We start from the raw sequence: 57,671 nt of genomic DNA on the forward strand, positions 1-57,671 counted from the left end.
ACCATAACCGCCATCGTTACCAGTACTGTCGGCAAACAAACCGCCACCGCCACCATTTCCATCGCCAATAAAGCCAGCACCACCGCCACCAGAGCCAGTAGCACCTAGACCACCAACTGCACTGTTATTAACAAAATCTACATTCTCAACAGTAACATCACCGTCGTAGATAAACAGTGCGCCGCCCATTCCTGCGCCGCCACCGCCACCATTAAGTCCATCTCCTCCTTTAGCTACTCCATTTTCTAGAGTTAAGTTCTTGAGATTGACAGTACCAGATTTAATCAAAAGTAAAGGACTATCATCGCCTTTTGTACTTGAATCGCCGTCTCCATCACCAATAATGCTATAGCCATTACCCTCAATCGTAATGTCATCTTCAATGGGAGTTTGCATTCGCTTAATCCCAGAAGCCAAATCTAAGGTAACGTTGTTATTTATGGTAATAGTATCACCAGAATTAGCTTGTTTTATTGCCCAGCTAAGACTGTTTTCTGTATCCCCTAATCCATTATCAAGTAGTTGGTTAACTGTATACTCAGCCATAACAATTTCTAATTTAAAAGATATTAAGCTTTAAAAAATGTTTTTAGAACTAGTCTTTTGTAGTTCTTTTTAAAAGTTAACTAGAATAATTTCGTATAACTGTTTTTTTGATAAAGCTATGCGATCGAGCTTTATTTCGGCTCGAATAAATTTATATACTCTATGCACGCACACGATTATAAAAATATGAAGCTTTTAAATATAACCGTATAACCACTTAATTAAGTTCTTGTTAATAAATATAATATTTTGACTTACTAAATTTGCCATTTTAATACAGCGGTTTGCATATTAATCTATGACGAACATTCAAAATTCAAAGTTAGCAGCCAGTAGAAATTAAGAAACCAAATTTTACCAGTTATATATTTTTTCAAACCGTTCGCTGAAAGCTCTGTTTTGTATAAACTTTAAAAATTACGCGCAATTACTTGGCTTCTACAGTTGAATTAAGAAATAAGTAGTGTTTATAAAAAAACTTCAGCAATTTTGAAATTTTTAACTAATATTTCATTAATTTGATTCTATAAAGGCTTTTGAAGCCACTAAGTACAAATTTGAATTGAACAAAAATGGCTTAAACTCCTTTTGCCTAGGTTTATAATCGAACAGAGTCGATCTCGTATACAACAACTAAGGAATGTTGTATCAATAATATAAACAAAAAAAGGCGACACCCAGATTCGAACTGGGGGATAATGGATTTGCAATCCACGGCCTTACCACTTGGCTATGTCGCCACACATTAAATTTTGTGCTTAATTAGTATATCAAATTATTTAAAAGATCTACCAACTTAATAAATCGCAGGCTGTTTATTAGGATTGGTTACTAATTTGGATAGGGTTAGCTCGGTTCCCTGCCGATTCCAGTAGACGCGATCGAATATTTTGTGTAAAATACATAAACCTCTACCGCTTTCTGCTTCTTCTTCGGGCAAAAAGTATTCTTCAAAACCACAAGAATCTGCAAAATTTATCCTATTGGCACTATTGGGAGAAAAACCTCTACCTTCGTCGGCAATAACCCAGCAGTATTCTGAAGTAGTTACGGTGAATTTTACTATAACCATTTTGTTTGGATCGAGTTTATTACCATGTTTGGCTGCATTAACTAATGCTTCTTGCAAACCCAGCCTTAACTCTGCATGCCATTCAGAAGGCACGTTGACCAATAATAAATCTAAAATGGGACATAAATAAAGCGTCGAAGCAAAGCTCATCGTACTCCATTTGTTTCTACTCCAAGGAATAGGTATTGCAATCACCAATCGCACCTCTATTTAAAATTCTGCAATGCCAATATTTAAGTTGTTAATTTTTCTGTTTTATAAGTTGGAAATTACTGCAAAAATAAAAATAAATTTCACAGTTTGCTCTAAACAATAGTCAACTTAAATGTTCGCTACTTGCGGCAACCTCAGCACAGATATAAATAGCAATCTACGCTTTTAAAGCCTGTAAGAGCGATATTAGACTAATTTTGAAAGTTTTATAACTCGATTTTTAGTTTGTTTTTGGGATGCTCTGCTTGTTAATTCAACCCTCAAAACCATAATATTCCCCTTTGAGTTGTGTAAAAAATTGATATGCTTGATTGGCTATTTATTTCAATTATACAAAATTTTTGCTGTGTAAAGTGATTTCGATCGCGATTACTCAATTCTATTCAAAACTATTCCGCACTCAACGTGAGTAGTTTGGGGGAAAAAATCCGCAGGTTGAACTGTATGTGGTCGATAAATTTTAGATTGACAGAGAAGTTTGATATCTCTAGCTAAAGTTGCTGGTTGACAACTTATATAAACTATATTAGATGGTTGCAAACTCAATAAAGTTTTAATAACAGCGCGATCGCATCCTTTACGAGGAGGGTCGAGCATCACTATATCTGGTTTTATCTTAAGCTGGTTTAAATAGTATTCAACTTTAGCTACATAAAAAGTAGCATTATCAATTTGATTGATAGCAGCGTTTTGACGTGCCTGTTCTACAGAGGCTTGATAGCTTTCAATACCAATAATTTGTCTGACCATTCGGGCTAAAGGCAAGCTAAAAGTTCCTATACCACAATAAGCATCGACTATAGTTTCAGTACCCTGCAAGTTTAATTTGTGGACGATCTTTTCTAGTAATAATTCTGCTGCTGCGGTATTAACTTGAAAAAAGGTATCGGAACTTATGTGCAGTTCGACTCCTGCAAAAATTTCTCGTAGATATGGTTTACCTGCAACTGTCTTAGTTTCTCTACCAAAAATAACGTTGGTGCGATCGCAATTGAGATTGAGACAGACTCCCACTAGTTGAGCATATCTCTGTAGCCAAATCTCTGCCTGTTTTTCAATTTCTTGCAGCGAGAAATCTGTAGTTACTAAGGTTAGCAGCATTTCACCAGTACGACTGCCGATACGCAAGCCTAAATGACGTAGTTTTCCTTGATGAGTGGTTTCGTTATAAATAGACCAACCACGCTGCTGTATGTCTTGTTTTACTTCTTTGAGTAAAGGATGCAAACGAGAATCTTGTACGGGACACTGGTTGAGATTAATTAGTTTATGAGTTCCCTTACGATAATAACCAGCCTGTACCTGTCCCGTAGCAGATCTAGCTAGAGGATAGGTAGCTTTGTTACGGTAATTTAGCGCGTAGGGTGCATAAATAATAGGTTCGATCTGTAAATTATCAAAACCGCCAATACGTTTTAAAGCTTGCGCTACCTGCTGTCTTTTAACTTCTCGTTGATATTCCCAATCTATATGCTGCCACTGACAGCCGCCGCATTTATCAGCCACAATACAGCGCGGACGAATACGATCTTCGGAGGCGATTAATAGTTCTTGCAGTTTGCCTTTGGCATATTTAGACTTTAGCTGAGTTAATTTGACTCTGGCGCGATCGCCCGTTACCGTATCGGGGACAAAAACAACTTTGCCTTGATGTCTGCCTACCCCTTCACCACTAGTATTAAGATCGGTTATATCTAAAGTAATTAAACTGCCCTGCTGCCATTGTTGTTTCATTTAGAAATACTGTTTATGCTGGTTACAATACAAAAAATCCAATAAGAACTTAAATTAGAGATGGGCGCTCGTCCTAAGAAACTTGTTTTAACTATTTGTCTGTTCTAGTTAACGAGCCAGTCATGTTATGCACTTGAGGTTATTGACGTTCCTCAACTCAGCTACGTTATGGAATGTAGATTACTAACGTTATTGAGATCGTAGAGCGTAATTAACCTTTTTTCCAGGTAAACCGAAATGTAGTTCCTACGCCAACTTGAGATTCTACTTCGATCTTGCCACCCCGATCCTCGACAGCTTTTTTAACAATTGCCAGTCCGATTCCCGTACTTTCTTTAATGTCTCTCGCTTTTAGCGTTTGAAAAATCGTAAATATGCGATCGTGATATTTAGGATCGATACCTCGTCCGTTATCAGCTATAGCAAACTCGTAACAGTCGACTAACTCTCTAACTGATACAGCAATTTTAACCTTATCGCGATCGCTATGTTCGATAGCATTACTAATTAAATTTTGAAACACTTGCTGTAGGGGAATTGATTCGGTAACAAAGGTGGGCATATTATCCTGAATCTGAATTTGAAAGTTATCGGGCGCATCTAGCGAATCGATTATTTCTATTAACATTTTTGCCACATCTACAGATTCTGGTTTCGATTTTATTCTACCGATCCGAGAATACTGTAATAGTCCCTCGATCAGATTGTTTAGACGACAAACTCTACTCCGTAATAGGGTCATATTATGTCTGATATCATCATCCAGCTTGTCTCCTAAATCTTCTTCTATCCATTCCGAGAGTTGAGCAATTGCTCTTAGTGGTGCTTTAAGATCGTGGGAGGTTACATAGGCAAAGCGATCTAGTTCTTGGTTGCGTTTTTCTAGAGTAGCCGTAGTAGCTAACAACAAAGAATTAGTATGTTCTAGCTGGGCGGTACGCTGCCGTACTCTTGCTTCTAATTCCTCATTTAATTTAGCTAATGCCTGTTCGGCTTCTTTGCGCTCGGTAATATTCAAACTCGTACCGATAATGCGAGATATATTTTTAGTTTCGTCTTCTACAGGATTTAGGGTAGTCAGCCACCAAGTATTGCAGTTTTGAAAAGGCAAACACTCTTCATAAGAAATGCTGGTTTTAGATGTTACGCATTTTTTATAGCGCTTTTCTACCGTGGCTGCGGCTTCAGCAGGTAAGATTTGTAAAGGAGTTTTATTTTCTACATTGTCTACTCCCGTTAATCGTTTAGCAGCAGAATTAAATCCTCGATAGCGAAAGATACCATCTGCTGCTACATCGACCACAAAGATTGCTTCTCGCACATTATTGTAAATACTGCGAAGAAACTGTTCTTGCTGGTGAATAATTGCTTGTTGCTGATTTAGTTTGTTAATTTTTTCTTGTAGCTGCTGGTTTATATTGTTGACTTGAGTAGGGGATGGCAAATCTAATATTTGAGATATTTTGGCGGTTAGAGCGATCGCAGTTGCTAGAGAAACGAAAGCAGTTAGTAATCTAATCCAACCCGATATCCAATAATTGGGATGCCATAAAGTCCAAATGTCAAAAGCATGTCCAGTCCCACAAAAGAGAATAAAAGCTGCAAATAATAGAAATATACCGTTGAAGGGAATATCAGTTCTTTGGCGGAGAATGTATACCAAAACAATTGGAATTGAAAAATAAGATACGGCAATTATCCCATTACTAATCAAATGCAAACCTACTAGCCCAGGTTTCCAGAGATAACACATCCCATGAGGCATAAAAGACATAGCTTCGCCAAAGATGAGATGTGTTGCGATCGCAGCTAACTCGTTCATCGAAGTACAAATTTTAAAATATAAAAGATTCAATATCTACAGCATCATCTAATTATCTCTTAACACTATGAACTATTGACCGAACTCACGTTTTTCAGATTCTATTTGAAATCTAAATCTTCGCAATACCCTTGGCAATACTTTGAATTAGAAATTTTTATACACAACGAAACTTGACCTTTAAACCGTCGCGGGGATGGGGTGTCGGTACTGCGATTAAATCTAGACTTTGATTTGGTAATAGTTCCCACTGATAGTTTTGTAGTAATTTTGCTGCAAATATCCGCATTTCTAAGCGAGCAAATTCTTTACCCAGACATTCTCTTAAGCCACCACCAAAAGGAATATAGCTAAAGCTCTTTTTATCTTCTTCTCTATCGGGTGCAAAGCGATCTGGTAGAAAGCGATCGTACTCGGAATATATTTCTCTATCTTTATGGGTTTGGGCAATTTGATACTGAATCGACCAGTCTTTGGGGATACGATAGCCATTAAAGGCAAAAGGTTCGATTACTTTGCGAAAACCACCCCCTACTGGCGGAATTAACCGCATTACTTCTTTTAGCACCTGTTCGAGATAGGTCATCTGTTTGAGGTTTTCTAAAGTAAAAGGAGATGATAGATTTAGTTCTTGTTGTTCTTGTCTCAAACGCTGCATTACTTCTGGATGTTGGGCGGTAAGCAGACAAAATGATGCGATCGCCGAAGTTAAAGTTTCGTGACCTGCAAATAATAGTAGCAATACTTGGTCTTTTAATTCTGCTAGAGTCAGACTATTGCCTTCTTCGTCTTTGGCATCAATGAGTAAACCCAGGGCATCTTCTCTGAGACTATCTTCTTGTTGGCGTTTAATAATTATTGCTTCGATATATTTAAGTAGTTGTTTGCGACAGCGTAAGGCTTTGCCAAACTTCGTCCAGGGCAAATTTATCGGAATTGTAAATAAACCCCCACACCAAGTTTCAAATAATTCTCCTAAAGGTGTTTGCGAACCGCCATCCGTACCGACTAAAAGATTGCTGGCAATATCAAAAGTATAGTTGCGTAGTTCTGGATACCAGGTTAGAGTTTCCATTTGCTGCCATCTTTGCAGATACTCATCGGTAATATTTTCCATAGTAGGAATATAGCTAGCCAAAGCTCTCGGTTGAAAAGCCTGATAGAGTAATTTACGCCGAGAAGTATGAAAACTTCCATTGCGTACCGCTAAAGATAAATCTCCCAGTAAAATACTGGTGCTTTTAGGCCACTGCGAGACTACATACTTATTCTCGTTGCGGAATAAAAAAGTATTTGCCTCTGCCCCTACCATAGTTACGGTAGGATTACCAAAAATATTGGTTTGATAAACTTTACCGTATTTAGCCAGACGTTTGGAGTTAAAATCAGGATCGGTAAAAAAGCCAATGGTTTCGCCAATAAATGGTAACCCTTTATTACCAGGAGGTTCGGGTAAGGAATTTAATTTTCTAGTCACAGTCTTTATTACCAAATCTTAATAGCGGTTTAGTTTTGCATTGTAACTAAATCTCAAGTTAGAACCTGGTTCATAGCTGGAAGGAAAGATATCTGCTTACAACATTTATATTTTGCTGAAGTGATGCTTTTTGTTCGATCGCTGCCAGTCAAAATGTTTTCTAAAAAGCGTTTATTTTTTTGTAGAGTTGGAAATTGTAGTTATGGGAGGATTTGAGGGTTTGGCAATAAAATATCCCTGAACGAAGTTAGCACCATGCTGACGTACCCAATTTAACTCTGCTTCCGACTCAATACCTTCGGCAATAGTTTGAATATTTAAGTTTTGAGCGATTTCTAAAATTTTCTCGGTAATAACAGCTTTATAACGATCTTGATGAACGTTACGGATTAATTCCATATCGAGCTTGATAAAATCGGGGCGTAACTGGTGAAGTAAATTTAAATTAGAATACCCCGCACCAATATCGTCCAAGGCTACAGAAAAGCCAGCATTGCGATAAAAATCTAAAATATCTTTTAGCCTTTCTATATCTTTAACAGCCTCGGTTTCAACTACTTCAAATACAATGCGATCGCGAGTAAGTATGGTTTGTCGTTCGATCGCCTCTACCGTCGATCGCAAACAAAAAACTGGATCGTAAATCGAGGTAGGAGCAAAATTAATAAAAATATGGCTGGTAATTTTTTGTCTTGCTGCTTCGCTAATTGCAGTCAATCGCGCTATTTTATCTAACTGAAACATTAAGTTGGCTTTACTAGCAGCATCAAACAGTTTCCCAGGACTAATTAGCTGACCTTGCCGATCTACTCCCCGTAACAAACACTCTTGGGCAAAAATTTTAGAAGTGTCTTCTGCATAAACAATAGGTTGAAAATAACCGATAAAATTTTCTGATGCTAATAAGTCTAAGAGCCAATCGGAGTGACTGAGATTGAGAAATTCATTTAAGTTAGTAACACGCGCAAAATCTTTTAATTGTGGTAACTTTGTTCCTTCTATAATTAATACGCGAGAATCTTGTAACTCTTTTTTAGTTAAGATAGTTTCAATTTTGGCTACTAAAGTTACTACTTTCGTATGTTTAAGCTCGACGATCAAACATTGTTCGGATTTTAAAAATTGATGTTCGATCTCATGTAAGTTAAGACAAGCAATTAATTTATTAATACTATGTGCTAATGGCAACCATAAATATAATTTTCCTGTTTCCTTAACCTTACAGGGTAAAGTGTCACAGATCGCACATTGTCTTTTGGTACTCATTGGCTTTAAACTTTTTATGTAAAGTCGAAAATTCGACTTTTTTTAAAGTAAATTTTCTAAACAGAACTTTCTATATTTGTTCAGTATTAACGATTATTGCTTGTTTCACCTCAGCAAAACTACTAAATAAAAATAATTTCTTTTTCTCGAATTAAGGTTTTTTTGGTTACAGGTACAATAGAAATAGCTCTACTAATTTAGTTTTTATTGCCGAAAAATACTATGAAGCTTTTCGTTCCAGGTCGTCTTTGTCTATTTGGCGAACATAGCGACTGGGCGGGGGCATATCGTCGGGTTAATCCTCAGTTAGAACCAGGATATGCGATCGCCGTCGGAACGAATCGAGGGATCTATGCGGAAGTAACAACTCATCCCCATCTACTAAAGGTTAAAGCTACAAACAATACAGATTGTCTGGAATTAGCAATGCAGCCCGAAAAACTCCTAGAAGTCGCACTACAGGGAGGATTTTTTAGTTATGTGGCAGGCGTAGCTTATCAGGCTGTGACTCGTTATGGTGTTAAAGGTGTGGCGATCGATAATTACCACACCGATCTGCCTGTAAAAAAAGGCTTATCTTCTAGTGCGGCAATTTGCGTTTTAGTAGCCAGGGCTTTTAATCGACTTTACCAGCTAAATTTATCTCTGTCAGAAGAAATGGAGTTAGCTTATTTAGGAGAGAGAACTACCCCAAGTCAGTGTGGCAAATTAGATTTAGCCTGTGCTTATGGCAACCAGCCTATCTTAATGTTTTTTGATGGCGATAATCTAGAAGTTACTCGTCTAAAAGTACCTCAAGAACTTTATTTAGTTATTGTCGATTTGGGTGCTGCTAAAAATACTCAGTTGATTTTGTCTCAACTCAATCAATGTTATCCCTCCGCTAAAAATTCTCTGCAAGAAAATGTCCAGAAATACTTAGGCAGAATAAATGCTGCTTTGGTGCGGCAAGCTGTTTTAGCCATACAACAAGGAGATGCGGCAGCAATTGGAAAATTGATGTGCCAGGCACAAGCAGAATTCGATCGCCATTTAATCCCTGCTTGTCCTACTCAACTTACCGCACCAGTCTTACACCAGTTACTGGCTCATCCACCCTTACTGCCTTATATCTATGGCGGTAAAGGGGTTGGTTCTCAAGGTGACGGTACGGCGCAATTTATTGTTAAAGACCGCCAGTGTCAAGAAAGAGCCATCGCTATTATCAAACGAGATTTTCCGCAAATGCAGTGTTTGAAGTTAACTATTGGTAATAGTCTAAAAAATTTGAATAAAGGGTAAAGATTACCTGAGCAATCGTTAATCTCGATTCAATTTTTGGTAAAATCGACTATAATATTTATAGTGAAAATTACCATAATACGAAATTTTAAGGATATAGAACTTAGTGTTTGCAACTGCTTTTCCCAAAACTAATACTGCCAGCCGTATTCCTAGCGATTTATTTGGCGCGATCGACGAACTAAAAAAAGATTTAAAAGCAATTGTTTTAGCCCACTACTATCAAGAACCAGACATTCAAGATGTTGCCGATTATATTGGCGATTCTTTAGGATTATCGCAACAGGCAGCTAGTACCGATGCAGAGGTGATTGTCTTTGCAGGGGTTCACTTCATGGCAGAAACGGCTAAGATTCTCAACCCCGACAAGTTAGTGATATTGCCAGACTTAGATGCAGGATGTTCTCTGGCTGATAGCTGCCCTCCTAATGAGTTTAAAGCTTTTAAAGCAGCACACCCCGAACATTTGGTTATTTCTTATATCAACTGTACGGCAGAAATTAAAGCCTTAAGTGATATTATCTGTACTAGTTCTAATGCAGTTAAAATAGTCAACCAAATTCCCCGCGATCGCTCGATTATTTTTGCCCCAGATCGCAACTTGGGTCGTTATGTAGCCGAACAAACGGGTAGAGATTTAGTTTTGTGGCAGGGTAGCTGTATCGTTCACGAAACTTTCTCCGAAAAAAGAATTGTCGAATTAAAAACCCAATATCCCGCAGCCAAAATTATCGCCCATCCAGAGTGCGAACCTGCGGTTTTACGTCATGCTGATTTCATTGGTTCGACTACCGCACTACTAAAATACTGTCAGTCAAGTAGCGATCGCGAATTTATTGTCGCTACAGAACCAGGCATCATTCATCAAATGGAAAAAACCGCTCCTAACAAACGATTTATTCCCGCACCTGCTATCAACAACTGTGCCTGTAATGAATGTCCCCACATGCGGCTCAATACCTTAGAAAAACTCTATCTAGCGATGAAGAATAAAAGCCCAGAAGTTACTTTACCAGAAGATATTCGCGTTGCGGCATTGCAGCCTATTCAAAGAATGTTAGAGATGTCTTAATATCGAGCCAAAACTCTTAAATAGTTAAAAAAGGTGGCAATTCATATTGTCACCTTTTGTTGTTTTTTACTTATAAATAGCTTACTTGTTAGATAACAAGATTATTAGCTTTCGCCTTCAGGTGCTTCGGGCTGTTCGCCTCCTTCAGGTTGTTCGGTAGGAGCAGTTTCGTCATCTCCACCAGTTCCAGAAGTTTCACAACCAATAAGAGAAGTTGTAAATCCTAACAATAATGCCAGACTAAGAATCTTGGCAGTTAATTTTTTGTATTGCATTTTGTTTACTCCATTTTAGAGATGATACTTTTGCGACTCTTAGCAAAGATTCTGGAATCTGCGTCCCTATGAAAAATTAGAACATGATTTTCTTTTTTAACAAAAGAGTCGCAGTACACAGATGAATATGAAATTATTTTAGTTATTTCACATTTTCGCTGTTTGGCAAATTAAGATTTTACTGCTTAATTGCCGATCGAGACAAAAAATACTCGATATTGAGAAGCATTAAATCTGTCACAAGCAAGATTAAAGCATAAACGATCTTTTTGGGTGAATGTAAAGCAAAGTTAACCAATTAGCGATTTTACTCTCGACTACTCACTATTAACCGTTACCAACTGAGACTCTAAAATTCTTTTCAACCAGCCTTTAAGAAATTTACGGTTAGCTTCTTGCTCCTGTGAATTTTTAGTATCAAAAGGATGAGGAGCCAACCCCTGTAATGCGGCAGTAGTTACGCAAAACATTGACTTTTGAAAACTCTGGCAGATTTTAACTAGTAAATCTCCTTCGCCTCTAGTTTCTTGACGATAAAAATCTCGCAGATAATCGGGTAAAAAATGACGCATATCCTGCATCAGTAATGTCGGCGGAATACCCGCACCGCCAATAGGTAGGGGATCGGCAAACAAGGCTCCATATTCAAAAGCACTGATGTCGGAAGGAATTTGATAAGCCTGAGCGTTATAAGAAATAGTTCCATGAAAAGGTGTGCCGCGAAAGAAAATTGCTTCTACGTAAGGAACGGCAGTATCGGGGAGAAAAGTCAAACCAGCCGCTTCGGGTATTAACTGGTAAGTTTTATCTCTAACAGATACTTCGTAGGTAATTGGTTTGCTAGCATCGGCAACCAAGCCATTGAGAATGAATTCTACAGTGTTGGGAATGGATTTAATTGCACCTGCTTCGTAGCGATCGCTCAAATCCAGAAAAATATCGCTCATTACGCGCCAAAACTGCCCTAGTCCGCTATAGTATGCCATCTGGCGCATTTGTTCTGGCAAAAAATCTGTGAATAAGGCATTCATCCCCAGCATTAGAGGATTGTGTTTAAACTTGGCTTTGATTACTTGTTGGGCAGCCTCTAAAAATTCTGGAGTATCTAAATATTCATCCAGTCCACCGCCACCATGCCAAAACATTGATTTCATACAGTATTCGGCATATTCGTAATTGAGGCGATCGTGTCCCCAATGTTTGAATAATTTTTGGGTAGAAACCTTGCCATTAAAGTATTTAAAAAACGGAAATAACTTTAAAAATTGTGTATTAGCTATGTAACATAAATTGGTAGAGTAGGCATCTAAAACCACACCATAGCTTTTGAGTACACCTACAACTTCAATCAAGTTCTGAGGAGAATCTTGCAGTAAAGCCGCTCCCGACTGTAGCTTTTGAACGTATTCGTCAATTAAAAGAGATTTTGATGCCCTAATTTTAGTGCTGCTAACCATAATATTTTTATCGATAACTATTAACTGAGCTTAATTGCCTGTAAGTAAAACTACGGCTTGCAACTCACTCCAGCGAACCACCCAACTTGGCTGAATGCCAAAGGTAAAGATTAAAGCCAGTAAGGCAAAAGCAGGAGCGTGTTCTACCCATTTTACCGAGGGGAGTTTTGCCAAACTTTCTTCCAAACGTCCAAAGAAAACGCGATTGATTACCAACAAAAAGTAAACCGCAGTCAAACCAGTACCGACCAAACATAGTAAAGTCGGTATGGGAAAGATGGGGAAACTACCTCTAAATACCAAAAATTCCGAAATAAAACCAACCATGCCTGGTAAACCAGAACTTGCCATCACTCCCAAAATCATCAGTCCTCCAGTAACTGGCAGTCCTTTTTCGGGATTGAGCAATCCTCGAAGTTCATCGACATTGCGCGTACCAGTTTTTTTGTATACCGTTCCTACTAATAAAAACAGTAATGCCGAAATTAAGCCGTGACTGACCATCTGAAAAACTGCTGCCGTCATGCTGACGCGAGTTGTAGCGGAAGCTGCCAGCAAAATATACGCCATGTGGGCAATAGAAGAATATGCCACCACTTTTTTCATGTCTTTTTGTGCGATCGCGCAAGAAGCCCCATATAAAGCACTAATTGCAGCTAAAATCGCCAGCCCAGGAGCCAGATAAGTCCAGCCTTCGAGGAATAAACCCACACAAAATCTTAATAAGGCATATGTCCCTAGCTTGAGTAACACTCCTGCCAGCATCACCGAAATGGGTGTAGACGCTTCGACGTGTGCATCTGGCAGCCAGGTATGAAAGGGAAAGATAGGAATTTTGATAAATACACCAATTAATAACGGTGCTAAAAGCAGCAATTGAGTATTAAGAGCCAGATTTTGCTGCCGTAAAACTTCATAGTCAAAACTGTTGGTTCCACTCAACCACACCAATCCTAAAAAGGAGGCAAGAACTAAAATTCCTGAAAGAGCAGTATATAGCAAAAACTTCATGGCTGCGTAACCCCTTCTACTACCGCCCCAAATGGCAATCAAAATATAGAGAGGAACTATTTCTAGTTCGTAAAATAAAAAGAACAATAGTAAATCCTGCGCCAAAAAAGCTCCTGCCGCGCCACCAGTCAAAAGTAACAGCATCGAATAGTAGAGTCTGGGTCTTTCTATAGTCGGGCTGGTAGTGGCGATCGCAATTAAAGTCAGTAAGCTATTGAGGAATATTAAAGGAAAAGAAAGCCCGTCAATTCCCAAGTGATAATTTAAGCCAATCCATTCAATCCAGGGAATATTCTCTACAAATTGAAAACCTTGGTGCTGAGGCTCGAACTGGAAGGCGATCGCTAAATTGATAGCCAGATTACTAATAGCAACTATCAGGGCAATTTTGCGAGCTGTGCTAGCTATTTTGGTTGACAATAAGCTAATTATTGCTGCCCCAACAAAGGGCAAAAGAATTAAAACACTAAGCATATTCAGGTAATTTCGTTGTTACTTGATCGATCTAAAAAACCGCCGTTTTACTAAGCTTCTCTATCTAATTACCGAAGACCAATAGTTAGTAACTATCGACCACTGACCATTGAGGAGCGACCAGAGCAAGAGGCTAACTCCAATTAAAATAGTTAACATGTAAAATTGCGACTGTCCCGAGGTGTTGTACTTCAGGGCGTTGCTGCTAAAAACGGTTGCTAAACTTACCAGGTTGACCGCCCCATCTACTATATAGCGATCTACCCAATCAGCTAACTTAGACAGTGTAGAAACTGCCGCAACTACCGTTAGCTGATAGATCTTCTCAAAATAAAAGTCGTAAGCCAGCAAATCCTGGAAAAACCGCAAAATCACTTTGGTAGAGCGTCCCCAGGGTCTACGCAAACCGATGCTCGCACCGATAAGACAGCCTACAACTCCAGAAATTACTAATGCAGGTATGGCAAAAGTTACAATTTCTGACGACCTCAATTCCAAGGGAGTGGCTGGACTCAACCATAACGACCATCTAATTGGTGCCAGTGGTGCTACTAAAGTAACTATTGAGAGACTCACCATCGGCACCGACATTTGCCAGGCTACCTCTGGGGCGCGGCGAGTTTTGATTTGAGGTTCTCCTAAAAAGATGACGCGAAACAGACGAGTCAAACTGATAGCAGAAAGCATATTAACTGCAATTACAATTGCGAGTAACCACCAGCTTACTTGCCACGAACCATTAAACCAACGTTGGAAAGTCCAGAACATACCCATAGGCAACAGAGCCAATAGTCCCGCACTGCCAACGATAAAAGAGACTGCCGTAGCGGGCATACGCGACCATAATCCACCCATTTCGGTAACGTTTTGGTTGCTAGTGGTAACGATGACCGACCCCGCACTCATAAATAATAAAGCTTTGGCGATCGCATGGGTAAACAGCAGTAAAAAAGCAATATCTACTTGTTCTAAGCCGACAGCAATAAAAATCAATCCCAAATAGGCACAGGTAGAGTGGCATAAAGCGCGTTTGATGTCTATTTGGGCGATCGCCATCAGCGAAGTGCCAATTGCCGTCACCGAACCAATAGCAATTAGAGCCACCGAAGCAACTGGCGAGAGGGTAAATACTGGCTGAAGCTTGATTAGTACGTAAGCGCCTGCTGAAACGACAATTGAGTTACGCATAATTCCTGCTGGATTGGGACCTTCCATAGCTTCGTCCAGCCAAAGATTGAGGGGAAATTGAGCGCATTTACCTGTAGGTCCGGCAATTAAAGATAATCCTAAAAGTGCTGCTGTTAATGAAGGTAGAGGATAGGTGTTTGCCCAGCTTTCGAGTTGTGAAAAGTTCAGTCCCGCACCGTATGCTGATAGTGCCACAATACCCATCAGCAAAATAATATCTCCAATCCGCTTAGTAAGGAAAGCGTCTCTGGCTGCGGTAACTACCAAGGGTTGAGCATACCAGAAACCTACTAGTAAGTAAGTAGATAAAGTTAGCATTTCTAGTAGACCATAGCTTAAGAGCAATGAATCGCTAAGAGCAATACCCGCTAAAGCTGCTTCAAAAAATCCCATCAAGCCAAAAAATCTTGCCAGCGACCAGTCTTTTTCCATGTATCCTAGAGCGTATACCTGAGATAACAGACTAATTCCAGTTACTAATTCTAAAGCTCCCAGGCTTACTGGCGATAACTCGATTGCCAGGGTCAAATCTAAATCTGCTACCTGTAACCAGTGAAAGACCAGTTGTTCGGTTTGTCTCGTCCAAATTAGATTAAAAACTAACGAGCTGTGAATAAAGGCAACCAAAGTTACCAAAATATTAAAGTAGGCTGCGGGTCGCGGTCCGGTTTTGCGAATAATACCTAGTGACCAGGGCAAAGTTAAAACTGCTCCTAAAAAGCCATATAGAGGTATCGTCCATGTAGTTTGTAATAAAAATTCGCTCATCAAAATTGGTCAACTATTTAGAAACTTAAAATGTTAATTTTTATATTTATTTGTTAAGAATAGTCGGTTGCTAGCAGCTATTCCTCGACGTTCCTAACTATAAAATTTATTGCTTTCTCTTAAGGATTTATCTTATCAGGTATCTTGTAAATCGATACTGTTTCTGTATACTTAGTTGGAGCGATTAAAATATTTTGCTACTGTTAACAAATTAAATTGAGCCAAGTAAAGCATTTATTACCAGGTGAGTAAATATAATTTACTATCGGTTCGCTAGAATTCCCCCTCGCTCTTGTTTATTTGTCAAGAACAGGCAATTATTTATATTGTTCTCAAATAGTAGTTAAATAGTAGTTATTAAAACTTGAATTTGGCTTAAATCTATTTTTAGAAACACAGGATCGCGACCGATGCGCTAAATCAACCCCGAGCGATTGCTAAAAATATATCTGTAGCCTTGACAAGATTACCTTATTATTCAGTCATGATAAAAAAATTATAAACAAAAATTTGTTTGTGACCGATTGCGAACGAGCTTCATAGCAAAATTTTAGCAGAAAACGACTAGGTATTAATTCTTATTAACTAATAAATTAAAAATTATAATCAAGGTTTATATTGTCAAAGAGGACAAGGTTATTTATGCTTAGATCGTGGGAAGTAAATTAGCTATCGCCGTGATTTTATCCGCTAATTGTTAAGAACATCCAGTGAAGAGAAAACAAGTTATTTATTGCAGTAGTGACATAAATATTCCAAACGAGCGATAAAACCTAGCAATTAGTTTATTAATTAAAGGCGATCGCGTTTTTACCACCACTTATCGATATATTTTTGGTTTGAAGAGGAAAAATAAACAATGCCTATTGCAGTAGGAATGATTGAAACTTTAGGGTTTCCGGCGGTAGTAGAAGCGGCAGATGCTATGGTCAAAGCTGCTCGCGTTACCCTGGTAGGTTATGAAAAAATTGGTACGGGACGCGTAACGGTAATCGTACGCGGCGATGTTTCGGAGGTACAGGCTTCAGTATCGGCTGGRGTAGAATCTGCTAACCGAGTTAATGGCGGTGAAGTTCTTTCTACTCATATCATTGCTCGTCCTCATGAAAATCTAGAGTACGTTTTGCCCATTCGCTATACCGAAGAAGTAGAGCAGTTTAGAACCTATTAAATATAGGCGATTGCAACTCGAGAATGTGGCATAGCACAAAGCTGTGATAAAAATGACTCGGAGTTCGGTTAGGTTACAGAACGATATCGATTTAATTAAAGGCTTTGTCAGTACGTACTCTACGATTGCAACTGCCTATTTAATTTGACAGGGATAAAGCCAAACCTTCCCTTTATTAGAAATAAGCTCGAAACCACAAACTCGTAGTCGGTCGAACTAAACTTCGGTCGCCACACAATAACTAGCAATCGCCAATCGGTTTGGCGAACTAACTCATAAACAACTTATTTATCAGGAGCAATTTAAAGTATGTCCATTGCAGTAGGAATGATTGAAACTTTAGGTTTTCCGGCGGTAGTAGAAGCGGCAGATGCTATGGTCAAAGCCGCTCGCGTTACCCTGGTAGGCTATGAAAAAATTGGTACGGGACGCGTTACCGTAATCGTACGCGGCGATGTTTCGGAAGTACAGGCTTCAGTATCGGCTGGTATTGACAATGTTAAAAGAGTAAATGGCGGACAAGTTTTATCAGATCATATTATCGCTCGTCCTCATGAAAACTTAGAGTATGTCTTACCAATCCGCTATACCGAAGCCGTAGAACAGTTTCGCGAAAGCGTAAATCCTCGTCCTCTCAGAAGACCGTAAAGCGGTAGAGCGAAATCGGATGCAAATTGCTAAAGTTCGCGGTACGGTAGTCAGTACGCAAAAAGATCCTAGTATGACGGGAGTTAAACTACTTCTAGTACAGTACATAGACGAAGAAGGGCAACTGCTACCCCAATACGAAGTTGCTGCCGATATTGTCGGTGCTGGCGTTAGCGAATGGGTGTTGATTAGCCGTGGCAGTGCGGCACGTACTGAAGGTCGTCGCGAATCTCAACCGCTAGATGCTTTAGTAGTAGGGATTATTGATACGATTAATGTAGATAATAATCGTTCGCTATACAGCAAAAGAGAAATCGAGCGTTTTTCATAGCGCGATTGCCTCTGGCGGTAGGCTCTGCACCATCGCTTTTGGCGATATGCCGAGCATAATCGCGTCAGCAACAACTGACTCAGTAAATTATTAGGAGGATTGATATGGTAGTCCGCACTAAAGCGGCTCCCCCGACTCCTTGGTCGAGCGACCTGGCAGAGCCAAAAGTAGATCGAAGTGCCTACGTACATTCATTTTCCAGATTAATTGGAGATGTTCGCGTGGGTGCTAATGTGTTTATCGCTCCTGGAAGTTCGATTAGAGCCGATGAGGGAACGCCATTTTTTATTGGCGAAAGCACAAACATTCAAGATGGAGTCGTCATTCACGGTCTAGAAAAAGGACGGGTCGAAGGCGACGACGGCAACGACTATTCTGTATGGATCGGTAGGGATACCTGTATCACTCATATGGCACTAATTCACGGACCTGCATATGTCGGTGATGAGTGCTTTATTGGTTTTCGCTCCACAGTGTTTAACGCTAAGATTGGTGCTGGCTGTATCGTCATGATGCACGCGCTAATTCAGGATGTGGAAATTCCTCCAGGAAAATACGTACCGTCAGGAGCGATAATTGTCAATCAGCAACAGGCAGATCGCTTGCCAGATGTTATCAAAAGCGATCGCGACTTTGCCAGTCATGTTGTAGAAATCAATGAAGCTCTGTTAGCTGGCTATCGCTGTGCTGACGATATTGCCTGTATCGATGCCAAACGAGTAAAAACAGGTAAGGGTTTGGCAGCAAAAGTAACTAATGAAAATGCCTATATTAATTCAGTAGGAAAAATGAGTTTAAGTTCGGAGATTAAAAACCAAGTGCGATCGTTACTGGCGCAGGGATGTGTCATCAGTACCGAACACGCTAACCAGCGTCGCTATAAAACCAAGTCCTGGCTCACAGGAGGGCAAATTGAAGGACGAGAAAATCGCGTAGTCGAACAGTTAGAAGATATACTTAACGAATATCAGGGTGAGTACGTCAAGCTAATTGGAGTCGATCCTCAAGCCAAACGTCGAGTCGCAGAAGTTATCGTCCAGCGACCAGATGACACACCAGGGAAAGGAAGCACAAAAATAACGATCGATCGCACTAATGGTAAAATCCGTAGCGGCGGCGGCAGAAATCGCAGTCGCAGCTACAGCAGCAGCAACGGGAACGGTAAAGGTAACTTAGATCGCGACACTACCAGACAAATCAGTTCACTAGTATCACAAGGTTGCAGTATTGGCATCGAACGCGCCAGCCAACGCCGCTTTAAAACTAAATCCTGGCTGACAGTCGGACAGGTAGAAGGTGGCGAAAGCAAAGTAATGGGCGCGATCGACAGAGCCAAAAAAGAATATCCTAATGAATACATTCGGATTATTGGTGTCGATCCTAACGTTAAGAGAAGAATGGTCGAGCTAATCGTCCAGCATCCAGGAAGAACGCCAGCTAAGACTTCTAAAGGGTTTGGGGTTTCTAGTTACAGTAATGGTAACGGCTATAGTGGTAACGGCAGCAGCAGTTTAGATTCGGAAACCGTACAGCAAATACGCTCTTTACTGACGGCTGGATATCAAATTGGTAGCGAACATGCCGACAAACGCCGCTTTAAAACTAAATCTTGGAAAACTTGCTCTCCTATAGAAAGCCGCAATCCTTCAGAAGTAATTGAAGCTCTCGAAGCTTGTTTGGCAGAACACGAAGGAGAGTACGTCCGTATGTTGGGAATCGACCCCGATGCCAAACGTAGAGTCTCTCAAACCATTATTCAAAGACCAGAAGACAATCCCGCAGCCAAAAACAATGGCAGCAATGGCAGGGCTAAAGACAAAAAAGATCGGGGTTACTTTGTCGCCGATTTTACTAACGACGATAGTAGTAATGGCAGACCTCCAAAATATAATGCCTTTAGCAATCGTAATTTGAGCAAAGAAGCTTTACAAGAAGTACGTTCTTTACTAGCTGCTGGGTTTAAAATAGGTACCGAACACGCTAACAAGCGACGGTTTAAAACTAAATCTTGGCAAACTTGTTCGCCAATTGATAGTAAGCACGAGATGGATGTAGTTTCTGCTTTAGAAGCCTGTTTGGCAGAACACGACGGAGAATACGTCCGCCTGTTTGGCATCGATCCTCAAGCCAAACGTCGAGTATCTGAAACTATTATTCAGCGTCCTTAGTTTGTTTATTTTCGAGGTTGCAGTTCTATTTCAATGAATTGAGAAACGGTAGAGACGTTCTATAAATTTATCGAGCGTCTCTTGACTCGAACACCGTTTTTGCACCCAGTTGACTATTGCCAAAAATGTATTTATTACCCCCGCAACCTACCAACTCCGAAATTTGTATTAGTGGCGATGTCGAAATTCATCCCAGTGCCTCTGTCGCACCAGGCGTAATCTTACAGGCTGCTCCCCAAAGCAAAATTATTATTGGAGCCGATGTTTGTTTGGGAATGGGGGTGATTTTGAGCGTCGATCGCGGCAAGATTGAAATCGAGCGAGGAGCTGCTTTGGGTTCGGGAGTTTTAGTTATCGGTGCTAGTAAGATTGGTAATAATGCTTGTGTGGGAACGGCAACGACGATTTTTAAGACATCTGTAGCGGCAATGGCAGTTATTCCTCCAGGTTCCTTAATTGGCGATACTTCGCGCCAATCGGAATCGAGTGAAGCAAACAATACAACTCAGCAATCTTCAGGCGGACGAGATGATGATGCTAAAAAAGCTCGTCAACCAAAAACAAAGCCGAAGGGGTTCGAGGCTTCTCAAACAGAATCAGAATCGAACACCAGCCAACCTGAAGCTTCAAAAGGAACTGATACTGTAGTTGGTAAGGTTTACATAGATAGATTGATGATGACTCTATTTCCTCACAAAAAAAGCTTGAATTCAAACTCACAAAACGAAGGCTCTAATGGTCGTCATCCTTGATTTTTTAGTTATCTAAAATATTGGTATACAAATTGCCAGTTGATAACAAATAGCAGTACAAACGAATAACTACTAGTTAGTCTGCTTTTACTTGCTTCAACTGACAAATTTTTTGTTCTCAATACTTGTAAATAATCGCTGCATGTTAGCTGGTATTAGCCAAAATAAACTTCAAAAGCTAATATTTTTGAAGCATAAAATCGATTGAATGCCTGACAGAGTAACTTTTATCTCAATTAAGCTCGATCCTTAAAGAGTATATATACTTATAACTGCCGCGATCGCGATCGTAATTTTGAAAGTAAATTGCACTTAATAAGCTTGAAAGTAATATTTCTTAACTTACTAAATTGCAGCATTTTATTATGATTAGTTTAATTAATGTATTTAAGAATAAATGGCAATCAAACTGGGGGCAAGATTTCTGTTGAAAGTAATAGCGATCGTGCTATCGTGTTAACATGTAAAATTGAAAAAAAGAAATAGTCAAAAAGACTATATACAAGCCAAATTATTGGCAAATCGAGATATTATTTCTACCAATCTTTTTACAGCAATAAGAGTCAGTCAGAATGACTCTTAAACCAGTTTGGGAACGGCTAGATTACTAATAAAGTTCGATCGAGCTTCTCAACTAAAGGTGAAAATTAAGCATTTGTTTTATTTATGGAGGAATGACCGACATGGCAACCAAAACATCTTCAGGTTTTGATGCGGGTGTAAAGGATTATCGCCTGACTTACTACACCCCAGACTATACCCCCAAAGACACCGACTTATTAGCTTGTTTCCGCATGACTCCCCAACCGGGTGTTCCTCCAGAAGAAGCTGGTGCGGCAGTAGCGGCTGAATCTTCTACAGGTACCTGGACGACAGTATGGACTGATGGTTTAACCGACCTCGATCGCTATAAAGGACGCTGTTATGAAGTAGAACCAGTATCGGGCGAAGACAACCAGTATTATTGCTTTGTTGCTTATCCTCTCGACCTGTTTGAAGAGGGATCGGTAACCAATATTTTGACTTCTATTGTAGGTAACGTATTTGGATTTAAAGCATTACGAGCCTTGCGCCTAGAAGATCTTCGTATTCCCGTAGCTTTGATGAAAACCTTCCAGGGACCTCCTCACGGGATTACTGTAGAGCGCGACAAACTTAACAAATACGGTCGTCCTTTACTAGGCTGTACCATTAAACCCAAACTAGGTTTATCGGCTAAAAACTACGGTCGTGCAGTTTATGAATGTTTGCGCGGTGGCTTGGACTTCACTAAAGACGATGAAAACATCAACTCTCAGCCTTTCATGCGCTGGCGCGATCGCTTTTTATTCGTTCAAGAAGCAATTGAAAAATCTCAGGCAGAAACCAACGAGATTAAAGGTCACTATCTCAATGTAACCGCAGGCACCTGCGAAGAAATGATGAAACGTGCTGAATTCGCTAAAGAAATTGGCACTCCTATTATCATGCACGACTTTTTAACTGGTGGCTTCACTGCTAACACTACCTTAGCTAAATACTGTCGCGATAACGGTCTGTTGCTCCACATTCACCGCGCCATGCACGCTGTAATCGACCGTCAAAAAATTCACGGTATTCACTTCCGCGTTTTAGCTAAATGTTTGCGGATGTCTGGTGGCGACCACCTCCACTCAGGTACTGTTGTAGGTAAACTTGAAGGCGAACGCAACATTACTCTAGGTTTCGTCGATCAAATGCGTGAAGACTATGTAGAAGAAGACCGTTCTCGCGGTAACTTCTTTACTCAGGACTGGGCTTCAATGCCTGGTACCATGCCCGTTGCTTCTGGTGGTATTCACGTTTGGCACATGCCAGCTTTAGTCGATATTTTTGGTGACGACTCCTGCTTGCAGTTTGGTGGTGGTACTCTGGGACACCCCTGGGGTAACGCACCTGGTGCAACTGCCAACCGTGTAGCTTTAGAAGCTTGTATCCAAGCTCGTAACGAAGGACGTTCTCTCGCTCGTGAAGGTGGTGACGTAATCCGTGAAGCTTGTCGTTGGTCTCCAGAATTGGCTGCTGCCTGCGAAATCTGGAAAGAAATCAAGTTTGAGTATGAAGCTGTAGATACTCTCTAGATTGTTATTAGCAAACAGTAAATTGCTAAGTCTGGGATAGAAGATAAAAGTAAATTAGCTTGAGTCTGAAAGTTCCAGACTACCAACAACAAAACCAAATGCAACCAAAAGACATTGCCAAAGAGACGGCGAAAGTTTTGCAGAGTTACCTGACTTACCAGGCGGTAAAAGTAATCATCGAGCAGCTAAACGAAACTAACCCTGGTGCTGCTATTTGGCTGCGGCAATTTTCTTCGGGAAACAAGCTTCAAAATGGCGAAGCCTATTTAGAAGAAATTATGTCTCAACCGAGGGGTAAAGAGTTCGCTTTAAGGATTATGACCGTTCGTGAAAGTATTGCCGAGCAAACTTTGGAATTTTTACCAGAGATGGTGGCTACAGGAATTATGCAGGCAAACTTATTGCACCGCCGTCATCTTTTGGAACGTCTTACTCAAACAGAAGCTGAAGCATCTCAGTCTACTGAAAATAGTTTGGATTCAATAGAGCCAAAAGAATCTTCTGAGTGAAATATAGCTATACACAATAGAAATCATGAAAACATTACCAAAAGATAAACGTTACGAAACTCTTTCGTTTTTGCCTCCTCTAACCGACCAGCAAATTATCAAGCAAATTGACTACATGCTAGATCAAGGCTTTATTCCTGCGGTCGAATTTGAAAAAAATCCCTCTCCTAGTTTGCACCATTGGACTTTATGGAAACTACCTTTGTTCGACGCTAACAGCCCCCAAGACGTACTTACAGAAGTTCGCGAATGTCGTTCGGAATATTCTGACTGTTACATCCGCGTTGTAGGTTTTGACAACATTAAGCAGTGTCAAACTGTTAGCTTTATCGTTTACAAGCCCAACTCTAACCGCTACTAAGCAAATACCTGGCGATTAGCGGCAATTAAAAAATAACTAGAGGTAATGCGAATAAACATTATTCGTACTACCTCTTAATTTTTTTATGCACATGACTAATCTACTAACCAAAATAATTTGCTGTCATAATTGCTTCTAAAGTAACGAAGTTATCTTCAGTAATTAAAAACTCTCGTTCCATACTGGCGATCGCATCTGATGCTCTTAAATGTTGCTAAATAGTTGAGGTTTGTTTAAATTAAAAATTACTATGGCACAGCAACGTATTTTAATTTGGCATCGCAATGATTTGCGACTTCACGACCGCAAAACTCTAAACAAAGCTTTACAAACAGAAGCATTAATTTTTCCCGTTTACTGTTTCGATCCGAGGCAGTTTGGAACTACTGCTTTTGGCTTTCCTAAAACTGGTAAATATCGCGCTCGGTTTCTCTTAGAAAGCGTTGAAGATTTACGTAATTCCCTACAAAAATTAGACAGCAATTTAATCGTGCGACGGGGTTTACCTGAAGAAGTCATTCCTACTCTGGCAAGAAGTTTAGACATCGACACAGTCTACTATCAGCAGGAAGTAACCGACGAAGAATTAAAGGTAGAGCGAGTTTTAAAGCAAGCTTTAGAGTCGATAAACGTCAAAGTTGAAGAATTTTGGGAATCAACCCTTTATTTACCCAAAGATTTACCTTTTGAAATTTCAGAAATACCCGAACTCTACACCAATTTTCGCAAACAGGTAGAGAAGCACTCGACAATCGAGCGATCGCTACCAGTACCAGAGAAATTACCCCAACTCCCAGAAGTAGAATTAGGAGAAATTCCCACTCTGGCAGATTTGGGTGTCGAAACACCTGAATTTGATAATCGCGCCGTTTTAAAATTTAAAGGAGGCGAAACTGAAGCGATCGCCAGACTAGAACACTACTTTTGGGAGGCAGACTGTCTTAAGGAATATAAAGAAACTCGCAACGGGATGTTAGGTGCTAACTATTCTTCTAAATTTTCTCCCTGGCTGGCAAACGGCAGTATTTCTCCCCGCTATATCTACGATCGCGTGCGAGAGTACGAAAGCGAACGAGTTAAAAACAATTCTACTTATTGGCTGATTTTTGAATTAATTTGGCGCGACTTTTTTCGCTTTATTTGTGCCAAACACGGTAACAAAATTTTTAGAGTTTCTGGTTTGCAGGGTATTGACATTCCCTGGAAAGAAGACTGGGACAGATTCGATCTTTGGCGAGAAGGCAAAACTGGCTATCCCTTAGTAGATGCCAACATGAAAGAGATAGCTGCTACGGGTTTTATGTCCAATCGTGGCAGACAAAATGTTGCCAGTTTTCTGACTAAAAATCTAGGTATTAACTGGCAGATGGGTGCCGAGTGGTTTGAATCATTACTGATAGACTACGACGTTTGCAGTAATTGGGGTAACTGGAACTATACTGCAGGGGTAGGCAATGACGCTCGCGGGTTTCGCTATTTTAATATTCCCAAGCAGACCAAAGATTACGATCCTCAAGGAGAATACATCAAACACTGGCTGCCAGAATTAGCTACCCTTCCAGGAGATAAGATACGCGAACCCTATAAGCTCAGTTCGGAAGAACAAAAACGTTACGGAGTTAGATTGGGAGTCGATTATCCCCGTCCTGTAGTTGACTTTTTTAAGTCAGTTAAGGCGAATGAGAAAATTTACAGTAGTGCAGTCAGTAAAAACTAGTAGTAGTTTACAATTGCCATCGCCACCATAAAATTGAGTCAGTGTCTAAGATTGCTGCCAGCTTCTGGCTCTGGCTTCTCAAATCGAGTCAGAATTTATAAATACTACGAAGAAGATTATCCGAATTTTTACCGAGGGCAAAGCAAAATCAATCGCCGAAGCTTATTAATTGAGGGATAGCTCTATTTCAATTTGTTGATGCTGCGATGTTTATCGCAGAGAGATTTTTGAGCGATTGGCAAACAGTCATAACTGTTGACTCATGAATAACACTGTTACCAACAAAATAGTTTTGATTGTCGATCGCCAAGATAGTGACTATTATCGATTGTCTCAAAAACTAAAAGCAGTCGGTTTTAAAGTTGTAATTATCGATGAGTCAATAAATACTTTAAATGCAGCTATATCGCTACAGCCAGAGATAGTACTTATCGATCTAGATTGTAATGAATGCGATCGAGTCGAATATGACGAGCGTACCAAAAATATTTCACTTATTTTAATCGCCTCTCTGTCTCGTAGTGTCGATCGACTAAAACAAGCGGACTGGCAGAGTGTGGATTCTATTACCAAACCAGTGACACTAAAGGAGATGTTGATGCGGGTTACAATTCGCATCGCATTGAGGCGTATGGAAGCTCGACTTCGGCAAGAAATTTTCAGGCGCAGCCAATCAGAAGCAATATTAGAGCAATCCCAGTGGTTATTAAAGCAAAAGTTAGCGCGTGAAAATGGCAAGTTACTCGCTCTCAAACAAAAATTAGCAGACCGCCAACCACCCATTACCGAGCGAGAGCTAGCACGATTTGCCAATCGAGTTGCTGGCGATTTACAAACACTGTTAGACTCCTTAGCAACCCTCAAACCTTTGCATACCAATGAAGAGACTGTCATTATTGCGGAGGAAGAACGGTATTTAGAACTACTAAGCGATTGTGATTTAAGGCTTAAGGTTTTTATTCGCGAACTATTAATTAATACCAATTTAGAAGCAACCTAATAGTTTACTTAAAAATTTTTCTTACCAATAAAACAATGAACTGGAAAAAAGTAACTGCTATCAACAAAAAAATTGTCGATTAATTTACCAAACTGTAGTCTAGATTGCAAAATAAACCTGTCACTTTAAAGATCTAAAGCTATACTGTTTCTTGGCAAGATAAAACCACACCATAGGACATATTTAAGTAGTTAAAGTTGGCGTTAAGACAGCTTGTATTAAACATTACTACCAAGAAATAAAAATGTATCTAATAAAACATAAAATTATGTGGCGAGTTGGTTTAAAAACATTAACTAAAATATTTTTCCAACTTCAAAGCAATAATTTTGTAGCTACACAAAAATTTMAAAATATCTTTAAGTAAGTTTTAMAAGCCATAAGTACTATTGCTCAGGTATTTGTTTATAATTTTGGAGAAGATTATAACCAAGCGACTACAAATTATTTATTTTATTTAAAAACTAATAACTGAATTAGTTATCTGTCGCCTTAGAAAACCAGAATGTTTGTCTCATCAAAAATTAAAAACAGCGTTTTAGCCAAACTGCATGTCTTTAAATTGACAAACCTATTAACTAAAAAGCAGCATTTTTAGTTGCCATACCCAACTAGCAAAATCTAAGTGAGTCAATTAATTATGAATGTTAAACACTATACAGTTAAAAACATCAATAATAGTTTTGACAAAATTCAACAAAAAACTCGTAGATTCGCGATTGATGTTATCGAGAAGGTAAGTAAGCCAATAGAGCCACTGTCCCCTTTACGTAATTGGTTAAATAACATTAAAATTCGCGATCGCGCCCAGGCACACCGTCTCTGTAAATCTATTCCCAGTCAGTGTCCTTTTGAAAGACAAATTGCTTTGTTCGGGCGCACTATTTTGGCTATTCCCCCACTTTGCAAACTAAATCCTTTGTATGACGAAGTTATTGCCTTACGTTTCCGCGCTATTTGCTACCTTGCCGATGTTTGTGGTGAAGATGTAAGCTCTTACTGCTAAGATACTTTAAAGTTATTACTTAGCTATCCTATCGCTTGTGGCAATTATCGCGTTAAAAGCTTGGTACATCAAGCAATACGAACCAATCAAAGAAACGATCGCCAAGCCTTACAATCTGCGTTTGAGTAGAAACAGCTTACTCAAATCGGGTTTGAGAGTAGATTTTTTGGACGATCGCTCTGATATAGAAGGTTCGGAGTGGTTTGGGCGCTATTTAGAAGGAGAAACAGTAGAATTTTATATCGAGGGCAGCGGTAACTATCTTATCGCCAATATCGATTTAATTTCTCAAGAAATTTACTTTACCAAAAAAGAATCTCTATCAGGACTAGATCCCATCATCTACTTTAGTCCTCAATACGAATACTCAGCGGCGGCTGACATATCTCACTCGACTTTACAAAAAACCGTTACTGAATTATCCGAGCGATCGCGCATCCCCTTATCTTTAGAAACTGCACCTCGTCAAGATTCTCCCCTACGTCTCAGTGACAGTCAGTTAAAAAGAATTCGCAAAAGCTTATTATTTATTGCCGATACTACACCTACAGCTAGTGTAGCTACGGAAAAAACAGACAAACTATTGCTAAATTCTAATGTCTGTGTCGAAATTGGTTACGCCCTACAAAGTAAAGACAGCGGACAAATACTGCTTTTGAGTATGGAACGTTCGGAGTTAACTGGAGAGCTTCCTTTTGAAGTTGCTAATTACAAACGCCTGAGCTATAAAAACGCTTCTCAGCTAGAGCAAACTTTACCCCAGCTTGTAGAAAGCTTACTGCAAAAATTCAAACTATTTGTTTGAAAATTCAATTGTGCAACGATCTAGATCGCATTTATCTAAATCGATTGATGCTATATTTATTAACAATTGCGAATCTTTTTAAATAATCGCCAGTAAGCGATCGATAAAATTACTAAATGTCCCAATCAACCATACTCAAGCTGCAACAAATAGTTAAAAACTTTCCTCAAAGTCAGCATCCAGCCGTAGATAAAATCGACCTGACTCTGCAAGCAGGAGAACTGTTAGGATTACTCGGTCCCTCTGGCTGTGGGAAAACTACACTGTTGAGAATTATTGCTGGTTTTGAACGAGTTGACGGGGGAACGGTAGAAATAGCAGGAAATATTGTCAGTAGCACCAGTAGCTGGCTAGCTCCCGAAAAACGGCGTACGGGTATGGTGTTTCAAGATTATGCTTTATTTCCCCATCTAACAGTGGGTGAAAATCTGGCTTTTGGTTTGCAGAGTAAATTTAAAATGAAAAGCAAAAGTTTGTTTACTAATAGTCGCCACCAGCAAGCCCAAATCGATAACCGAGTTGCCGAAGTTTTAGAATTAGTAGGACTGAGCGGACTGGAAAAACGCTATCCCCATCAGCTTTCAGGAGGACAACAACAGCGTATTGCTCTAGCTAGAGCTTTAGCTCCCCAACCATCCTTGATTTTATTAGACGAGCCTTTAAGTAATCTCGATGTTCAGGTACGCCAACGGCTGCGCGAGGAAATTAGAAGAATTCTCAAAGCCGCAGGTACGACGGCAATTTTTGTCACTCACGATCGCGAAGAAGCTTTGGCAATTTCTGACAAGATAGCCGTAATGCACCGAGGTACCTTAGAACAAATTGGAACTCCAGAAGAAATTTATCTTCACCCCAACTCTCGTTTCGTCGCCGAATTTGTTGCCCAAGCCAATTTTTTACCCGCTCAAAGAAAAGGAGAAATTTGGCAAACTGAAATAGGTGAAGTTCAGTGTTCCCCTATTTTCGATAATTGCGATCGCGGCGAACTAATGCTGCGTCAGGAAGAGATTCTTTTGACTCCCGACGAAACTTCTAACACCACCGTCACGGAAAGACAGTTTTTAGGCAGGGAGTATCACTACTGTCTGGAAACTGCAATGGGAAAAAGGCTTCGCGCTCGCGCCAATAGTAACAATAGAGTTGCAGTTGGAACCAAAGTAAGACTATCAATTATGACCGATACACCACGTATTTTTACTAGCACTGCAACAAACGACTTAAAAGTTAGCGATCGCCGCAAACACTCGCTATTAACTCTCAGTCACTAAAAAATTTTTATTTTTCGTTCGATAAAGCATATCGAGCGCGAGTCCGAATTACTACTTCAGGATCGCCGTCGATTAATTCTTGAAGTCTAGTCGTAGTTTGCGCCGCTAATTCTGGTTGAGTTGAAAATAGAGCGATCGCCAGATTTTGTAAACCTACTACCGCAGCGTAACGTACTACCCATTCTCCATCTTCAGAAGCTAACAACAAAGTTTCTAATACCCGTTCTCGCGCTAAAATTGCCTGTTCTGGCTCCAATTTCGACCAGTTGATACTTCCCAAACCTTTTGCCGCTGCACGCCGCACACTTTGAGAAAAATCTCCTGCTGCTGCCCTGAGCAACAAATCCAAGGCACGAGGATCGCCTACACCTGCAAAAACTCTAGTTGCCCAGGCTCTCGCACCATAATTATAATCGTCGAGATTATCTAATAAATAAGGGACTACGGGTTCGCCTATAGCAATCAAACCATCAACTGCGGCAACTGCTGCACCAGGGTTATTATAGCCGAGAACTTCTACTAAAACTGGAATTGCTTTAGGCGATCGCGCCTCAGCTAAATCTTCTACAGCTTCTAATAAACCATCGGCAGAATCGGCATTATTTACGGCGGCAATGAGTTCTCGAACCTCGGTCATATTTATTACTTAAATGTTATAGCTTTATCGAAGTTACCATGATTATATTGAGAAAAAACAGGTCGCCTCGCAACTGATAATTATTTTCATTTGTAAGAGAAACAGCAAACAGAAAGAAAACTGTTTTTTAAAGTTTTTCCCCAAGAAAAAGCGATTATCTTTCTGTGGTTGGGATTTCCTAGAAAAGAAGGCGATAAAAAAGATTGTTATCGAGTATTTTCTAAAATGGTTGAAAGAGGACAGTTTCCCACCCAACTTCAAGATTTAGAAGAATTTGAATAATAGAAGCCAACAAGATAAATAAAAGTAGCAATTAATAAAATTACAGCACTACACGATAATATATCGAACAATATCTTGACTGGCAGCAACCAATTGCCTGAGAATTAAAAAGTTTGCTTTTTAAAAAATGCGATCGCTTTTTCCTCGATTGCAATCTACACATAGAGTTTGTAAATTATCAATCTGATTACTTCCACCTTTAGAAACAGGAATAATATGGTCTATTTGCAATTGCTTTTAACTTGAAGGGGTACCGCAAAAGACACAGCGAAAATTATCTCTTTTAAAAACGTCAACGCGAACGGAAGTAGAGATATAATTGTAATATAATATATATAACTCTCAACCTCGTTGAGAAATAACTTTTGCAGGTACACCAGCAGCAACAGAGTAAGGAGGAATATCTTTAGTGACAACTGCGCCCGCACTAATGATGCTGCCTTTACCAATAGTCACGCCGTCAACCACTTTTACTCCGTTACCCAAGCAGCAATCATCCTCGATCGCAACACCTTTGACTGTAAATCCCTGTTCTTTAATCTTTTTGTATGGATCGGAAAAATCATGGTTATGGGCGTAGATAGCTACGTGAGAGCCAAGGGTACAATTATTTCCGATCTCAATCTTGCCATAGCCAGATATACAGGTATAAGAGCCAATATACGTTTCTTCGCCGATCGCAATTTGCCCCCCCTGATGCACTTTGATATCGACATCGCGATCGAGACATACCTTATCTTTTAGAAAAATCCTACCTTGCTTTCCCTGACAGCTAAGGCGAACCCCTCGCTCTAGTTTGACTCTTTTTCCTAAATAAACGTCATTGTTGGGCAATATATCGATACAAACACTGCGAGCGATCGACACTCGATTGTCAATAGCAATCCAGCGAGGGTTAGTAAACTCAACGTTGGGACGAATCCATACAGGAAAACCAATCTGTTTGACTATGGTGCGATAGAGCAGATTACGCAGAATTTGTCCTAATGAAAGAGGTATCCATCCTACCAAGGTGGTAACGATTAAAGTTTTCCCTCGAAACCACAAACTAAAAAGCGATTTTTGGTTCTCCCTACTCGTAGTACTAGCCATGTTAGCCAATCGCCATTACGCCTCCTACCAAATTTTTTTTGTTGTTGCAAAACTCCGAAGCCGTCAAAACTCAAAATTTTTGCTAGCTCTATAACAGAGAATCCATGAGCTTAATTAGTTTAATGCTAGCGTCAGATAAGTTTTCTTGAGGATTGCTTTCTAATTCTGTTTCTAACAGTCCTTTAAGAGCAATCAATTTCATGCTATTTTCCGCTAAAGTTTCCGCGATCGCTTCGCCTGCGGGAATATAGCCAACTGCGCCCAAATCCATTAAAGCCGAACGGCGCAACTGTAAGTCGTCTCCCAATAAGGCTCTGATTAAAATTTCGCCATATTTAGCCTCGCCGCTCAACTGATACATAGCTCTAGCGGCAGCATAGCTAACTTTTTCTACGGGATGCTCGATAAATGGCTCTATTAGGGGCATAGCTTCGGTAGCACCTAAAGTTCCTAAAGCTTCGATCGCGGCTTCGTAAGGCTGCACCAAATGGGGCTTTCCTGGTACAAATCCTGCCGCTGCTACCCCCCCTTCTAACAACTCCATCAAAGTAGGAACACAGCTTTTATCGTCTAGCATTTCTAAAGCCTGTGCTGCCGCTTCCCTGACGTAGAAATCGGGAAACTGCAAACAGCGAATCAACGGTTTTACGGCTCTTTTATCCCCCAACTTACCCAAAGCTCTAGCGGCGTTGCGTCTTAAAGGATAACCGCCATCGGGAGCGCGATCTTTTTCGTCTTCTAATGCCATTAGCAAAGTAGCGATCGCTTCTGGTTCTCGGACTCTAAACCTTCCCAACCACCAGGCAGCATAGTAACGCAAACCCAAGTCTTCTCTTTGTTTGAGATTAGCGATCGCTTGTTCAACCGTTAGCTCTTCTGCCAATGCTTCATCATTCATCTTTTACCCTCACAAATGACAATACTCAGACAAGTAAACAAATACTAGCTTATTGCTGGCACTCGCATACTTCCCTGAGTAATGCTTTTAATAACCAAATTTGGTTTTATTTTATTTGCTAGTTGTGATGCATTATCTTTCGACTAGCAATACTTTCTAGCTAAGGGTGTTGATTGCGTAATCAATATAGCTATTTGCTTCAGTAGCAGGATCGCCACTCAAACCGTGATTGTTTTTGATGTACTTAAGAGCTTCAATGTACCAGCTTGGAGACAGTTCATAAGCGCGATTGATTTCATCCAATCCAGCTATGAGATATTCATCCATAGGACCAGTACCGCCAGAAACCAAGCAGTAAGTAATCATCCGTAGATAGTAGCCAATGTCACGAGAACATTTGGATTTGCCTTCTTGAGTAGAAGCAAATTGAGGACCTTGAGTGTTAGTAGTGTAAGGATATTTGCTATACACTGCGTTAGCTGCACCGTCAATTAAGCTTTGAGATTTGGAAGTTAAAGCTTTAGCAGCTTCTAATGAAGCACTAGCTTGATTAAAACGACCAAAAGCAGTTTGAATTTCAGTGCTGCTTAAGAAACGTCCTTGAGAATCAGCAGCCGAAACTGCTTCGGTTAGAGGAGTTTTCATAATTTGGATGTCTCCTTTGTTTTGCTAAATTTTCCTAAGAGTTTATTTGGTAAGCCGATAAATGCTTGTGAAGTAATTAAGATACTGCGGCAGCAGCGCGATCGAAGTAGCTGGAAATTTCCGAAGCAATTGCGCTACAGTCTCCTTGAGTAATATTGTTAGGGTCGTTAACAATAGATAGAGCAGCGTCTTTCATTTTTTGCACGCCTGTGGCAACAGAACTACCGGGAGTACCCAAAGCAAGGTAAGTTTCGCGGAGTCCATTGAGACAGCGATCTTCTAATACGCTAGCGTCGCCAGTGAAAATAGCGTAAGTGATATAGCGCAAAATGATTTCCATGTCGCGCAAACAAGCAGCGTTACGGCGACTAGTGTATGCGTTACCGCCAGGAGCGATTAACTGAGGCTGTTCTGCAAATAAAGCACGAGCAGCATTAGTCACAATTGCCGAAGAATTGCCTGTGATGCGGTTAACCGAATCCATACGCTTGTTGCTAGCAGAAACCATAGAACTTAAAGCATCTAATTGGCTGCTGGATAAGAATTCACCGCGAGCATCAGCTTGAGACACTACTCTAGTAAATGCGTCAAACATTATAATTTATCTCCTACTCTGTCTAAATGAGTTTGGTTGACTTCAAAAAGTAATCTTAACTAAAAACTATTTTCAGCCGTTAGCTGAAGCTAGTTTGAGGCAGACTTCTAACCGCGTCAGGTGTTAAGGCTTTTTTGGATGCTAGAGCAAAAACACTCTAACTACCTAATGCAAGTTTACACTCTTGAGGATGCAATCTTCGAGGTTTTCTTAAAGATTTCAGCATCCGTAAAGACGCGGTGTCGGAGACTTTTTCCGACAGATAGACCGTCCATAAACAGAAACCTGAGAAAGTTAGGCGCGATCGCTATTTAGCTTTAAGCTTAATTATTAGCGATCTTTTAAACCCCTTTAGGTTAATTTTATACAACGGCATCGAGCCTTTATTTGTTACATCTTGTTAACTTTCAGCGAACTCTAATGAGCTTGCTTAATAAAACTACAGATTAGTTAAGGCTTGGGCGTTCGTAACTACTCTCGATCTTTCGATCTGTCTGGAGTTTCATTCTTTACAGAACTTTACTACTGACAATTATGAGAGTCAACGACCGCCAATCTCTTTTATAGAGACTAATAGAAAAAGTTTTCTAAAGTCTTATTATTTTCTAATTTTGTAAAAAATAGCAACGTTCTGTAACTTTTATCAACATTCGAAGGCAGAAGGCTGCAAGAAAAGTAGTAAATAGTGAAAGAGGCAAGAGGCAAGAGTAAAAACTTTTTACTTACTACTTGCTACTTGCTTACTCGCTACTTGCTACTTACTGACGGCGAGTTTTCGCTCTAGATCGAACAAAAATCCATGAATGTATTCTTCTGTCCATTCAGAGCCATATAAACGAGTAAACATTCCTCTGGCGGGATCTTTAGCAGCCCGATAGTTCAAATAATTTTTTTGAGCCTGTAAAATGTCGTTAAGTTGCTGCCTCTCGGTTTTAGCGATCGCCGCATCGACAAAATTGAGATAGGCTTGAAGATAATCACAAAAAGCTTCTAAAACCGTAGTTTGAACTATTTTTGTTTCCTGGGGACGAGTCCATAAAAAAGCAGGAGAGAAAAACTGTTTGGCTTCTTCGGGAAAATCTCCCCCCCAGGATAAATGCTGTTGATATTTTTCAAATAAAGGTAAAATCGGCTCGGTATATTTAGCTCGATATGCCGCAGTATGAAACAAAGGCTGCATATCGAGGGCAATTAGATGACCTCCAGGCAAAGTTACCAAGTCTGCACCAAAAAAAGGTAAATCGTAAATGGGTTCGGGAAAAATTACAAAATTGAGTACCTGCAAGGAGTTTCTCCCCTGGACGTGAGCGGCTCTAATTTGTCGGAGTTTGTCAGATTTAAAAGCGTGACTGGTAGTTGTCACTTTTTCTTGTCTTTTGCCTTTCCCCGTTATTTCTTCTTTGCGCTCAAAACCTGAAGGAATGGGATAGGGTTGTAAATCCAACCTCTCTTGTAAAATAGCGATCGCTCGATCTAAAAAAGGCTGATATAAAGTCATTATTAAATATTTAATTATCTGCTGGCAGCGGTAGCTAGAGGTACGGCATCTTCAAAGAGAAATTCATACAAGAATTTTTCCGACCATTGAGAACCAAAATAGCTGCTAAACAAACCATGTGCGGGATCGCGATCGGCACTATACTGGTCGTATTCTTTCTGTGCCTTAACGATGCGTTGAATGTCTTCGGGTGCGGTTAAAGGTTCGGCAGCCTCTAACATTTGCCAGTACAGGTTTATATATTCTCGGTAAGCAGGAAATAAACGTTTGACTACCGTTTCCGCATCGGTTTTGGCAAATAATAAATACTTAGAAAAATACTGGTTGGCATCGTAAAACTTCATCTCTAAGTTTTGTGCCAGTTCGTTATATTTATCTCTAATTTCGCGCATCGGTTCGATATATTTATCTAAATAGGCGCGATCGCGAAATAAAGGCTGAAAGTCTAAGACGACCAAAATTTTCTTCTTGCCAAAAGAAAGAAAATCAATACCCAATAAAGGCAAATCGTAATTATGTGCGGGATAAATTACGCTATTAAATACCTGTGCCATTTCTCCCGCATCAATATAGGTGTAGCGAATTTTTCGCAGTTGCGGACACTGATAACACCAGCTTTGAATTGTAGCAGGAATTTTACCGCGATCGCTGCGATTAAATTCTAACCCTGCTGGTATGGGACGGCTTCGTAAATCGAAGTGGTTAAAAAGCTCTGCTTCTAAATATTCTTTAAAAGGCGCAAACATAGATTATTGCTAAAGATACTAAGTCTCAAACAGAGCATAGATAACCGTAAGTTCTAGCGTCTCATTTTCTCAAGACAAAGCAACAAAGCGTAATAAATTGGGCTTTTGGGAACAGGGAACAGGCAAAAGTCATAAGTTTTACTCGCCATGCGGAGGTGCGCCTCTACATGCTACTCACTACTCAAATTAAGTTGACGCTGCTCAATTGATTCTACTGGTAACATAAATTGAGACTTGCCTTAATTTCTTTTTTTGATTCTGCCTACAATGACTACTGATTTTCTGAGCCATCTCAATCCTTCTCAACGCCTCGCAGTCGAACATTATTGCGGTCCGATGTTAGTAGTGGCTGGTGCTGGTTCGGGAAAAACCAGAGCTTTGACCTTTCGTATTGCTAATTTAATCCGCCAGCATCAAATCGATCCAGAACATATTTTGGCAGTAACTTTTACTAACAAAGCTGCTAGAGAAATGCGCGAGAGAATCGAGCATATTTTCATCCAAGAATTGGCGTTAAGTAAATACGGTCAAAGAGTCGAGCTTTTAGGAGAATACGAACAAAAAAGTTTGCGATCGCAAGTCTATAAAAAGACAACGAAAAAATTATGGATTGGAACTTTTCATAGTTTATTTGCTCGTTTATTGCGGTTTGATATTAATAAGTATCAAGATGAGCGAGGGAGAACTTGGAAGCGTAATTTTTCAATTTTTGATGAGTCGGACGTACAGAGTTTGGTCAAAAATATTGTTACCAAACAAATGAATTTAGACGACAAAAAATTCGACCCGCGCAAGCTACGCTACACCATTAGTAATGCTAAAAACCAAGGCATAACTCCCGATGATTTTCTCAAACACGAACCAGGCTATCGCGGACGAGTTATCGCCGAAGTTTATAACGAATATCAGGCAAGATTGGCGGCAAATAATGCTTTGGACTTTGATGATTTAATTTTTGTGCCAGTTCGTTTATTCCAGCAAAACGAATCAATTTTAGGTTACTGGCACAATCAATTTCATCATATTTTAGTAGATGAATATCAAGATACCAACCGCATTCAGTACGATTTAATTAGACTACTCGCTACTAACGGCGAAACTAAAAAAAGCGAGTGGAGTTGGCAGGGGCGATCGCTTTTTGTAGTGGGAGATGCCGATCAGTCTATCTATTCTTTTCGTCTGGCTGACTTTACTATTTTGCTCGATTTTCAAAAAGATTTTGGTGACGGTTTGCCCGACGAGGATACTCGCACCATGATTAAACTGGAAGAAAATTATCGTTCTCGCGAGAATATTTTACAGGCGGCAAATCAGTTAATTGCTAACAATAGTCAGAGAATCGATAAAATCTTAAAACCGACAAGAGGTATTGGCGAACAGATCTATCTTTATAAAGCCGATGACGAACAGTTAGAAGCCAGATTTATAATTAATCAGTTACAGAAACTAACTAAAGATAATCCCGAAGTAAATTGGGGAAGTTTTGCAATTTTATATCGTACTAATGCTCAATCTCGTCCTTTTGAAGATTTATTAATTCATAATAATATTCCCTACAATATTGTCGGCGGTTTGAAGTTCTACGATCGCAAAGAAATTAAAGACGCGATCGCCTATTTAAGAGTTATAGCCAACCCCGAAGATACGGTTAGTTTGCTTAGGGTTATCAATACACCCCGTCGCGGTATTGGTAAAACCAGTATTACTTCTTTGATGGATGCAGCCCAACAGTTGGGTGTACCGCTATGGGAAATTATTAGCGATGAAACTTCTGTTAACACTATCGGCGGACGTGCGGCTAAGTCGATTCAAAAGTTTGTCGGGATGATTGAGAATGTTAAAGAGCAGTTAGAAACCCTAACGGCTGCTGAAATATTAAGTCAAATTCTCGACGAATCGAACTACGTTAGGGAACTGCAAAAACAGGGTACAGATGAAGCCGATAACCGTATTGAAAACATTTATGAGTTGTATAATGCAGTGCAGCAGTTTCAAGAAGACAATGAAGAAACCAGTCTGGAAGCATTTCTGGCTAGTGCTTCTTTGGCTTCGGATTTAGATAATTTAGACGAAGCACAGCAAAAAGTTTCTTTAATGACACTTCACTCGGCTAAAGGTTTAGAATTTCCCATCGTCTTCTTAGTGGGAGTCGAACAAGGCTTACTTCCCCACAATCGTACTTTAAACGATCCTTTAGAACTAGAAGAAGAACGCCGTCTATGCTACGTAGGGATTACTCGCGCCCAAGAACAGTTATTTTTAACCTATACCAGACAACGCCGTCTATGGGGTTCTCGCGAACCTGCTGTAGCCTCACAGTTTTTAAAAGAACTTCCCGAAGATTTGATTAGCAGTAATGTAGCGACTGCTGCTAGTTACTATCGTCAGAGTATTAGAGACAAAGAAAAAGCGATAATTAGCGCCTCAAATACTACAGATAATAATTCTAACTGGTCGGTAGGCGATCGCGTCTTACACCATCAATTTGGCGCGGGAGAAATCACTCATATTTTGGGTTCGGGGAAAAAAGCCACACTGGCGGTTAAATTTCCAAGTTTGGGTGCGACTAAAATTATTCCCAAAGCAGCAGCAATGGAAAAAATTGATTAAAAAAGCTATTAGCTATTTAGCCGTTAGCCGTTAGCCAATTAAAAAAGCTAATAGCCAACGGCAACCGCGAAGCGGGTTAAAAAAATTTATTTTTGAGAAGATTCAGTATCATCAGCATTTAATGAGTCTGGTTGATTTTTAGCTTCTGTAGACTCATCTGTCTGAGGTGCCGAATTCTCTACAGTTTCATTATTTTCACTATTAGTTGTGTCTGTTGCTTCGACTTTTGGTTTGTCTTCTGTAACTAAATCGGTTTCGGTTTTTATTTCTGATGGTTCTACAGGATCGATTGATTCGGATTTGGTTTGGCTGTCGGTTTCTACAGGAGATATGTTTTCTGTAGCAGCTTCTGTTTCTACTTCAGATGTTTCTTCTACCGCAACTTCAACAGTTTCTTTTAGTTCGGTATCGGTATTTTCTTCGGGAGTATAGGTTACTTTTACTGCTTCTACAGTTAGTTCGGGTTCTTCTTCAATAGCAATGGTTTCTTCAACAGGTTCGCTATCGGTTACTGAAGTAGGTTCTTCAGTAGTATATAAGTCCTCTGTATCCGATTCCGTAGCTGTTTCGGTTTCAATGAAAGAATCGGTAGTAACTTCTGGTTCGTTTACGGGAGTAGTTGCAAAATCGGTTGGTTCTTCTTCGATCGTTTCGGATCGTTCGTCGGTAAAGTCGTCTTCTAAAATGTCATTTACTTGAGACTCGATCGCAGGCTTGGGAGTAGCTTTTTTCTTTTTCCCAAATAATTTGCCAAAAAATCCCGTTCGTTTGGTTTCTGGCGTTTGCAGAGACTCTGTTGCTGGTGCATTTTGAGAACTTGCTGCTTCTAAAGGCGCACTTGCTTCTTTAATTTCTGGTGAAGTAGGAGTAGTAATTGGTTTGGATACTGCTTCTGTATCTGCTGTTGGTGTTGGTTCTACTTCAACTTGAGGAATTGACTGCTTTTCTACCGCGATCGCTTCATCAATAACTTCTTCTCTTGAAGGTGCTGCTTCTGTACTTGGCTTATCTGCCTCGGCGATTGTTTCTGTAGTAGTTTCGGGAATTTCTATTTTTTCTTCGGTAACTTTAGGCTGTTCGGATAAATTGACGCTAGGCTGTACTGAAGTCTTAACGCTACGGCGACTGAATAGATTATTAATGGCACTCAATACCGAGAAATTATCTAATTCTGCTGCTTTTTCGGGAAAGGCGATCGCTTTTCGCAATTTTAAAGTTTGCCACTGATAGGAAACTAACAAAGCCACTGCTGCTGATTGTCCTAACAATACTGCGCCTGTAATTCTAGTGGCGCAGAACCACAGCACTAAAGCATAGATCGCGCCAATCGCACTCCAGAAAAAGTCATCTCGTCGATGAACGTCTGGCATTAAAAAAGCCGTCAAAAACAAGATCGAACTACTCAATCCAACCGCGATCGCTAAGGCGTATGCCAACATTTTTCCTTACTCCATCTCTTAATTGCTGTCTATATTTTGCGGCAAGACGCTCTCGATTTGGGATTATTTAGACAATTTTTTGTAACGAAACCCAAGATCTCTAAATCGTGCTGGGGTAAAAAAGGTAATTCACCTCAACTTACTACTGTTTGTTTTCCCAATGTCTAACCAGACCGAAGTTTATCTTACTAGATAGAGAATTGCTATATGAATAATCTTATTTCCATTGCCACACTCTTTATCGGACTCAATGGATTTATTGCGTTTGCTCTTTCTTACCTTGTAGTCATAGAGAGGACGAGTACGAGAAACTGGCATGGAGAATCTGACGAAGATGTCGCCACACAGTCAAACTATGAGATTATAAAAATCTTAAATGTTTAATAGTGGTAGTAAAGCAACAAAAATTTAAATTTTGTTTTGCTTTTAAAAACTGCATATACCATTGAAAATAAGCGCATTTTATAGATGGTGGTTATTTATCTCATTTTGGATGTAAAAAATATAGATGGCAAAGCAGCAATCTCGTAATTTGCATGGCGATCGCGAAAATTTAACAAATAAGATATTAATTACCATCTCTGAGTACAACAGAGTTCTACAAATTTTAGAAGCACATCGAAGTTACAGTTTTGCCTCCTGCTTTAAACTAGTAACCCTCGAACCAAGTCTCATTCATAGATTTTGGCTTACTAAATCAACTTCAGTAAAAAGTTATTTACAGTTGCTAGAAAATTCGACAAAAGAACAAGAGCGGCTTTGTAGTTTATTGTTTCCCACGAAAAGACAATTTTTTCACAATCCTGAAAGCTGGAAATCTCTGGCAACTAATGCAATTCCCAAATTATTAACTACAGTATCGTTATCTAAAGAACTGAGATGTTGGGTAATTAACTGTGGGACAGGAGAAGAAGCCTATACTCTAGCAATGCTTTTAAACGAGGCAATTTCTACAATGTTTCCCTCTCTAAAAGTTAAGATTTTTGCTAATGATGTTAATGCCTCTGCGATTGCGTTTGCTGCGAGCGGTATTTACCCTAAAAGTATTGCCGAACATATTTCCCCAGAGCGACTGAGGCAATATTTTGAACCCCGAAAAGAAGGGTTGGCGATCGCACCTAAACTGCGCCGCATGATTCGTTTTGCTTCTTATGATATTCATCGAGATCGAAGACCAACCGATATTAATCTAATTTGTTGCCGTCATACTCTAATTTATTTACAGCCTCAATACAGACAACAATTATTGTCAAAATTACATGATTCTCTTACCTCGAAAGGAATTTTGTTTTTGGGAGACAATGAAGCAATTCCGCACACAAATCACGAATACATTCCTCAAAGGGGTGTAGGAAAAATTTATCAAAAACGAGAATTTAAATCCGCGCTCTGGCAAAAAAACAATTCTGGTTCCATCAAAAGATACGGTTCAAATAAAACTCTACCGCGATTAAATTTTCAGCAGGAAGTTTTAGAAGTTTTAAAATTTTGCTCTGGTGGTCATTCTGGAGCTTGCTTTATGTTTAGCCAGCGTTACAAATTACTCTACGTTTATTACGACACAGCCAAGCTAATTCAGCTTCCCGCCCCAAGACAAAATATCGATTCGATCGAGTTTATTGGCTCTCCTTTAAAAGAGATTTTTTGCCAAGCCTTGAAACGAGTTAAAAAAGAGCATACCTCTGTTAGATACCAAGATTTTCTAGTAAATCATGGCGATTTTGTCTACCGTTGCGACCTCAATATTGGTTTGATAAACTACCCTCAGATTTCACAAGCTAATTTTGTGGTTGTTTTTTTAGAAAAATCAGTTTCATCTGCTGGCGCTAGCAAATCTCGATTTTACGACACTAATTTAGTCTCGGCAATTTCCACACTTCGAGACATAGAATCAGAACTAGAACGAGCGCAAACAAATTTGCTCGATACCGTTAAAGAACTACAGAACAAACAAACAGCAATAGAAGAAATTAACCAAGAACTAGTAACCGTTAATGAAAATATTCAAACTGTCAATCAAGAACTTTATTGCGTCAATCAAAAATACGAGTTGCAAGTCCAACAATTAGCAGAAATCAATCAAGATCTAGAGAATCTACTCCGCAGCATTGACATTGGCGTAATTTTTCTAGATCGACAGCTTAATCTGCGTAAGTATAATTCACCAGCCCAAAAAATCATTAATTTTAAGAACTCAGATTTAAGAAGACCGATTAAAGATTTGCACCATAACTTGGACTGTGGCAATCTAGTTGAAATTGTTGAAAAATTTATCCAAAATCAAGATCTCAAACAGCTAGAGGTCAAAAATTGTCGAACTGGTGAGTTTCTGTTAATGAAGCTACACCTCTGTGATGCCAATTTAGAGTTTGGACAAGGAGTAATTTTAACCTTTGTTGATATAAGCGATCGCAAACAAGCCGAATTGGCTTTGAAGCATAAAGCATTTTACGACGCTCTAACGGGATTGCCCAATCGCCTGCTGTTTAAGGAACAACTAAAACATGCCGTCACTCGCCTACCCCGCCAGGCAACTCAATTTTTGGCTGTACTGTATCTAGATCTTAATGGTTTTAAAGAAGTAAACGATAGTTTGGGTCATGCAGCAGGAGACTTATTACTAATCGAAGTAGCTTGTAGACTAAACGAGATTATGCGCGCTAACGATATTGTTTCCCGTTTTGGAGGAGACGAATTCGTAATTTTACTCGAAGAAATCGATAGTCTAGAACAATCTTTAGAAATTGCCTCTCGTATTCATCAAGTTCTATTAAAGCCATTTGCGATCGAACACCAACGGATAAAAATATCTACCAGCATTGGTATTGCTGTCGGTTCTGGGCGAGACAATCTTGAAAGTAAAATTGAAACCCTGATGGAAAATGCCGACATGGCAATGTACCGAGCCAAACAAAAAGGTGCGGCACAGACAGAAATATTTATACCTCGAATGCGAGCGCAGGCTGAAGTAACTATGGAAATGAAAAATCAACTAGGTCAAGCTCTCCAGCGACAAGAATTTCTGCTTTACTATCAGCCTATTTTTGGTTTGAAAAATTGGGAACTTAAGGGATTTGAAGCTCTGTTGCGCTGGAATCATCCCGAACTAGGGTTGATCTATCCCCAGCAGTTTTTACCCATTATTCAGAGTTCTATTTTATTTCCACAGCTAGAGCGCTGGATTTTAGAGCGAGCTTGCGATCGATTGCAGCAATGGACGCAACAATTTCAACTCAGCCAGTACTTTAGTTTAAATGTCAATCTTTCCCCTCAACTACTCGGTCACGTTGATTTTCTAAATTACCTTAATGAGTTTTTGGAGAAAGTTGGAGCAGCAGCCAGACATTTAACTATAGAATTGACAGAAACTGCTTTAATTGATAACGCACGGGCTGTAGAAAAGATTTTAGTTAAGTTACGAGCTAGAGGAGTCAAAATTGCTCTAGATGATTTTGGCACGGGTTTTTCTTCCCTGTCTCATTTACATCATTTTCCTTTAGACGTTATTAAAATCGATCGCTCTTTTATTTTGTCTCTAATGCACAACGAACGCTCTAGTCACATTGTAGAAAGCATTATTTTTATGAGTCAGCAACTAGATTTAACCTTAGTTGCAGAGGGAATTGAAGTTTTGAATCAACTGCAATGGTTACAACAACACAACTGTCAGTTTGGTCAGGGCTATTTCTGGAGTCCTCCCGTTTCAGCAGCAGCAACTACTAAATTTCTAGCTTCTGCAACTAATAAATAAGATCTGCCTCGATCTGCTCAAACCTTGGTTGCCCGATTTGTTCCTCGTTCGAGGTCGCGAACTTTCTTACCGCGCCAGAGCAGACGAACGGGCGTACCCGTAAACCCTAGCTGTTCGCGAAACTGGCGATCGATGTAGCGACGGTAATTATCATTAAATCGCTTGGGATCGTTGACGAATAAAGCTATAGTTGGCGGTTGCGAACTGACCTGTGTGCCGTAGTAAATTTTCCCCTGTTTGCCCTGACGTGAAGTCGGGGGAGAATGCCAGCTAACTGCATCTTCCAACACTTCATTGATTACTGAAGTGCTGACACGCCGACGATATTCCTCGTAAGCCTTATCGACCGCATCTAAAATTTTATCGACTCGCTTACCGCTTAAGGCACTGACAAAAATAGTTTCCGCCCATTCCATAAAGTAAAGGCGGCTCATAATTTGGCGTTGATATTCATAAATCGTTCCCGAATCTTTATCTACCGCGTCCCATTTATTGAGAACGATAATTGTTGCTTTACCTTCGTCAATAATCCGACCAGCTAGCTTTAAATCCTGTTCGGTAACGCCATCGAGAACATCTAACACGAATAAAACCACATCGGCGCGGCGGATAGCTTTAAAAGCGCGATTGATGCTAAAAAATTCTGCCCCATAATCGACATTTTTTTTGCGTCGAATCCCCGCCGTATCGATCAGGCGATAGGTTTTGTCTTGCCTGGTTACTACCATATCGATCGCGTCTCTAGTAGTACCAGAAACAGGAGAGACAATTGCCCGTTGTTCGCCAGTCAAGGCATTGAGCAAACTAGATTTACCGACGTTAGGACGACCGACAATCGCTACTTTGATTTCTTCGTTGTCTTCTAGTTCGTCCACAGATGGTAAATGTTCGATCGCGTCATCTAATAGTTCACCCGTACCGCTACCGTGAATTGCCGATATGGGATAGGGTTCGCCCAAACCCAACTCCCAAAACTCTGCTGCCTGAATCGCACCTCGTTCGATAGACTCACACTTATTTACCGCCAACAGGACGGGGACTTGTTGCTGGCGCAACCACTGGGCTATTTCGCGATCGCCAGCAGTTACTCCTGCCTGTCCATCGACGACAAAAATTGCCATAGAAGCTTCTGCCAGTGCTGCCATTGCCTGTTGCCGAATTAGAGGTAAAAATTCCGTATCGTCGTCAAAAACCAAACCTCCCGTATCTACCACCTGAAACTCGCGGTCTTGCCAAAAAGCAGGGCGGTAGGTGCGATCGCGGGTAATTCCAGGCTCATCGTGAACGATTGCCTGCTGGTCGCCTGCCAGACGATTGACAAAGGTGGATTTCCCCACATTGGGTCTACCGATAATAGCAACTATAGGTAATGACATTTTTATTAGATAACAGCGAACGGTAATTAGTTAATTATGAAAAAAAATTATTATGTATCGAGATTGATTTGTAATCCATTATTCATTCTATCTTTCTTTAATCTTTAAAATTTTTTCACATTAAAAGTGCGGGAAAGGCATTGGCTTGTTCCTTACGATTATGCAACTCCTGGCAAACGACCATACTTAAGTACGTAGCCTAAAATAGCTAACAAGATAATCGCCGCGATACCAATACCTATAGGACTGGGCAGCCAAAACACGGCTTTAATATGATTGATTTGTCCTGGTTGTAATTGCCAAACTAGCGGTTGTCCTGGTGTATTGATGAGGGGTTGAAGATTGTTGTCACTAGAGACGCTACGAGCTTTTAAAGGAGTATTAAGCTGAAATTCCAAATTAACCAGCGAACCAGGACTGACAACTATTTTGCCTTGTTCTGACAGTACTCCTAAAGCCCGCAGATCGATAGTTAAATCGAGCAAATTGCGTTCTAAAAATATTAAATTGCTCTGCTGCAAAGACATTTGCGAGTCTAATTCTAACAAGCTCGTATCTTGCAGATTGGGAGTTGCAGTTAGTACCGTGTCGCTATGAAAAAACCGATTGAATTTCTCGGTTAATTCTTTGCCATTACCAAAGGGAATAGTTACCAGGATCTCTTGAGAATTTAGTCTTTTTACTTTACCCTGTAAATCTTGCGCTCGCGTTTCAATACTGTTTAGCCATTTCTTAGCTTCTGCCTGAGAAAGACTGGTTAACTGTTCGCCAATTTTAATCTGCTGTACGATTTTGCCACGATGGGGATTGTCAAAGTTAATTCCGACATCGTAACGAACACAACCAGTTAATAACGTTGCCAAACACAAAATAATTGGCAATAAAAATCTCATCGCATTTTTGCTCCCGATCATCGCTCTCCCTATCGCTGTAATGATTGACATCTTTACGGGCAAAGCATTGCCCTGCCCTACGTTACGCTTCACCCAATCTACCCTACTGTTTGGCGGCAACCCCCAATTTACCAAAAAGAATATGAGGTAAATAAGAACTGCTACCTACCCACTCGGCGCGATCGCTTAAATCGACTAAACTATCGAAAGCCTCAAAAATATTGCCTGCAACCATTGTATTTTTAATTCGACCGACAATTTGACCTTTTTCGACTTTGTACCCTAAATCGACGTTAACGGAAAACTCTCCCGCTAGTTGATTGGACTGCCCCGCTCCTAAAACCTGGTCGATAATAATTCCCTCATCCATTCCCGCAATTAAATCTTCTACCGAAGTATTTCCAGGGACAATACCGAGATTGACCAAGCTAGGGTTGGGACGAGATAAGCCGCCGCGAAAACCGTTACCGCTAGATTTTACCTCACCACGCGCTGCCCAGCGTCGATCCCAATAAAACTGCTCGACTTTGCCGCGATCGATTAGATTTTTTTTACTGGTAGGTACTCCTTCATCGTCTACAGGACAAGCGCCAGAACCAATACTAGGATCTTCAAAAACAGTTACCCGTTCGTCAAAAACTTTTTGCCCTAATTTATCGGCTAGCGGCGAAGATTTTTGCACCACGCTACGACCAGAAAGAATGGTATTAAACAACCTACCGATAGTGCTAGCTGCCGCACCAGGGGTAAACAATACGGGATAAGAACCGCTAGTAATTGTCGCTCCCTGTTGGGCATAGCGATATTTTTGCAGCAGTTTGGCTAAGATTGCCTCATAGTCGGGAGCGCGATCGCGAGTGACTTCGTAAGCGTAAGCCTGTAAAAAGTCTTCACCCTTAACCAAATTACCAGACAGAATTACACTCGAAGTTTTGCTGCTGCGTTCGGTATAAACATCAGTTGTGGTTGATAGTTTGACTTGGTTGGCGCGAGTATGAAAACTAACATCGACTAAGATATCGGGGTTGTATTGACGAACCCGTTCGATAAAATTTTTACCTACCTCTACCAGTTCTTCGGTGCTAGAAGGCTGATAGTTACTTTCAGAAGTAACAGAATTTACGTTTTTGGTAAACTCAAAGTCTACCAAATCTCCTACTGCCGCCGTAGCCACTGCCGCTTCTACCAAGGCTTCCAAGCGAGTTAGATCGCTAGAACTGGCAAAACCCAGGCGATCGCCATCAATAACTCTTAAAGCAATGCCCTCCGAAGCTTTAGTTTCTAGAGATTTTAGGCGATTATTGGCAAATTCAATCGGAGTATCTCTACTGGATTGATAGTAAACTTCTGCCTGCAAATTTCTTTTACTAGCGAGATTGATTACTTGGGCAATTACTTCATCTTCAACCATGTCGTTTTTCGTTGTACTAGTTTGAGTTTCAGTTAGGTATTTGTCTGATTTAGTAGCTTTCAGCTTTAACTATTTTGTTAGCAGAAAAAAGATAAGAGATAAATTACTTGCTACTTGCTACTTGCTACTTAATTTTTAGTTACTCTTCTTCCCAGTCACCATTACTTTGACTACCATTGCCAACTGTAACCAAATCGATTTGCTGGCGATAATAATCGACGCTCTTAACTTCAACTTCTACGCGATCGCCCAAACGGTAGCGAGCCTGATTTTTTCTACCTACCAGACAACTATCGCGGGAGCGATATTCGTACCAGTCATCTTTGAGAGAGCTAACGTGAACCAGTCCTTCAACTAATAAATCTTCAATTTCTACAAAGAAACCATAAGACTGTACGCCAGTAATCAAGCCTTCAAAGATATTACCAGTGCGTTCTTTCATCTGTTCGGCTTTTTTCAAGCCAGCCAAGTCTCGTTCGGCATCTTCGGCTAATTTTTCGCGGTCGTTAAGAAAGGGAAGCATTGTCTGAACGTCTATTTCCATCTGCTCTTGCATGGCAGGCGGTAGTACTTTCCAGTTAATCTGACCGTGACAGCTACTGCTAGTCAAATCTACGCCTTGTTTAGTCCGACTATGACGGCGATCTCGCCCATGCTCGAACAAAGCTTTTAAACTTCTTTGAACTAATAAATCTACATATCTTTGTCCTGGCGAGATGCAGTGAGTGTAGCCATCTCCATAAGCCAAGCCGAAATGTTGTCTGGGATGAACGGTGTATTTAATCGGTTTGAGAGTATTTTGCAACAGGTAGTTGAGTACCATAGTCTCGGACGATTTAGCAAACTGTTCGGTAAGCCGTTGATAGTCTTGAGAAGTAATTTCTTCGTCGGCATCTAAATCTAGTTGAAGTCCTAAATTATCACCCAATTTAATTAAGTCTTCGAGATCTTCTATATCTGGTTCTGGTTGAGTACAGTAAATTCCAGGCAACTCTAAAGCCTGTAAATGCTCGGCAACTACTTTTCCTGCCAAAATGGTTAGTTCGGTTAATAAAGAATAGACTGGCAGAGTAGAGACAGCTAAAATAGCTCCCAATCTTCCTTCGTCTTTATAAAGACTGCGAACTTCAGGAGTAGCAATTTCCAAACCACCGCGCTGTAGTCTTTGCGCTTTGACTAACGGACTCAGGGTAAAAAATAAATCATTTAATATTGGGATGAGAACTGCTAGCTCGTCTGGAACATTATCTTGTTTTCCTAAAAGTGATTGCGCCTGCTGATAAGTAAGCTGATGGTCTACAGAGATAACTGTCGGAGCGATCTGATATTCAATAATTTTGCCCTGTTCGTCGAGAGTAATAGTAATTGAAATCGTTAAACGATTTTTTTTCGGTACTAAAGAACAAAGTTTGCTAACTTTTTCGACAAAAATTGGCAAAACCTTTTTTTGTAAGTCTACAGAGACACCCCGTTTACGAGCCACGCGATCGAGAACGCTATCGGGTTCGATATAGTGAGCGACATCGGCTATGTGTATTCCTAACTGCCAGTTGCCTGCTTTAGTTTTTTCTAAGGTAAAGGCGTTTTCAATCCAAGTACTATTGGCTAAATTTGCTTCGGTATCGATGGTAAATGTAAGCTTATCTCTAAAATCGAGGCGACGTTTGATTTCGGCTGCGGGAACTCGCGATGGTAAATCTGAAGCGGCTAAAATCGCTTTTTCGGGAAATTCCTGTGATAGATCGTGTTTGCAGGCAACTATATCGATATCTGCTGCTGCTTCGGCATCGCTGCCGAGAATTTTGGTAACTTTACCCAAAGGTAGCTTTTGCGCCAGAGGATATCGCAATACCGATACGTGTACTAAATGCTCCAAAGCCGCCTGTAAATCCGTACCATTTTGCTGGAGTTCTAGCTCGAATAACAGGCGATCGTCTAGAGGAATTGCTCGATAGCCTTTTTCGTTTTCTGTTACCGTAGCGAGTAAAGAAGGATTGGAACGCTCCAAAATCAATTTTACTTCTCCTTCGGGAGAACGGCGACGGCTACCTTCTTTAATAATTTTGACAAAAACGCGATCGCCATTCCAGGCATTACTGAGATGACTTTCTTTAACGTAAATATCGTCGGCATTTTCTTCATCTTGAATGGCAAAGCAAAAACCTTTACTCGAACAGCGTAGTTTGGCTTCTACTACATCATCTTCGTATATGCGGCGATATTTGCCTCTTTCTTTTGCCAAAATTCCAATTTTTTCGAGAATATCGAGGGTAATTTGCAGTTTTTCAAGATTGATTTCATCTTCGCAACCTAGTTTTTTTTCCAGGTTTTTTTTAGCAACTAATTTGTCATCTACAAACTGAGCGAGTAATGTAGCGATTGAAAATTCCATCTAAAAAATAATCCTTGTTTAAAATATTGAAGTTGAATCTGAAAGGGTAAGTCGGTGTCACTATATCTTTCTAAATATTTACTTGTTGCTCTGAATAGAAGTAGCATCTTTTCTAAAAAAAGTATGTCCGACTCTCCTGGCATTGATTAAGTAAACGTCAGTTACCCTTGGGCTGCAATCGCAGTCGGCTACGAAGTAGTGTGCGCTTGGATTTCTACGCTCGACCGAAAAAAGAGAGCTTTCATACTATATCGCGAGTATCTAGCCTGCGATCGCCGATTGCTAAAGTCAGCTTCTACCACCTTTATCCTTCATGTGTTAGGTGTGGAGCGGCTAAGATTTTCTCAGATGTCGCTCCTGCATTCAATAGGCTGCGACTCGAAAAATATTCGAGTTCATCAAAGCCTTGCCTGGAGGTAACGGCAATCGCAAGCACGTAAAAATTTTCAGACGTGCCACCTGCTTCTGCTGACGCGAACCGATTGCAGAAACTCCGCCTTTTTTTTACGATCGGCTTAGTCTGTATCTATTGTAAATTTTCTAAGTTAATTGGCAAATTTCTTTTTTTTTGATTGGATCGATTGTAAATTAGTACTAAAATACTGAGAGGACATTTATAGTTTATGTTAGCGAAATTTCGCCATCATTACCCCCAGGGAAGTATAGTTAGTGAACTGCTCGATCTCGACCGAGGACTTTATTTAGTTAAAGTTTCAGTTCGAGTATCGGGAGAACTTCTGGCGACTGGTTTGGCAGCCGCAGAACGAGTAGAACTGGCTGAAGATCGAGCTAGAGAAAGAGCGATCGCTGCTTTAGCTTTAGATACCGTAGATACTGTAGCAGTTGCAGCCCAATCAACCAAAACAGACACAGAAACAGATTATAAGCCAACTAACCCAGAGCGTTCCGTAGTTCCAAGCGAGCCTGCTAATAAACGCGCAGAAACCGCAGCAGATTATCCAGTCGAAGAGCCAGCGGTAACGCAGCAACTAAGTGACACTACTACAGGAATAGACAACTTTCAACAAGCCGATTCTTCCGAATTACAATCGGACTTGCCTGCACCAGCAATAGCAGAAACTCCAGTTACTAACGGCAGTTTGTTTGAAGGAACTTATGAGTCCCAATCCCCAATCTCTGCTTTAGATTTAGAACCCCCACGAGAAGACTTAACTACCGACATTGAGCCTGGCTTGCCAGAAGAGCAACCCATAGAGGTGAATTTTGAAGATATTAAACATCAAACTGATATTCACATCAAGCGTTTGGGCTGGACTAGAGAAGATGGAGTTAATTTTTTAAAGAGTCGGTATGGAAAACGTAGCCGACTTCATCTCAAAGATGAAGAGTTACTAGAATTCCTACACTACTTAGAAAGTCAACCCACACCAAAATAATACTGTTTAAATTAATTGTTTGATTGTGTCACAATAGCAATAGTCGATAAACTTTAACAAAATTATCAGGAGTTACTCATAAAGGAGAAACCCATGCTACACCGCAAGATTTATCAACTCTGTCAAGACGGTCGTGAAGTTTGCATTTTCTTGCGGGATCAACAAAGATGGATTGAAAATGGTCATATTGTTGATTTCGAGGGAGATATTGTTACTATCCGCTATGAAACCGAAGAAGACGACGAAATTAGTTCTTGGGAAGAAATGGTGCGCTTAGATAGTATCGGTGCCGTAACTCAAAAACTGGCTTGTGTATCTAAAATCAATACCGAAATCAATACCTCTGAAGATTGCCCCGAAGCCGAGCGAATCCGACCTCAGTTTCCCGAACCAGACCGAGATTAAGGATCTAGTTGAGAGTGCGAATGTTGTAGCCTGAGTTAACTGGTTTAGTTACAAGTTCTAGTCGTCTCTAGGTTCAAACACGGGACAGTAACCTTCAGGTATGACTTTAAATCCATAAAGAGGCGAAGCTCGATTCCAGCAGCGTTGACCGTTGTAATAAAGACAGCGATTGCAGCAATCTAAATCGGCAGATAATTTAGTTTCCTGAGCCGAATTGAGCAACTCTCTTTGAGATACCCCTCTAATAACTAATTCATCCCCCTGCCAACGACCTTCTATAATTCCCGTATCTGCAAGTTTAGTCCAGCGCGGATCGCTGCTAATTGTATCGGGAAAAGAAAAAGAAAATGTCGAGCCAATTTCATTCAATTCTCCTTCATAACTAATAGGTTGGGGAGTCATTGGCTGAAGGAAGCGATCGCCAATGGGCAACTCGACTAAGTTGTTATTAGCAGGGGAGTGTAGCTGATAGCGATTGCGTAGCTCTTCTAAACTTGCCAGTTCTACTAAATAATTCAAACGTCCGTGAACTAGGACAACGTGTTGGGGACGCAAATTGTGAATTAGCTGGGTAGTATTTCGACCATCACTATGTTCTGCTAAAAGGTAGGTTTCAATAGTCGAGCGGGGCGAATTTTTAAAAGAGGCTAGCTGAGGCGAATCTTCATGAATATATTGCTGGGGATGTTCTGGTAATAGTACCAGCCAGGAATTATCGTCTACATACTGCTGTAAATTGCTGTGGTAGTCAGCTAAAACTACGTTATAGGGCGGAGAAGAAAATACTCGCTTCTGACTCAAACGCCTCATTCGCGGGCAAACTCTTTCATCCCAGAACAGTGATTGATGTTTGGCAAAATTTTGTACTGATAGGGGAAATTGCGACAATAGCTTAAGATAAGTATCACAGGCTGCCGCTACTGATTCATCTACCCAAATATCGAGATCGCGACCCGTAAATTGATGGTGCGAACGTAATAGCTTGAGAATTTCTTGACTCAAACCAATAACTGGTACTGGTAATAAAACATTTTTGCCTGCGGTAAGAGCGCGGTCTATTCGCTCCATTAGCTGCTTTTCTTGCTTGCGACGATGGGGATGTCGCACAGTGCCGTAACTACCTTCAATAATTAAAACGTCAGGAGATAATTCGCGAAAATTCTCAATTGACAGTCCTTCTACTAACTGAAAATTAGAAACCGAAAAATCTCCTGTATAAACAACTCGATAGCTACGCTTTGTAGTTTTATATGTCACCACAATCGCTGCTGCTCCTGGTAAATGTCCCGCAGGATATAATTCTATTTGTAGATCGGGAGCTATATCGATTGGCACTCTCCAGGGAAGAGCGCGATACCAGGAAGCCTCTGTTTCTGGCTGTTGCGACCAGTGCAAAGGCAGCAGTTTTGCTGTTACTTCACTAGTATAGATAGGCATTTGAGGGAAAGCACGGTGCAAATCTAGCAAACCACGACAGTGATCTTCATGAGCGTGAGAACAAAAAACCAATTCTGCTGGTGGAACCGATAGATCTTGAAATGGTTTGAGGTTGCTCAGCCCGCAATCAAATAAAATTCGGCGATCGCCAATTTGCAATAGCAAACAAATTCCTTCATCTTCATGACCGACACCATAAGTAAAACAAGACAAAGGAACTGGATTTGCTGTAGCGGGTCGAACTTTACTCATAAAGCTTTACTGTAGTAGCTTGGGAAATTTGGCAAGAATTTTGCTCGATTTGCTTTTTTGATGAATTCGAGTTTTTTGACAACGGATTGCCCTTCACAATATCTACTCTACGGCTTCAACAACCGCTACTAGCAAATTAAAAACAGCAGGAGATGACAATACGCGTCCGTATTGGCAAGCAATTTGGTAGAGCGATTATCAATGAGCAATGAGCAATGTTCGCTATTCATTGTTCACTATTCGCTGGTAGATGGCTTGACAAAATGTAATGCAGTCAATAGCAGCAATAATCAACCGCCATAGTATCGATCTATTTGTTGCTGCCTACTAACTCAACCCTTTAGAACCAATTAATGAGCCGAACCATTACCATCATAGTTGTCGGAATCATAGTAGCCGTTCTTGGTACCAAAAAATAAGCAAGAAATAGTAAAAACTCCCGTTAGGATTAGTAAGATTGCTTTGACATCCATAATGAACTATTTTTTAATGTCTAATATGTATTAATTAATATGATAGTGCGATAAATTAAGTCAATATAAGAAAATAATCTATTTTTTCAATCTAATTACTTATTTCAAAGATAAAAATAACTAGCAACAGCAAGCTAAACAGCTTTAGATGCTGAAACTTCTGTAGAATCCGATCTGGGTGCTGCGATCGGTATTTTTTCTACTTCTGGAAGTTTTTCTAAAACTAGACGGGAAGACTGACTATTACCAGAGAGACGCTTAAGCAACTTGGGTCGGCTGTCGTGAAGCAAATAAATAATTTCGTCTCCTAATTGCCATTGTTCTTCAGCTTTAGCTACCTGAAGCATATTTTGTCGTTTAACCAGTAGAGGTAGCAGTTCTCCCTCTCTAATCAATGCTTGTAAATGAGCCTGTTGTAGAGAGAACTCTGACTCTTGTAAAACTGTAGTACCTAATTTAATTTGACCGTCATCAATGTATGTATTCCAGGTTTTGATAGGTAGACTATCGACAAAAGCCCGATCTACTTTAGTTTTATTCTGACCGTTGTTATATTCGGTTTGGGGAAATACCGCTAAGACTTTAGGGGGCTGAAATTCTTCTACCGCTCTTTGTGCCAAAACTAAGTTAACCTCACCATTATTAGTTAGAGCAATTACAGTACCCATTGATTCTATTCCCGCTTCAGTTAAAACTTCCGAATCTAAAGCACTGCTTTGAAACACCTGTAGACCATCTGCTTCGGCTTTTTTACAGGCTTCAGCATCGGTATCGATCGCCACTACTGATTCTCCTAGCTCTTGAAATAAACGTCCGATATAGCGACCTAAAGGATTACAGCCAATAATTACCGCTCCTTTTGCACGAGCCGAGGTAATATTTAACCAGCTAGCTACCCAACGTGCGGTCAACCCTTGAAGAAATACGGTCATGATAATGGTCAAAAATACCAGGGCTTTAATCGCATCACCACCGTTAATGCCTTTTTCGGTTAGCAAAATCGCAAATAAAGAAGCTACAGAAGCAGAAACGATTCCTTTGGGCGCAACCCAAGCTAAAAACGCTTTTTGTCGCCAGTTTAAGTTACTATTCCAGGTGCATAACGCCACGCTAATGGGGCGCACTACGAGCATCAAAACCAATACCGCCAAGACGCTACCCCAACCCAAAGCAAAAACACTATCTATAGACAGGTCTGCTGCCAGCAAAATAAATAACACCGAAACACAGAGAACGGTTAGTTGCCCCTTAAATCTTTTCAGCAGTCTTTCTTCTGGTATTGACGATTCTTTGAGCACGATACCAGCTACCACTGTTGCCATCAATCCCGACTCGCTACGTAGGCTCTGAGATAAGACAAACAAACCCCAGACTGCTGCTAAGACAACTAAATTTTTTAACTCTTCTGAAATATGTTTGTCGCGCTTGAGCAACAAGCCTACCAGCCAACCGCCAACGCCTCCCACTGTAGCTCCAATTCCCAAACGCAGCAGCAATCCACTCATTACTTCTATAGGAGCCGCATTGGTATTCAAAATCGTATTAAGCACCACCACAGCCAAAATCGCCCCTACAGGATCGATTAAAACGCCTTCCCCTTCTAATAAGGTTGCAACTCGGCGATCGACTTTTACTTGTTTGAGTAGAGGACTAATTACCGTAGGACCTGTTACTACAACCAAAGAAGCGTATAAAAAGGCGATCGCCCAAGGGAATTCAGCCAACCAGTGAGCCGCCATTCCCCCACCAATTAAGGTAATTAGAGTACCTATAGTAACTAAGTTACGCAGGCTGCCCGAAACTCTACCTAATTCTCTTAGCTCTAAATTCAAACCGCCTTCAAACAGAATAATTGCTACAGAAAGAGCTACCAGAACTTCTAACCCTACACCCAAACTTTGAGGATGCAAGATATTCAAGCAGTCTGTACCCAGTAAAATACCTAAAATTAGTAAAAAAACTATGCTGGGAACTTGAAAATATTCTGCTAGTACCTGTGCGCTAATGCCCGCCAAAACAGTGATAACTATTTGTAAAGTAATGGTAAACGATCCTTCCATAAGCTAATAATTTTTAGGCATTCGGTGCAGATATTTTTTGCTTTAGAAACTAGAGTAAAATAACTGTCGGGTATTCTCGATATTTGTTAGACCCTCCGCGCTCCGCGCGCTGGCTGAGTCTACGACTTGCTACGCAACAGCCAATCGCCCGATTACGCTTTAAACTGTAGCAGGACACTCCCAATTTCTAATAGAAAATCGCGCTAATTGCTCGATATTCAATTAAAGTAATTATTTATGATGAGTATTTTAACATCCCGATCTTGAAGCAACTAGTAAGGCTAGTAAACAATGAACATTGACCATTACAGACAATAAATGCTTAATGTTAAATGCTAAACGCTCGTTATTCATTGTTAAATTCTTGATGCTGTATCAAATTGTTATGCAAGACGCTGTAACTTCGTAGCTTAAAGCTGAGTTAGAAAAATATATTCTGAGTCGAACGTTTTTTGCTTTTGGTGGATAACCAAATTTAATTTTGCTCGAGTAACTCGCAATCGATCTGTTTATGTCATCTCATTTAGCTCATCTTTGGAGACGCTATACCGCCAAACCGCGTCGCGGAGAAATTTGGTTAGAACATTTTTGTGTTACGGGATTCTTACTAGCGGCTTTGGGTTTATTTTTAGTCGGCTTGGGTAATCTCCCCTTGAGCGATGGAGAAGCGGTATTGGCTCAAATGGCTAGCGAAATTTACGAGTCATCATCAGACCTAAAGTCTTGGATTTTTCCGACTTTTTGGGGAGAACCGACTTTTAATTGTCCGCTTTTAGTCTGTAATCTTATCGCTCTTACCTATACTTTTTTTGGCATCAGCGAATATACGACTCGTCTGCCAGGAGCATTATTTAGTGCTGTTTCGGTATTGTTGCTCTACAAAATCGGTCGAGAAATTTTTATCGCTCGACTGCCCGCTTTATTCTCGGCTGCAATTTATCTGACTTTTTTGCCGATCGTTCGTTTGGGGCGCTTGGCTACCTTTGATGGTGGACTGTTGTGTCTGGAAATTTTGACAATTTGGGCAATTTTGCGATCGCGCCGTGACTTGAGATGGACTTCAGTTGCAGGAATCGCTTTAGGAGCAACTGCTCTAAGTAGCGGCATTGATAGCTTGAGGCTATTGGCGGTTATCTTAATTTTTCTTAGTTGGGATACTCCTCGTTTGCTTAGTTCCCTATATTTTTGGAACGGTATCGTTGTAGGTGTTGCTCCCGCGCTGCTTTGGTACGTAGTGCAGTGGTATAGTCATGACGCAACTACCGTTGTTGACATTTGGCATTTATTACTAGAGACAATTAAAGCAATTGATGTAAATAAAGATTTACAGCTATTTAACAGTGTTTTAATTTGGCTGCAGTATTTATTTCCTTGGTCAATCGTAATTTTTACTGGCTTACAGTTGGTCAGAGCCAATCTTCTCTGGAGTTGGAGTAAGCTGATAACAGTCTGGGCGGGAATTTCTTTACTCTCGGTTTTGCTCGTAACCGATAGTCGCTACTGGTATATTTTACCACTTTGTCCCGCACTGGCACTCGCTGGTGGAATCAAACTAGAGCAAATCCGTAGTTTGCCAAGCTTTATCGATTTTCCTCGCTGGCTGAGTTTTAGTTTTGTAATAATGGCAGGAGCGATCGCGGTTACTGGTTTGTACTGTAAATTATTTGCTCGGCTCGATCTTTATTTAGCTATTTTGTGTATAGCTTTAACGATTACTTTAGTGGCTGCCCTAGTATCAATTATTAGAAGAGAAGTTCAATTTATTTCTCTATTATTTTGGGGTTTCTACGTATCGCTGTTTATTTTTGTCAGTTCTCCATACTGGATGTGGGAACGCTCTTCTTTTGAGCCACTAAAACCCCTTGCCAATTTAATTCAACAGACCGTTCCC

The 57,671-nt window shown here is 40.3% G+C and carries 45 protein-coding genes, 1 tRNA gene and 2 pseudogenes (1 of these 48 running past the window's edge); 21 read left to right on the plus strand and 27 right to left on the minus strand.

Features of this window, described 5'->3' with window-relative positions; genetic code table 11:
- From KV40_RS14200 to KV40_RS14230, 7 genes and pseudogenes are all read right to left on the minus strand, one after another.
- A pseudogene (locus KV40_RS14200) lies at positions 1-546 on the minus strand (hypothetical protein); the annotation flags it as partial.
- A 668-nt stretch (positions 547-1,214) separates the two neighbouring features.
- Positions 1,215-1,286: transfer RNA gene (locus KV40_RS14205), tRNA-Cys, on the minus strand.
- Positions 1,287-1,342: 56 nt separating this feature from the next.
- Entirely contained in the window at positions 1,343-1,813 is a 471-nt protein-coding gene (locus KV40_RS14210) for an anti-sigma regulatory factor (RefSeq protein ID WP_036482700.1), read from the minus strand.
- A 387-nt stretch (positions 1,814-2,200) separates the two neighbouring features.
- Positions 2,201-3,565, minus strand: a complete 1,365-nt coding sequence (rlmD, locus tag KV40_RS14215; RefSeq protein WP_036482703.1) for a 23S rRNA (uracil(1939)-C(5))-methyltransferase RlmD — start codon at positions 3,563-3,565, stop codon at positions 2,201-2,203.
- 211 nt (positions 3,566-3,776) lie between these two features.
- On the minus strand, positions 3,777-5,387 hold the full coding sequence (locus tag KV40_RS14220) for an ATP-binding protein (RefSeq protein WP_036482705.1): 1,611 nt from the start codon (positions 5,385-5,387) through the stop codon (positions 3,777-3,779).
- Between the two features lie 157 nt (positions 5,388-5,544).
- Entirely contained in the window at positions 5,545-6,864 is a 1,320-nt protein-coding gene (locus KV40_RS14225) for a cytochrome P450 (protein WP_052055640.1), read from the minus strand.
- A 171-nt stretch (positions 6,865-7,035) separates the two neighbouring features.
- Positions 7,036-8,130 (minus strand): EAL domain-containing protein, encoded by a 1,095-nt coding sequence (locus KV40_RS14230; RefSeq protein WP_036482707.1) that lies wholly within the window; start codon positions 8,128-8,130, stop codon positions 7,036-7,038.
- Positions 8,131-8,352: 222 nt separating this feature from the next.
- On the opposite strand from KV40_RS14230, the gene KV40_RS14235 reads away from it, so the two are divergent.
- Together KV40_RS14235 and nadA are read left to right on the plus strand one after the other, a co-directional pair.
- Entirely contained in the window at positions 8,353-9,411 is a 1,059-nt protein-coding gene (locus tag KV40_RS14235; RefSeq protein WP_036482710.1) for a mevalonate kinase, read from the plus strand.
- A 106-nt stretch (positions 9,412-9,517) separates the two neighbouring features.
- Positions 9,518-10,483, plus strand: coding sequence for a quinolinate synthase NadA (gene nadA / locus KV40_RS14240; protein ID WP_036482712.1), 966 nt, complete (start codon positions 9,518-9,520; stop codon positions 10,481-10,483).
- 104 nt (positions 10,484-10,587) lie between these two features.
- Here the strand turns inward: nadA and KV40_RS34915 are convergent, their stop codons facing one another.
- The 4 genes from KV40_RS34915 to KV40_RS14255 all read right to left on the minus strand — a co-directional run bounded on the left by KV40_RS34915 (position 10,588) and on the right by KV40_RS14255 (position 15,656).
- On the minus strand, positions 10,588-10,758 hold the full coding sequence (locus KV40_RS34915; protein ID WP_156114041.1) for a hypothetical protein: 171 nt from the start codon (positions 10,756-10,758) through the stop codon (positions 10,588-10,590).
- Positions 10,759-11,075: 317 nt separating this feature from the next.
- Positions 11,076-12,215, minus strand: coding sequence for a CO2 hydration protein (locus tag KV40_RS14245; RefSeq protein WP_036482715.1), 1,140 nt, complete (start codon positions 12,213-12,215; stop codon positions 11,076-11,078).
- Positions 12,216-12,245: 30 nt separating this feature from the next.
- Complete coding sequence (locus KV40_RS14250) at positions 12,246-13,700, minus strand: NADH-quinone oxidoreductase subunit M (protein WP_036482717.1); 1,455 nt, start codon at positions 13,698-13,700, stop codon at positions 12,246-12,248.
- Positions 13,701-13,760: 60 nt separating this feature from the next.
- Positions 13,761-15,656: an NAD(P)H-quinone oxidoreductase subunit F gene (locus KV40_RS14255; RefSeq protein WP_036482718.1), complete on the minus strand. Its 1,896-nt coding sequence runs from the start codon at positions 15,654-15,656 to the stop codon at positions 13,761-13,763.
- Between the two features lie 859 nt (positions 15,657-16,515).
- On the opposite strand from KV40_RS14255, the gene KV40_RS14260 reads away from it, so the two are divergent.
- The 13 genes from KV40_RS14260 to KV40_RS14320 all read left to right on the plus strand — a co-directional run bounded on the left by KV40_RS14260 (position 16,516) and on the right by KV40_RS14320 (position 29,491).
- Positions 16,516-16,827 (plus strand): carbon dioxide-concentrating mechanism protein CcmK, encoded by a 312-nt coding sequence (locus tag KV40_RS14260; protein ID WP_036482719.1) that lies wholly within the window; start codon positions 16,516-16,518, stop codon positions 16,825-16,827.
- 309 nt (positions 16,828-17,136) lie between these two features.
- On the plus strand, positions 17,137-17,475 hold the full coding sequence (locus tag KV40_RS14265) for a carbon dioxide-concentrating mechanism protein CcmK (RefSeq protein WP_036482720.1): 339 nt from the start codon (positions 17,137-17,139) through the stop codon (positions 17,473-17,475).
- A gap of 19 nt (positions 17,476-17,494) precedes the next feature.
- A complete protein-coding gene (locus KV40_RS14270) occupies positions 17,495-17,806 on the plus strand; it encodes a EutN/CcmL family microcompartment protein (protein WP_036482721.1) in 312 nt (103 codons plus the stop codon).
- A gap of 104 nt (positions 17,807-17,910) precedes the next feature.
- A complete protein-coding gene (locus KV40_RS14275; RefSeq protein WP_036482722.1) occupies positions 17,911-19,974 on the plus strand; it encodes a ribulose bisphosphate carboxylase small subunit in 2,064 nt (687 codons plus the stop codon).
- 125 nt (positions 19,975-20,099) lie between these two features.
- Entirely contained in the window at positions 20,100-20,726 is a 627-nt protein-coding gene (locus KV40_RS14280; protein ID WP_036482724.1) for a hypothetical protein, read from the plus strand.
- Between the two features lie 683 nt (positions 20,727-21,409).
- Positions 21,410-22,825, plus strand: a complete 1,416-nt coding sequence (locus tag KV40_RS14285) for a form I ribulose bisphosphate carboxylase large subunit (RefSeq protein WP_036482727.1) — start codon at positions 21,410-21,412, stop codon at positions 22,823-22,825.
- 98 nt (positions 22,826-22,923) lie between these two features.
- The gene (locus KV40_RS14290) at positions 22,924-23,334 is read left to right on the plus strand and encodes a chaperonin family protein RbcX (RefSeq protein ID WP_036483086.1); all 411 of its coding nucleotides are present in this window, start codon (positions 22,924-22,926) and stop codon (positions 23,332-23,334) included.
- Positions 23,335-23,359: 25 nt separating this feature from the next.
- Entirely contained in the window at positions 23,360-23,695 is a 336-nt protein-coding gene (locus KV40_RS14295) for a ribulose bisphosphate carboxylase small subunit (protein ID WP_036482729.1), read from the plus strand.
- A gap of 250 nt (positions 23,696-23,945) precedes the next feature.
- Positions 23,946-25,412 (plus strand): DASH family cryptochrome, encoded by a 1,467-nt coding sequence (locus KV40_RS14300; RefSeq protein ID WP_036482731.1) that lies wholly within the window; start codon positions 23,946-23,948, stop codon positions 25,410-25,412.
- 262 nt (positions 25,413-25,674) lie between these two features.
- Entirely contained in the window at positions 25,675-26,412 is a 738-nt protein-coding gene (locus KV40_RS14305) for a hypothetical protein (protein ID WP_036482734.1), read from the plus strand.
- Between the two features lie 640 nt (positions 26,413-27,052).
- Positions 27,053-27,418 carry a Mo-dependent nitrogenase C-terminal domain-containing protein gene (locus KV40_RS14310; RefSeq protein ID WP_036482736.1) on the plus strand — a complete coding sequence of 122 codons (366 nt, stop codon included), beginning with the start codon at positions 27,053-27,055 and terminating at the stop codon, positions 27,416-27,418.
- Between the two features lie 37 nt (positions 27,419-27,455).
- Positions 27,456-28,223: a hypothetical protein gene (locus tag KV40_RS14315; protein ID WP_036482738.1), complete on the plus strand. Its 768-nt coding sequence runs from the start codon at positions 27,456-27,458 to the stop codon at positions 28,221-28,223.
- A gap of 116 nt (positions 28,224-28,339) precedes the next feature.
- Positions 28,340-29,491: an ABC transporter ATP-binding protein gene (locus tag KV40_RS14320; protein ID WP_052055641.1), complete on the plus strand. Its 1,152-nt coding sequence runs from the start codon at positions 28,340-28,342 to the stop codon at positions 29,489-29,491.
- A 7-nt stretch (positions 29,492-29,498) separates the two neighbouring features.
- On the opposite strand, the gene KV40_RS14325 is transcribed toward KV40_RS14320, so the two are convergent.
- Entirely contained in the window at positions 29,499-30,128 is a 630-nt protein-coding gene (locus KV40_RS14325) for a HEAT repeat domain-containing protein (RefSeq protein WP_036482739.1), read from the minus strand.
- A 117-nt stretch (positions 30,129-30,245) separates the two neighbouring features.
- Here KV40_RS14325 and KV40_RS33395 point away from each other — a divergent pair.
- Positions 30,246-30,410 (plus strand): annotated as a pseudogene (locus tag KV40_RS33395) (type II toxin-antitoxin system YhaV family toxin); the annotation flags it as partial.
- A 120-nt stretch (positions 30,411-30,530) separates the two neighbouring features.
- Here the strand turns inward: KV40_RS33395 and KV40_RS36685 are convergent.
- The 7 genes from KV40_RS36685 to KV40_RS14365 all read right to left on the minus strand — a co-directional run bounded on the left by KV40_RS36685 (position 30,531) and on the right by KV40_RS14365 (position 35,884).
- Entirely contained in the window at positions 30,531-30,641 is a 111-nt protein-coding gene (locus KV40_RS36685) for an HNH endonuclease (protein ID WP_156114043.1), read from the minus strand.
- Positions 30,642-30,752: 111 nt separating this feature from the next.
- Positions 30,753-31,502: an acyltransferase gene (locus KV40_RS36970; protein ID WP_036482741.1), complete on the minus strand. Its 750-nt coding sequence runs from the start codon at positions 31,500-31,502 to the stop codon at positions 30,753-30,755.
- 88 nt (positions 31,503-31,590) lie between these two features.
- The gene (locus KV40_RS14345) at positions 31,591-32,400 is read right to left on the minus strand and encodes a HEAT repeat domain-containing protein (protein WP_036482743.1); all 810 of its coding nucleotides are present in this window, start codon (positions 32,398-32,400) and stop codon (positions 31,591-31,593) included.
- 156 nt (positions 32,401-32,556) lie between these two features.
- On the minus strand, positions 32,557-33,045 hold the full coding sequence (gene cpcA / locus KV40_RS14350; protein WP_036482744.1) for a phycocyanin subunit alpha: 489 nt from the start codon (positions 33,043-33,045) through the stop codon (positions 32,557-32,559).
- Between the two features lie 76 nt (positions 33,046-33,121).
- A complete protein-coding gene (locus KV40_RS14355; protein WP_036482745.1) occupies positions 33,122-33,640 on the minus strand; it encodes a phycocyanin subunit beta in 519 nt (172 codons plus the stop codon).
- Between the two features lie 754 nt (positions 33,641-34,394).
- Entirely contained in the window at positions 34,395-35,138 is a 744-nt protein-coding gene (locus KV40_RS14360) for a phycoerythrobilin:ferredoxin oxidoreductase (protein ID WP_036482746.1), read from the minus strand.
- Between the two features lie 14 nt (positions 35,139-35,152).
- Complete coding sequence (locus KV40_RS14365) at positions 35,153-35,884, minus strand: 15,16-dihydrobiliverdin:ferredoxin oxidoreductase (RefSeq protein ID WP_036482747.1); 732 nt, start codon at positions 35,882-35,884, stop codon at positions 35,153-35,155.
- A gap of 267 nt (positions 35,885-36,151) precedes the next feature.
- On the opposite strand from KV40_RS14365, the gene pcrA reads away from it, so the two are divergent.
- On the plus strand, positions 36,152-38,494 hold the full coding sequence (pcrA, locus tag KV40_RS14370) for a DNA helicase PcrA (protein ID WP_036482749.1): 2,343 nt from the start codon (positions 36,152-36,154) through the stop codon (positions 38,492-38,494).
- Between the two features lie 86 nt (positions 38,495-38,580).
- Here the strand turns inward: pcrA and KV40_RS32170 are convergent, their stop codons facing one another.
- Positions 38,581-39,933, minus strand: a complete 1,353-nt coding sequence (locus tag KV40_RS32170; protein ID WP_052055642.1) for a Ycf66 family protein — start codon at positions 39,931-39,933, stop codon at positions 38,581-38,583.
- Between the two features lie 508 nt (positions 39,934-40,441).
- Here KV40_RS32170 and KV40_RS32175 point away from each other — a divergent pair.
- A complete protein-coding gene (locus KV40_RS32175; protein WP_052055643.1) occupies positions 40,442-43,684 on the plus strand; it encodes an EAL domain-containing protein in 3,243 nt (1,080 codons plus the stop codon).
- A gap of 17 nt (positions 43,685-43,701) precedes the next feature.
- Here KV40_RS32175 and der read toward each other — a convergent pair whose 3' ends face one another.
- The 4 genes from der to KV40_RS14400 all read right to left on the minus strand — a co-directional run bounded on the left by der (position 43,702) and on the right by KV40_RS14400 (position 49,756).
- Positions 43,702-45,060, minus strand: a complete 1,359-nt coding sequence (gene der / locus KV40_RS14385; RefSeq protein ID WP_036482751.1) for a ribosome biogenesis GTPase Der — start codon at positions 45,058-45,060, stop codon at positions 43,702-43,704.
- A 158-nt stretch (positions 45,061-45,218) separates the two neighbouring features.
- Complete coding sequence (locus tag KV40_RS14390) at positions 45,219-45,953, minus strand: DUF3153 domain-containing protein (RefSeq protein WP_253274264.1); 735 nt, start codon at positions 45,951-45,953, stop codon at positions 45,219-45,221.
- Between the two features lie 103 nt (positions 45,954-46,056).
- The gene (locus KV40_RS14395; RefSeq protein ID WP_036482753.1) at positions 46,057-47,364 is read right to left on the minus strand and encodes a TldD/PmbA family protein; all 1,308 of its coding nucleotides are present in this window, start codon (positions 47,362-47,364) and stop codon (positions 46,057-46,059) included.
- Between the two features lie 139 nt (positions 47,365-47,503).
- Positions 47,504-49,756: a ribonuclease R family protein gene (locus tag KV40_RS14400; protein ID WP_036482755.1), complete on the minus strand. Its 2,253-nt coding sequence runs from the start codon at positions 49,754-49,756 to the stop codon at positions 47,504-47,506.
- Between the two features lie 623 nt (positions 49,757-50,379).
- Between KV40_RS14400 and KV40_RS14405 the strand changes: the two genes are divergently transcribed.
- Complete coding sequence (locus tag KV40_RS14405; RefSeq protein WP_036482758.1) at positions 50,380-51,153, plus strand: hypothetical protein; 774 nt, start codon at positions 50,380-50,382, stop codon at positions 51,151-51,153.
- Between the two features lie 93 nt (positions 51,154-51,246).
- A complete protein-coding gene (locus KV40_RS14410; protein WP_036482760.1) occupies positions 51,247-51,558 on the plus strand; it encodes a DUF6679 family protein in 312 nt (103 codons plus the stop codon).
- 57 nt (positions 51,559-51,615) lie between these two features.
- Here the strand turns inward: KV40_RS14410 and KV40_RS14415 are convergent, their stop codons facing one another.
- The 3 genes from KV40_RS14415 to KV40_RS14425 all read right to left on the minus strand — a co-directional run bounded on the left by KV40_RS14415 (position 51,616) and on the right by KV40_RS14425 (position 55,780).
- A complete protein-coding gene (locus KV40_RS14415) occupies positions 51,616-53,247 on the minus strand; it encodes an MBL fold metallo-hydrolase (protein ID WP_036482762.1) in 1,632 nt (543 codons plus the stop codon).
- Positions 53,248-53,597: 350 nt separating this feature from the next.
- Positions 53,598-53,720: a membrane protein gene (locus KV40_RS36975; RefSeq protein WP_036482764.1), complete on the minus strand. Its 123-nt coding sequence runs from the start codon at positions 53,718-53,720 to the stop codon at positions 53,598-53,600.
- A 134-nt stretch (positions 53,721-53,854) separates the two neighbouring features.
- Positions 53,855-55,780, minus strand: a complete 1,926-nt coding sequence (locus KV40_RS14425) for a sodium:proton antiporter (protein ID WP_036482766.1) — start codon at positions 55,778-55,780, stop codon at positions 53,855-53,857.
- 511 nt (positions 55,781-56,291) lie between these two features.
- Here KV40_RS14425 and KV40_RS14430 point away from each other — a divergent pair.
- Positions 56,292-57,671, plus strand: partial view of a glycosyltransferase family 39 protein gene (locus tag KV40_RS14430; protein ID WP_036482769.1) — the 5' portion only. Its footprint extends 246 nt past the window's final position; only the first 1,380 of its 1,626 coding nucleotides appear in the window; the start codon lies at positions 56,292-56,294; its stop codon lies off the right edge, out of view.

Source organism: Myxosarcina sp. GI1, from assembly GCF_000756305.1.
Classification (GTDB): Bacteria; Cyanobacteriota; Cyanobacteriia; order Cyanobacteriales; family Xenococcaceae; genus Myxosarcina.

Coding starts and splice junctions, on each gene's coding strand:
- KV40_RS32170 (WP_052055642.1), bottom strand. CDS start 39,933: ATGTTGGCATACGCCTTAGCGATCGCGGTTGGATTGAGTAGTTCGATC.
- KV40_RS14310 (WP_036482736.1), top strand. CDS start 27,053: ATGAATGTTAAACACTATACAGTTAAAAACATCAATAATAGTTTTGAC.
- KV40_RS14295 (WP_036482729.1), top strand. CDS start 23,360: ATGAAAACATTACCAAAAGATAAACGTTACGAAACTCTTTCGTTTTTG.
- KV40_RS14425 (WP_036482766.1), bottom strand. CDS start 55,780: ATGGAAGGATCGTTTACCATTACTTTACAAATAGTTATCACTGTTTTG.
- KV40_RS14275 (WP_036482722.1), top strand. CDS start 17,911: ATGGTAGTCCGCACTAAAGCGGCTCCCCCGACTCCTTGGTCGAGCGAC.
- KV40_RS14305 (WP_036482734.1), top strand. CDS start 25,675: ATGAATAACACTGTTACCAACAAAATAGTTTTGATTGTCGATCGCCAA.
- KV40_RS34915 (WP_156114041.1), bottom strand. CDS start 10,758: ATGCAATACAAAAAATTAACTGCCAAGATTCTTAGTCTGGCATTATTG.
- KV40_RS14395 (WP_036482753.1), bottom strand. CDS start 47,364: ATGGTTGAAGATGAAGTAATTGCCCAAGTAATCAATCTCGCTAGTAAA.
- KV40_RS14265 (WP_036482720.1), top strand. CDS start 17,137: ATGTCCATTGCAGTAGGAATGATTGAAACTTTAGGTTTTCCGGCGGTA.
- KV40_RS14255 (WP_036482718.1), bottom strand. CDS start 15,656: ATGAGCGAATTTTTATTACAAACTACATGGACGATACCTCTATATGGC.
- KV40_RS14345 (WP_036482743.1), bottom strand. CDS start 32,400: ATGAATGATGAAGCATTGGCAGAAGAGCTAACGGTTGAACAAGCGATC.
- KV40_RS14410 (WP_036482760.1), top strand. CDS start 51,247: ATGCTACACCGCAAGATTTATCAACTCTGTCAAGACGGTCGTGAAGTT.
- KV40_RS14405 (WP_036482758.1), top strand. CDS start 50,380: ATGTTAGCGAAATTTCGCCATCATTACCCCCAGGGAAGTATAGTTAGT.
- pcrA (WP_036482749.1), top strand. CDS start 36,152: ATGACTACTGATTTTCTGAGCCATCTCAATCCTTCTCAACGCCTCGCA.
- cpcA (WP_036482744.1), bottom strand. CDS start 33,045: ATGAAAACTCCTCTAACCGAAGCAGTTTCGGCTGCTGATTCTCAAGGA.
- KV40_RS36975 (WP_036482764.1), bottom strand. CDS start 53,720: ATGGATGTCAAAGCAATCTTACTAATCCTAACGGGAGTTTTTACTATT.
- der (WP_036482751.1), bottom strand. CDS start 45,060: ATGTCATTACCTATAGTTGCTATTATCGGTAGACCCAATGTGGGGAAA.
- KV40_RS14290 (WP_036483086.1), top strand. CDS start 22,924: ATGCAACCAAAAGACATTGCCAAAGAGACGGCGAAAGTTTTGCAGAGT.
- KV40_RS14415 (WP_036482762.1), bottom strand. CDS start 53,247: ATGAGTAAAGTTCGACCCGCTACAGCAAATCCAGTTCCTTTGTCTTGT.
- KV40_RS14285 (WP_036482727.1), top strand. CDS start 21,410: ATGGCAACCAAAACATCTTCAGGTTTTGATGCGGGTGTAAAGGATTAT.
- KV40_RS14220 (WP_036482705.1), bottom strand. CDS start 5,387: ATGAACGAGTTAGCTGCGATCGCAACACATCTCATCTTTGGCGAAGCT.
- KV40_RS14360 (WP_036482746.1), bottom strand. CDS start 35,138: ATGACTTTATATCAGCCTTTTTTAGATCGAGCGATCGCTATTTTACAA.
- KV40_RS14390 (WP_253274264.1), bottom strand. CDS start 45,953: ATGAGATTTTTATTGCCAATTATTTTGTGTTTGGCAACGTTATTAACT.
- KV40_RS14280 (WP_036482724.1), top strand. CDS start 20,100: ATGTATTTATTACCCCCGCAACCTACCAACTCCGAAATTTGTATTAGT.
- KV40_RS32175 (WP_052055643.1), top strand. CDS start 40,442: ATGGCAAAGCAGCAATCTCGTAATTTGCATGGCGATCGCGAAAATTTA.
- KV40_RS14230 (WP_036482707.1), bottom strand. CDS start 8,130: ATGAGTACCAAAAGACAATGTGCGATCTGTGACACTTTACCCTGTAAG.
- KV40_RS14250 (WP_036482717.1), bottom strand. CDS start 13,700: ATGCTTAGTGTTTTAATTCTTTTGCCCTTTGTTGGGGCAGCAATAATT.
- rlmD (WP_036482703.1), bottom strand. CDS start 3,565: ATGAAACAACAATGGCAGCAGGGCAGTTTAATTACTTTAGATATAACC.
- KV40_RS14400 (WP_036482755.1), bottom strand. CDS start 49,756: ATGGAATTTTCAATCGCTACATTACTCGCTCAGTTTGTAGATGACAAA.
- KV40_RS14355 (WP_036482745.1), bottom strand. CDS start 33,640: ATGTTTGACGCATTTACTAGAGTAGTGTCTCAAGCTGATGCTCGCGGT.
- KV40_RS14235 (WP_036482710.1), top strand. CDS start 8,353: ATGAAGCTTTTCGTTCCAGGTCGTCTTTGTCTATTTGGCGAACATAGC.
- KV40_RS14320 (WP_052055641.1), top strand. CDS start 28,340: ATGTCCCAATCAACCATACTCAAGCTGCAACAAATAGTTAAAAACTTT.
- KV40_RS14300 (WP_036482731.1), top strand. CDS start 23,946: ATGGCACAGCAACGTATTTTAATTTGGCATCGCAATGATTTGCGACTT.
- KV40_RS14365 (WP_036482747.1), bottom strand. CDS start 35,884: ATGTTTGCGCCTTTTAAAGAATATTTAGAAGCAGAGCTTTTTAACCAC.
- KV40_RS14245 (WP_036482715.1), bottom strand. CDS start 12,215: ATGGTTAGCAGCACTAAAATTAGGGCATCAAAATCTCTTTTAATTGAC.
- KV40_RS36970 (WP_036482741.1), bottom strand. CDS start 31,502: ATGGCTAGTACTACGAGTAGGGAGAACCAAAAATCGCTTTTTAGTTTG.
- KV40_RS14325 (WP_036482739.1), bottom strand. CDS start 30,128: ATGACCGAGGTTCGAGAACTCATTGCCGCCGTAAATAATGCCGATTCT.
- KV40_RS14270 (WP_036482721.1), top strand. CDS start 17,495: ATGCAAATTGCTAAAGTTCGCGGTACGGTAGTCAGTACGCAAAAAGAT.